Source organism: Corynebacterium sp. HMSC056E09 (genome assembly GCF_001813425.1).
Classification (GTDB): domain Bacteria; phylum Actinomycetota; class Actinomycetes; order Mycobacteriales; family Mycobacteriaceae; genus Corynebacterium; species Corynebacterium hesseae.
In genome coordinates this window covers 362861-419867 of the sequence record NZ_KV812490.1, presented here as the reverse complement: position 1 = coordinate 419867, position 57007 = coordinate 362861, and the positions used below count along the sequence as shown (strand labels likewise).

The window sequence follows — 57007 nt, the reverse complement described above, 5'->3', positions numbered from 1 at the left end:
CCAGAAGGCTGGTCAGAGCCTAACGTGGACGAAGTACCCGAGATCGCCGCGATGTACCAGGACGCAGATGGGGTCCTCACCGTAGGCACAAACCCACCGTTTGCGCCTTTCGAGTTCAAGGATTCCGATGGTTCACTCATCGGTCTTGAAATGGACTTGGCCAATGCAGTCGCTCAAGTGATGGGCCTCAAATTCCAGCCGGTGGAGCAGGACTTTTCCATGATTTTGCCGGCAGTCCAGTCCGGGCAGATTGATCTCGGCGGGTCTGGGTTTACCGATACCGATGAGCGCCGTGAGAACTTCGATTTCGTCGATATCCTCTACGCCGGCATTCAGTGGGCGGAGCTCACCGACGGCCCCAACAAGGTTGATCCATCGAATCCCTGTGGCCTCACCGTCGCGGTGCAACGCACCACCGTGTCCGAGACGGACGACTTACGTCCGAAGCAAGAAGCCTGCGATGGGGACCTGACCATCCTTCCCTATGACACGAGTGACAACGCCGCCCTTGCGGTACTCATGGGCCGCGCGGACGCGCTTTCGGCGGACTCACCAGTCTCTGCGTGGGCGGTCAACCGCTCGGGCGGGCGTATGTCCATGGTCGGCGAAATGTTTGACGCCGCTCCCTATGGGTTTGCCGTACCTAAGGACTCCGAGCTCGGACCTGCCGTGGCGGCCGCGCTCCAGCACCTTATTGACACCGGGACCTACGCAGAAATCCTCGAAAAATGGGGCGTTACCGAGGGACTCGTCGAACACGCAATGATTAATGAAAGGCCGATCAATGACTAATTCCTCTCTCCCAGCAGCATCGGATTCTGCGGCTTCGGCTACCCCACCAAAGATCGAAGCCCGGCCACTTCGCCACCCGTGGCGATGGGTCTTCGCCGCCCTCCTCGTGCTCCTTGCTGTGTGGTTCGTCATCTCTTCGGCGCGCAACGAGGCCTTCGGATGGGGCACTTACTTCCAGTACCTCTTCGACACTCGCATCGCCACCGCCGCGCTGCATACCATCGCGATTACGATACTGGCGATGATCATCGGCGTCGTGGGCGGCGCCGCTCTCGCCGTGATGCGTATGTCCCCCAACCCCGTGCTCGGCGGTGTGTCCTGGCTCTTCCTGTGGCTGTTCCGAGGAACCCCAATCTACGTGCAGCTCGTCTTCTGGGGCCTGCTCTCCGCGCTCTACCAATCCATCAACCTCGGGTTTACGGAGATTTCTCTCACGGAGGTACTCACCAATGCATTCCTGCTCTCCGTGCTCGGTTTGGGCCTGAACGAAGCCGCCTACATGGCGGAAATCGTCCGCTCCGGCATCTCCTCAGTTCCCGAGGGCCAGAAGGAAGCCAGCAAGGCCCTGGGTATGGGTTGGTGGATGACCATGCGCCGCACGGTTCTCCCGCAGGCCATGCGCATCATCATCCCGCCGACCGGTAATGAGTTCATTTCCTTGCTGAAGACGTCTTCCCTTGTGGTGGCAATTCCCTACACCGCAGAGATTTTCGGCCGCGCCACGGATATTTCCGCTGCGCTTTTCGAGCCCATCCCGCTACTCATGGTGGCAGCGACGTGGTACCTGGCCATCACCTCGCTTCTTATGGTGGGCCAGTACTTCTTGGAGCGCCGCTTCGAACGTGGCGCCACCCGCGAGCTCACCGGCCGCCAGCTGGCTGCGCTGGCGGATGCTGAAGGAACCATTCCCCGCAACGTGTCTGTCATCCCGGAGGTAAAGAACTAATGACCACCCCAATGATCTCTGCACAGAATGTGTATAAATCCTTCGGTCAGCTCGAGGTTCTCAAGGGCATCGATCTCACCGTCATGCCCGGCGAGGTCACTTGCCTACTGGGCCCCTCCGGTTCCGGAAAATCAACCTTCCTTCGCTGCTGCAATCACCTAGAGAAGGTCACGGCCGGCCGCCTCTACGTCGACGGCGAGCTCATTGGATTTCGTGAACGCAACGGCGTGCTCTATGAAATCTCCGAAAAGGAAGCCGCCGCTCAGCGCCAAGACATCGGCATGGTGTTCCAACAGTTCAATCTGTTCAGCCACCGCACAGTCCTGGAGAACATCATCGAGGCCCCCGTCCAAGTGAAGAAGCAGAATCCAGAGCAAGCAAAGAAGAAAGCGATGGAACTGCTGGAAAAGGTGGGCCTCGCGCACAAGGCAGATGCGTACCCGGTGCAGCTTTCCGGTGGTCAGCAGCAGCGCGTCGCCATTGCCCGCTCTGTGGCCATGGATCCAAAGCTGATGCTTTTCGACGAACCCACCTCCGCCCTCGACCCCGAGCTGGTCGGCGAAGTCCTCCGCGTTATGAAGGAGCTTGCCGCCGATGGCATGACCATGCTCGTGGTTACTCACGAGATGGGCTTTGCACGTGAAGTCGCCGACAACATCGTCTTCATGGACGGCGGCAGCGTCATTGAAACCGGCACCCCCGAGCAAGTCTTGGACAATCCGCAGCACCAGCGCACTAAGGATTTCCTCTCTTCGCTGCTCTAGCACGCAGCATCACTAACGCAACTGCCCTAGTTGCCAACACCTTTGCTCCTGCCGCAGGCAGGTTCAGGATCATTGGCAGCTAGGGCAGTTTCCTATTTGACCTCGGCCAAGACAAAACTCCGGCCAGTTCACAAAGGATAGCTGGCCGGAGTTTCGGGATTCAGGGAAAGACGTGGGCTCTACTCGGAGTCGCCTTCATCTTCCGCAGTCTCAGCGGGTTCTTCAGATTCCTCGGCAGATGCCGAGTCCATTGGGCTATCCGCAGACTGGGCCTGGATGACGTCATCCAACACAGCGTGGATATAAGGTGCTGCCTTGTCATTGGAGTATTCCGAGGCAAGCTCCACGCCTTCAACGAGCGCGGTAGCGTTAGGCACATCCGCGTTGAAGAGGATTTCCCATACCGCTACGCGCATGATCGCACGATCGACGGCCGGGATGCGCTCGAGCGACCACTCGCTGGAGAGGTAGCGGGCGATCGCATCATCGATGTCATCCAGTTCTTCGGCAGCTCCGCTGACGATTTCGCGGGTGTAGTCCGCGACCGGCGCCACGCCGTTTTCAGGGTCGCGGGCCAGCTCTACGCGGTCCTCAACGATGGCTACCGGATCGACGTCGCGCGATTCAGCTTCGAAAAGAATGTCCGCGGCGCGGCGACGTGCTCGGTAGCGCGCCGTGTGGCGCTTATAGTTTGGCTCTGGTTGGGTCATCTTAGTTGTTGACGCGAGAGAGGTACTCGCCGGTACGGGTATCAATCTTGAGAACGTTTCCGATCTCAATGAACAGCGGAACCTGAATCTCGGCACCGGTCTCGAGCGTTGCCGGCTTGGTGCCACCATTGGAGCGGTCACCCTGCAGGCCCGGTTCGGTGTGCTCCACCTTCAGGTCAACGGAGATCGGCAGCTCGCCGAACAAAGCCTCACCGTCATGGAAGGACACCTGAACGCGCATGTTCTCCAGCAGGAACTTGCCAGCGTCGCCGAACTTATCAAACGGAAGCTCGAACTGCTCAAAAGTCTTATCATCCATGACCACGTAGTTCTGGCCATCGTTGTACAGGTAGGTCATGTCGCGGCGGTCGACGTTGGCGGTCTCCACCTTCACACCAGCGTTAAAGGTCTTGTCGGTCACCTTGCCAGAGACCACGTCCTTGAGCTTGGTGCGCACGAATGCCGGGCCCTTGCCGGGCTTGACGTGCTGGAACTCAACAATCTGCTGCAGCTTGTTGTCGATCTTCAGAACGAGGCCGTTCTTGAAATCAGTGGTATCTGCCATGAAATGACTCTCCCAAATAACTTGTAGTCGAAACTATGAAAACAGTGTCTAAGCATACCGTACGCGCATCAAGTACGGCGCCAAGGGGTGCTAGCTACAGCACCTGAAGGTCCTTCGGGTAAGCCGTGATGATCTTCGGGGCCCCTGAAGTGATAATGAGGCTGTCCTCGATGCGCACTCCTCCCTTGCCTGGGACGTAGATGCCGGGCTCAATGGTCAGGGTCATGCCCTCAGCCAACGTACCCTTTCCGGTTGTGGCCGCATAAGGCCCTTCATGCACGTCGAGACCAATGCCGTGGCCGGTGGAGTGAACGAAGTAGTCACCATAGCCAGCATCGGCAATAATGTCGCGGCAGGCCGCGTCGACGTCGAGAAGCTTGGCACCTGGCACCGCTGCCTTGACACCCGCTTCCTGGGCGCGCAGGACAATGTCATAGATTTCGCGGGCGAAATCAGAAACCTCACCGATGACGAAGGTACGGGTGCAGTCTGAGTTAAAGCCGCGGAGGTGAGCGCCGAAGTCAATCGTTACCAAATCGCCCTTGCGCAGTTCGCGGTCATCCGCACCATGGTGGGGCTTTGCAGAGTTCTCGCCGGAGGCCACGATGGTGTCGAAGCTCACGCGTTCCGAGCCAAGCATGCGCATCCGGTATTCAAGGTCGGCGGCCACCTGGCGCTCCGTGCGTCCAGCGGCTACTTCCCCGGCCTCGACGAGTTCGGTCAGCGCCTGGTTTGCCAAAGCTGCGATTTCTTCGAGTTTTTGAAGCTCGACATTGTCCTTGACGAGGCGAATCTTCTCTACTACGCCGGTGACAGGCACCAGAGTAACGCCCTCCGGTTTTGCTTTCTCCAGCCGCTCAAGTTGTGAAACGGTGACATAGTCGGCTTCATAGCCAACGCGAAGGTCCTCAGAAACCTGCCCCAGCAGGTGCGGGCCCACATCGCGACCGAGGCTGGCTTCGATATCCGGGACCTCTTCAGCAATTTGTGTGGTGTAGCGGCCGTCCGTAGCCATGAGCGCGGAGAGGTCCTTGCGCAACAATAGACCACCATTCGAACCGGAGAAGCCGGTAAGGTAGCGCACGTGCGTCAAATGGGTGACGATGATCGCGTCGACGCGCTGACCAGAGAGCTCGGTCATGAGCTTGCGGCGGCGGTTGCTATAACGAGTATCGGCTAATGCCATATGAGAACCACTCCATTCATTTCAAGCGATACTCCATGATAGCTAATTTGCGAGGAAGTACCCCAGTGCCGCGACATATCCATAAGAGCCAAGCCCAGCGATGACACCGCGTGCTATCGGGCTCAGGTAGGAGTGCTGACGGAATGCTTCCCGCGCGTGCACATTAGATAGGTGTACCTCAACGAAACCTGCACCATCGGCTACTTCCGCTAGGGCATCGCGCAGTGCCACCGACGTATGCGTAAACCCACCCGGATTGATGATGACGGGCCAGCCTTCGTCGGCGGCACGATGCACCTGCTCGATGAGCTCGCCCTCGTGGTTGGACTGGAAGAAGACGATCTCTTCCTCCCCCGCCGCTGCGCGGACGCGACGCTCGATGTCCTCTAGGGTTTCGCTGCCATAGATTTCTGGTTGACGCTTGCCCAGACGGTTGAGGTTCGGGCCGTTGAGAACGAGAATGGTCATGGCAAACTCCTTAAGCTTTTATGAGGCGAGCTGCGCATAGGCTGCTCGTAGCTCGTCGACGGTAGCATCTTCCAAGCGCGTGGTTTCCCCGATTCCCGTGAGGGCCACAAAACGGATGTGGCCACCGCGGTTCTTCTTGTCATGGCGCATGCCATCCAGCAGCTGTTCGAAATGGCCCTGCTCATAGGTTGTGGGCAACCCAATTCGGGTGAGAATGTCGCGGTGGGTGGCTACAAGGTTGGCGTCGATAAGCCCGCGTGCGTGGGACAAGTAGGCGATGAACATCATGCCCACTGCTACCGCGCGGCCGTGGCGCCAGGTGTAGTTTTCGCGGCGCTCTACGGCGTGGCCGAAGGTGTGGCCGTAATTGAGGGTTTCGCGCAGCCCCGATTCCTTTAAGTCCTGGCCCACCACGTGCGCCTTGACCGCGATGGAACGCTGGATGAGCTCGGGCAGCAGGCCGTCGGGCTCCAGGCAAGCGGCAGGATCCGCAAGGTAATGCTCGATGATGCGCGGATCATGGATGAAGCCAGTTTTGATGATCTCCGCAGAACCGGCGACGATTTCGTCGGCAGGTAGGGTGCGCAGGTGGTCCAGATCGACAAAGACTGAGTCCGGCTCGTGGAAAGCCCCAACAAGGTTCTTGCCTGCGGCAGTGTTAATACCTGTCTTTCCGCCGACGGCCGCGTCCACCATCGCGAGCAGTGTGGTCGGTGCCTGGATTACTGGGATGCCGCGCATCCACGTCGCTGCGGCAAAGCCTGCCAAGTCGGTCACGGCACCGCCGCCGAGACCAATAACGGCGTCCCGGCGGCTGAAACCAGCCTCCCCGAAGGTATCCCAAAGCCGGGCAAGTACATCGAGCTGCTTAGCTGCCTCTGCATCGGGCACTTCGACCAGAGTTGCCTCTATTCCCTGTGCACGGGCTTGCTCGGCGAGGTCACCGGCAGCCTGCGCGAGCGGCGGCTGGTGAATGACCGCCACCTTAGCCGCTCCAATGTCCGCCACGCGCCCAATGACTTCTGTGCTCAGACCAGTGCCAATTGTGACTTCATAAGGTGAAGGTCCTTTAACCGGAATAGTGTGCATGAGTAGTGCTCCTTTGGCTGGGCTAGCGGTGATTGTGCGGCTTCATCATGAGGTTAAAGCAAATCAGCCGGCGATTTAGAGGGTTTCAAGGAAACTCAGAATATCGCCCACTACCTGTTGCGGGGAGCGCACACCAGTGCGCACCTTCAAATCAGCTACCTCCGAGTAAAGGGGGCGGCGCGCCTCCAAAAGCTGGGTATAGTGCGCCAATGGATCTGCAGATTCCAACACGGGGCGGTTCGCATCACCCAACGTGCGGCTTACGCCTTCTTCCGGCGTGACATCGAGGAATACGACGGTCAGGTTATCAAGCAAGGCACGTGTGGATTCGGTCAGCACTGCTCCGCCGCCGAGGCTCACGACCCCAGTGGTGGACAGTGCCTCGCGCACAGCTTCTGCTTCTACCTCACGGAATGCCGGCTCACCCAGTTCAGAAAACACCTCACCGCAGGCCTTGCCGTAGCGGGCCTCGATCAGATCATCAGAATCAACAACGTCACAGTTCAGCGCCCGTGACAAGCGGCGACCAATCGTGGTCTTTCCAGAGCCGGGAGGCCCAACTAAGACGACGTGTGGGGAGCTCATGCTTCACCCCAATCCAGGCGGCTTGCCACATAGTCCTGGTAGGAGGCGATATTCCGCTTAGTCTCAGCGAGGCTATCTCCACCAAACTTTTCCAACACGGCGCGCGCAAGGACCAACGCCACCATTGCTTCTGCGACAACACCAGCAGCCGGAACTGCACACACATCGGAGCGCTGATGGATGGCGGTCGCCGCTCCACCTGTGGCCATATCCACCGTCTTCAAGGCGCGCGGAACGGTGGAAATCGGCTTCATCGCCGCGCGCAAGCGCAGCGTCTGGCCGTTAGTCATTCCACCTTCTAGACCGCCCGCCCGGTTAGTTTCTCGATCCACGCCGCGATCGGTTCGGACCATCTCATCATGAGCCTCGCTTCCACGACGGCGGGCCTCAGCAAAACCATCACCGACTTCAACGCCCTTGATGGCCTGAATGCCCATCAAGGCAGCGGCGAGCTGTGCGTCGAGACGGTCCTCCCCTGACGTGTGCGAGCCCAAGCCAATTGGCAAGCCCTCCACGATGACCTCAACGATGCCGCCAAGGGTATCGCCTTGCTTCTTAGCGGTTTCAATTTCTGAGATCATAGATTCCTCTGCGGCCTTATCGCAGGCCCGAACTGGAGAAGCATCGATAGCTTCGATTTCTGCAAAGCTGGGCGACGGGCCTTCGTAGGGATCGGAGGCGCCAATCGAGATCACGTGGGAGAGCACTTCGACGCCCAATGTTTCACGGAGGAAATTGCGTGCGACGGTGGCTGCGGCCACGCGGGCGGCGGTCTCACGCGCGGAAGAGCGCTCCAAGATGGGGCGCGCCTCCGAGTGATCAAACTTCACCATGCCAGCAAAATCAGCGTGGCCGGGGCGCGGGCGGGTCAGCGGGGCGCCGCGACCGGAAGCCATAGCTTTAGCGGACTCCGGATCCTCCGGATCCAAGGCATCGGGCGACATGATGGTGGTCCACTTTGGCCACTCAGTGTTGCCGATCATGATGGCGATAGGACTGCCCAGGGTCAAGCCGTGGCGGATGCCGCTGAGCAGGGTGAGGTCATCAGCCTCAAACTTCATGCGCGCGCCACGTCCATAGCCAAGGCGGCGGCGAGAGAGCTGGAGAGCGATGTCGTCTTGGGAAACGGGAACCCCGGCGGGCATGTGCTCAATGAGTGCAATGAGCGCTTGACCGTGAGATTCACCTGCGGTAGTCCAACGAAGCATGCGGACTATTATCGCATGCCAGGGCTTCTTTCGTGGTCACTAGGCCAACTATCACACCGTGTTGGGGCTAAAGAACACGACGAGAGCCGCAGCAAACAGCATCCCGGGACCATGCGCAGGCGCCCTATCCCGCGTGATGATTCCCCACAACACGGTGCTGAGCGCCGCCCCCATCATCGCCAACGCAACCCCTGGTAGGCCCGCTGCGTGGGCGGTCACCATTCCCAGAGGCAGAGCTAGCTTGAGGTCGCCCCCGCCCACGCTTCCGGCACGGCTAAACCAGGCCACGAGCACGTAGAGCCCTATCCAGAGCAGGCCCGCCAAACTGAACCAGCACAACGATAAAGCCGCGGCTGGCAGCGTCAGATAATTAGGCAAGCGCTTAAAACGCAGGTCATAAACAATTAAGGCGCACCCCCACGCCAAGAAAAGCACGTCCCCCATAGCCCGCAGCCTACCGCGCGGAAAGACAAGGCGCACGCGGTGGTTTGGGGAACCGATCAGGATAGCTTGAGCGCCTTGTTTAATGCAGCCAGCATCTCTGCCCGTGGAGCGGTGTGCCCTGTAAACTGCTCGAATTGCGAATAGGCCTGGTTGGCCAACATGACGTGCCCGCCGACTGTCGGGTAGCCGTCGGCAGCGGCATAAACGGTCAACGGAGTTGGCCACGGATCATAGATAACGTCAAATACCGGAGCTTTGGCCAGCTGCGTTAGGTGCTCTTCCACGGCGGCGGAGGGAACGGTGGAGACCACGAGATCTACCGAACGCGCAAGCCCCGCGAGATCATCGCTGAACGTTGCCGCGTGGAGGGTGAGGCCAAGGTCATCAGCCAGCGGGCGCAGCTCGGCGAGGCGGTCGGAGCGATTGAGCACCGTAACGTCCTGCACACCGCGCTGGGCTAGGCCCCACAGGACAGGCCGTGCGGTTCCACCTGCTCCGATGAGCAGTGCCGTCGACGGTTGGGACGTTCCAAGCAGCTCGTCGAGCGCGCCCAGAACTCCCTCAGTATCCGTGTTATCCGCACGCCACCCGTCTTCGGTGCGCACCAGGGTATTCGCGGAGCCGATGAGCTCGGCGCGTTCGCTGACGATGTTCGCGCAGGCGAGTGCGTCGAACTTGAGCGGCATGGTGACCGAAAAGCCGCGGTACTCCTCCCCCGCATCGGCGAGGAAGGCAGCTAGGTCCGTCACCTCAATCTTGGTGTAGTCCCAATCCTCCAAATTCACAGCTTCATAGCCTGCGTTATGGAGGACCGGGGACAAGGAATGAGCGACAGGGCTGCCCAGAACTGCGGCGCGGGGCATCAGGTTACTGCTCCTCAGCCGGTGGCTCGCCGGCCGGCGGCTCGCCAGCGCCTTCGCGCTGGCTGTCAAGGATGCCGGAGCGAACAGCGTCATCGACGTTGGCGAGGTGCTCGTCGTAATTATCGGTAAACACCGTGGTGCCCTTGTCGTCGACGGTGACGAAGAAGAGCCAGTTGCCCTCCGCGGGGTTCTCCATGGCCCCGATAGCTTCCTCCGAAGGAGAGGCAATCGGTGAGTCAGGGAGACCGTCCTTCGCGTAGGTATTCCAAGGAGTCTCGCGGTGGCGATCCTCATCGGTGGTGGCCAGCTCAACATCCTCGAGGCCATAGTTGACCGTGGAGTCCAGCTCGAGGCGCATCGGCTCATCAAGGCGGTTGAGGATTACACGGGCGACCTTGTCGAACTCACCGGCCGGGGACTCGCGCTCCACCAGCGAAGCCGCAGTAAGAAGCTCGTAGGGCTTGAGGCCAATTGCCTGGGCGCGGTCAACGATATTGGTGTCGTTGTACTTCTTCGTCGAACGTGTGATGAGATCCGTCAGAATCTCCTTAGCGTCCATGTTCGGATCGAGGACGTACTGGCCCGGAGCGATAAGGCCCTCAATACGCTTGGGGTCCTCACCGCGGGCACGAATTTCCTCCAATGCCCACTCCGGCGCACCCAGCTCAGCAGGATCCACCGTGGCCGCGATCTTCTCCAGCTCCTCGGCGGATACGCATTCGCCCTCCTTGCAGGAGACCTGAGAAATCAGCGAGTAAATACCGTAGCGGACATCACCGCCGACCACGTTGACGTCGAGAAGCGTAGCTCCGCCCTGCACGTCGAGGAGGTCAACCATGTTGCCTTCATCAAGCAGCGCTTCGACGGCAGACTTCGCGCTCATCTCCTCCTGAAGGCGGTAGAATCCAGGCTTGATTTGGCTCGCGCGCGGATTCGAGTTGGCCGCAGAAGAGAAAGCTTCGGGCGTCTTCACCACGTTCTTCTCCGCCAATTCAGGTGCCAGCTCGCTCATCGACGAGCCCTCCGGAACCTGAACAAGCTGGGTTACTCCATTGCCCTGCCCCTCATAGTCCAAGGTGCTGCCCCCTCCCAACAGGCGGAAACCAATGTAGCCAAGTCCACCGATGATCAGGACCAAGCTCGCAATGAGCACGGCCATGCCGCGCTGACGGCGCTTGACATATTGGGGTTCCATCGAGCGTCCGATGCGTGAAGGTTTACGGCTCACGTACTTCGTCTCCTACGTTTGAAGGGCTGTGGCCGTTCAACGCGAAATGGCGCGCATCCAGCCAGGATTGCAAAATTTCCACCGCGGCTGCTTGGTCAATCACCGAGCGACCTCGCTTCTCTGATACGCCAGAGGCCCGCAATGCGGAGGAGGCGACCACGGTAGTAAGGCGTTCATCCACCATACGCACGGGCGGAGGTTCTTTCATCCTGTCATCTTTTGCCAAGCGGCGGCGGATACGAAACGCGATTTCCTTGGCATGTTTAACACTTGATGAACCATTGCCCTTGAGATCGCGCGGCAAACCAACGGCTACCTCAACCACGTCATACTCGTAAATCAGCTCAAGCAGGCGGTCGATATCACCCTGATCGCGGTCTTTAAACCCGGTCTCACGCCGGACGGTTTCGACCGGCATGGCCAAGCGCGCGTCCCGGTCAGAGACGGCCACGCCGATGCGGACAGTACCGACGTCGAGGCCCAAACGGCGCCCCGGGCCGGGATCGTCCGCGACTGGTTTGTCGGGTTCTACGGCCATCGTGCTCCTCCTGATTCTGCGAGTCAGCTACAACTGCAGCCAACTAGGGCGCGTTCGTTAGTGGGCTTCGAGCTCATCACGGACGGCGTCGAAGGCCTGCTGGAGACCTTCAGCGTTGGCGCCGGAACCTTGAGCCATATCGGGCTTTCCGCCGCCCTTGCCGTCAACATAGCCAGAAATAACCTTGACCAAGTCACCAGCCTTGACGCCGCGCTCGACGGCAGGCTTAGTGGCGCCAACGATGAACGGGAGCTTGCCGCCCTCGTTCTCCGATGCCAGGACAACCACACCGGCGACATCACCGAGACGGTTCTTGATATCCGAGGCCAACGTGCGCAGATCACCGCCGTTTACTCCGTTAGGAAGTTTGACCGATACGAGGGTGAAGCCATTAACGGTGGTCGCACCAGAAATCATCTCCGCGGTCTGCGACATGAGCTGGGCCTTGTGCAGCTCCGCAATCTGCTTCTCAGCGGCCTTGAGCTTCTCCGTCAGCTGCGCGATGCGCTCCGGAAGATCCTCAGTCTGCACCTTGAGCTCGCGGGACACGCCTTCCACGAGTGCGGTCTCCTTGGAGTAGAAGCGGAATGCATCCAGACCCGAATAAGCCTCGATACGGCGCGCGCCCGAACCCACGGAGGATTCGCCAAGGACAGACACCGGGCCAATCTCAGCGGTGTTCTTCACGTGCGTACCACCGCAGAGCTCGATGGAGAACGGGCCACCCATCTCCACGACGCGGACCTCGGAACCGTAGTTCTCACCAAAGAGGGCCATCGCGCCCATCTCCTTGGCCTTCTCCAAAGACGTCTCGATGGTATTGACCGGGAAGTGCTGGTCCACCGCCTGGTTCGTCACCAAAGCGATCTCATCGAGCTGCTCCTGGGTGAGCTGGTCGGTGTAGTTGAAGTCAAAGCGCAGGTAGCCGGGTCGGTTCAAGGAACCAGCCTGGACTGCAGTCGGGCCTAGCACCTGGCGCAGCGCTGCGTGGATAAGGTGCGTCGCCGAGTGCGCCTGCACGGCGCCGTGGCGCCATTGTTCATCAACGGCAGCCGTCACGCCGTTGCCCAACTCAAGCCCACCGGCGGTCACCGTAGCCTTGTGCACCCACAGCTTCTTGCCAATCTTCTGCACATCGTTGACCTCAAGGAGGGTCTCGCCCGCGAAGATTCGACCATGGTCGGCGGTCTGGCCACCGGCTTCAGCATAAAGCGGCGACTGGTCCAGGATTACCTCGACGGTATCTCCTGCCTCGACCTCGGTTACCTTCTGACCATCGCGCACAAGGCCGATGACCTTGGCCTCGGACTCCAGGGTTTCATAGCCCGTGAACAACGTCGGGTGGTTATCCACCCACTCGCGGTAGAGCGACAGGTCAGCATGACCATGCTTCTTAGCCTGATTATCGGCCTTGGCGCGGCGGCGCTGCTCGCCCATGGCGGCGTCGAAGCCTTCCATGTCTACGGTCAAACCGGCTTCCTGAGCCATCTCCAAGGTCAGGTCGATGGGGAAACCATAGGTATCGTGCAGCTCAAAAGCCTTCTCGCCGGAGAGGACCTTCGGGGTGGCCGCACGAGAGGTGCTCTTCAGTTCCTCCACGGCTTCGTCGAAAAGCTTGGTGCCTGACTCCAGCGTCTTCAGGAAGGCCTTCTCCTCCGCCACGGCAACGCGCAGGATACGCTCGCGGTTGTCGGCGATCTCCGGGTAGGACGGGGTCATGGTGTCCATGATGGTGTTCATGAAACGCTCCATGGTCTCACCCTTCGCGCCAAGCAGCTTGGCGGAGCGGATGATGCGGCGCAGCAAGCGACGCAGAATGTAGCCACGACCCTCGTTACCGGGGGTAACGCCGTCCAAAATGAGCATCATGCCGGTACGCGAGTGGTCCGCCACCACGCGGAAGCGAATGAGGTCTTCCTTCGGAGCATCCGGAACGTACGTCGCACCGGTAAGTTCCTCGGCTACGTCGATGACCGGGCGCAGCAGGTCCGTCTCGTAGACGTTGTCCACACCCTGCAGGATGCAGGCCACGCGCTCGATGCCCATGCCGGTATCAATGTTCTTCTTGGGCAGCTCGCCCACGATCTCGAAGTTGCCCTTGCCGATGCCTTCGCCACGCTCGTTCTGCATGAAGACCAAGTTCCAGATCTCCATGTAGCGGTTATCATCCGCAATCGGGCCGCCATCCTGGCCATATTCCGGCCCGCGGTCATAGTAGATCTCAGAGCACGGACCGCACGGCCCGGGAATACCCATGGACCAGTAGTTGTCTTCCATGCCTAGGCGCTGAATACGCTCGGTGGGCACGCCGATCTTGTTGTGCCAAATATCGGCCGCCTCATCATCGTCGAGGTAGACCGTGACCCACAAACGCTCCGGGTCGAGGCCCAAACCGCCTTCATCGACGGAGGTGGTCAGCAGGTTCCAGGCGTGGGTAATTGCGCCTTCCTTAAAGTACTGGCCAAAGGAAAAATTACCCGCCATCTGGAAGAAGGTATTGTGACGGGTGGTAATGCCCACTTCCTCGATGTCCAAGGTGCGCACGCACTTCTGGATAGAGGTCGCCGTGCCGTTAGCAAAAGGCGGGTTCTGCTGGCCCAGGAAGTAGGGCTTGAAGGGAACCATGCCGGCGTTAACGAAGAGCAGGTTCGGGTCATCCAGGATCAGCGACGCGCTGGGGACGGCCTCGTGGCCGGCCTTGACGAAGTGCTGGGTAAAGCGTTCCCGGATCTCATGAGTCTTCACGAGCAAAATTCCTTCACTGTTGAATGGTTTCTAGTCAGCGCTCAACTTTACCCGTCCGGTGCTGTGCTTAGCGACGCCGCCCCCGGATGATGTCCCGCAGCCTTCCCAGGTACTCGCGCACACGCTTCTCCGCGCCATGGTCGGTGGGGTGATAGTACTCGGCATCCGCCAGCGTCTCCGGCAAATACTGCTGGGACAGTACACCGCGCGGATCATCATGCGGGTACTGATAGCCCACTGCATTGCCCAAGCGTTTCGCTCCCTCATAATGGCCGTCGCGCAGGTGCGCGGGCACATGCCCGCTCTTGCCGGCGCGAACGTCGGCCTGGGCCGCGTTGATGGCGTTGATAACGGAATTGGATTTCGGTGCCGTAGCGAGATGGATTGTCGCCTGAGCCAGCGGAATACGCGCCTCGGGTAATCCGATAAGGGCCGCGGCCTCCGCTGCGGCCACGGCAGTGGGCAGCGCGGTGGGATCAGCCATTCCGATGTCTTCGGAGGCATGCACGATAAGCCGGCGGGCGATGAAACGCGGGTCTTCGCCTGCCTCAATCATGCGGGCCAGGTAATGCAGCGCGGCATCCACGTCGGAACCGCGGATGGACTTAATAAACGCGGAGACCACGTCATAATGCTGGTCGCCGTCGCGGTCATAGCGCACCACCGCGCGATTGACGTTTTCTTTGAGAACCTCAACGGTGAGTTCACCGCCATCGGGCACTGCCTCGGCCGCCGCCTCAAGATAGGTCAGTGTGCGCCGAGCATCGCCCCCGGCGAGCAGCACCAGCTGGTCTAGAGCATCGTCCGTTGCGGTGATCCTTCCCGCCAATCCCCGCTCGCTGGTCAATGCGCGCTCGGCGAGGGTGCGCAGGGAGGCGTCGTCCAGCGGCTCCAAGTGCAGCAACAAGGAACGCGAAAGCAGCGGGGCCACGACGGAAAAGGAAGGATTTTCGGTGGTGGCGGCCACGAGCAGCACGGTGCGGTTTTCGACGGCCGCGAGCAGCGCGTCCTGCTGAGTCTTGGAGAAGCGGTGCACCTCATCGATGAACAGCACGGTGCGGCGCCCTTGAATCAGCTCACGGCGGGCGTGGGAGATCACCTCTCGAACCTGCTTCACACCGGAGTCCAAGGCGGAAAGCCCAATGAAGTTATCTCCCAAGGAAGATGCGATGAGTGAGGCCAGCGTCGTCTTTCCGGTTCCCGGCGGCCCGTACAGGATGACGGAGGCCTCGCCTGAGCCTTCCACCAGCCTACGCAGCGGGGTTCCCGGCTCCAGGAGGTGCTTCTGCCCCACTACTTCATCGAGGTTTTGCGGCCGCATGCGCGCGGCCAGCGGCGAACCGGGGTGGGTTGCAAACATATCGGGGCCACCCGGCAGGCTTGGCGCTGACTGGTCATCGCCGAAGAGTGACTCCTGCCCCATCAGGGCTCCCGGAGTCGAGAGGCCACGGCTCGCCCAAACTCGGCGACCGCAGAGCACCCGTCATTGCTACATTGCGCGGCAAACCGCGACAGCGCTTCGAAGGTCTCATAAAGATCGCGCCGAATCAGTATTTCATCCTCGCTGAACGGACCATGGTCGGATCGACGAAGCAGAGAACGGTGCGGGTCACGGTAGATCTCAGCGTTGCCTTCCGCCAACGCGACGACCCCTTCGATCCCGCCGGCATACATCGTGGTCACGCTCGACAGAGCCCAACCGATGAGGCAGGAGACGAGCAACTCGTGCAGCGTCTTCTCATCGGCGAGCTGCGGCCAGACATCGACAATGCGGCGCTGCCAGGCATGGATGAAAAGCCCCGCCTCGGCATCAGTGATCGGCCGAGAAAAAAGAAACTGCGGGAAGCCGGCCACCACGCAGGCCACGTCAAAGCCGACGTTGCGGAAACCGGCCCACTCATAGTCCAAGAAGGTCAGCGTTGAGCCGACGATGATGTTGTCTGGGGACAGGTCGAAGGGAGTAAAAGCGCGGTTGCGGCCAGAACTCAGACTCTGCATGGCGGCACGGGCCAATGTGCGGACGTGTTCCGGCGGTTCCAGTCCTGCCTCGCTGAGGATATCCGCACCAATCAGAATGGAGCTCTGCAAGGAATCATCGCGCAATGCCTGGTGCTCAGCGTATTCGGGATGCCGACGTAACTGGCGCTTGAGCAGGGCGTCATAGTCTTCTTCGCGCCCGGCGGTCCCAGCATGCATTTTGCCCAACGCGCTGCCCAGAGCCCTGAGCAGCTCGCCGCGGTCTTCATCACCGCTGCGCGCAAGGGTGTCCGCCAGGGTGTCGCCTTCGCCGGCGTCGGACAGCACAAGAATGCGCTTGTCCACGTCGTGCGCGAGCAACACAGGTCCTGGGCGGACCTCCTCAGACAGCGCCGTGGTGAACTGATAGGCCACCACTTCACGGAGAAGTGCGGCGTCATCAATAGTGTGCCCGGTGACCGGGTTGTACTTGATGACGACCGAACGATGCGGGAAGAAGGCGCTGGGAGTCGTCCGAGCACGAAGTACCACGGCATTGCCCGAGCCGGTGAGTTGCTCAACGTCACTCAGCTCAGGCTCCCCGCCATAGCGGCGCGAAATCATCTGTGAGGCTTCTGCTACCACGACATCAGCCACAGAATTATTCATGGACTCGTGTCCCGTCGGATTCACTTGCTTGCCTGCTTCCACTTGTTGTCGGCCCAATGAGGTACACCCATGGTGTGGGGCCTTTAGGACTCCTTCCCAGCCTTTTCACCCTGGGCAGCCTTCGCAGCCTTCTCCGGCTTGAAGTCCACACCGGTCTCCTTGCGCTGCGCGGCGGGGATGGTGCCGGGGGCGTCGGTCAGCGGGTCGACGCCGCCACCGGACTTCGGGAAGGCGATGACATCGCGGATGGACTCGAATCCACCCAGCAGGGAGACGATGCGATCCCAGCCGAAAGCGATGCCGCCGTGTGGCGGAGCACCGAACTGGAAGGCGTCGAGCAGGAAGCCGAACTTCTCCTGGGCTTCTTCTTCGCCGATGCCCATGACGTCGAAGACGCGCTTCTGCACATCCTGGTCGTGGATACGGATGGAACCGCCGCCAATCTCATTGCCATTGCAGACAATGTCGTAGGCATAAGCCAAGGCCTCTCCCGGGTTCTGGTCAAAGTTATCCAGGTACTCCGGCTTCGGCGAAGTGAAGGCGTGGTGGACTGCAGTCCACTTGGAGTGGCCCAAAGCCACGTCACCCGAGGCGGTGGCATCGGCGGAGGGCTCGAAGAGCGGTGCGTCGACGACCCAGGTGAAGGCCCAGTCGCCGTCCTTGATGAGATCGAGCTTCTTCGCAATCTCACCGCGAGCTGCGCCCAGCAGCGCACGGGAAGCCTTGGTCTCGCCGGCAGCGAAGAAGATGGCATCGCCCGGCTTGGCGCCGACGTGGGCGGCAATACCCTCGCGCTCGGCATCCGTGATGTTCTTGGCTACCGGGCCACCCAATGTGCCATCCTCAGCAACGGTGATGTAGGCCAAGCCCTTCGCACCGCGCTGCTTTGCCCACTCCTGCCATGCATCGAACTGGCGGCGCGGCTGGGAGGCTCCGCCTTCCATGACGACGGCACCGACGTATTCGTTCTGGAAGACGCGGAAGGTGGTGTCCTTGAAGAAGTCCGTGCACTCCACGATCTTGATGTCGAAGCGCAGGTCCGGCTTGTCGGAACCGTAGTACTTCATGGCATCGGCATAGGTCATGCGCGGGATGGGGGTCTTGATTTCGTAGCCGATGAGCTTCCACAGCGCGGAGACGATCTCTTCTGCCAGAGCAATGACATCATCCTGGTCCACGAAGGACATTTCGACGTCGAGCTGCGTAAACTCCGGCTGGCGGTCAGCACGGAAGTCCTCATCGCGGTAGCAGCGAGCGATCTGGTAGTAGCGCTCCATTCCGGCGACCATGAGCAGCTGCTTGAACAGCTGCGGGGACTGCGGGAGTGCGTACCAGCTGCCCGGCTTCAGGCGCGCCGGCACGAGGAAGTCACGGGCGCCCTCCGGGGTGGAGCGAGTCAGGGTCGGGGTTTCGATCTCAGTGAAATCGTGGCTGTCCAGGACCTGGCGGGCAGCGCGGTTCGCGGCCGAGCGCAGGCGCAGCGCCTCGTGCTGGCGCTCGCGGCGCAGATCCAGGTAGCGGTACTTCAGGCGGGTCTCCTCACCGACCTCACCGGAGGAGGATGGATCATCAATCTGGAACGGCAGCGCTGCGGACTTGTTGAGTACCTCCAGGTCCGTGACGTTGACCTCGATCTCGCCGGAGGCCAGGTTCGGGTTGGCCGAGCCCTCCGGGCGGGGCTCCACGACGCCAGTGACCTTGACGCAGTACTCGGAACGCAGATCGTGGGCGCGCTCAGCTACCTCGGTCTCGCGGAAAACAACCTGGGCAACGCCGGAGCGGTCACGCAGGTCAATGAAGATAACACCACCGTGGTCGCGACGGCGTGCGACCCACCCCGTCAGGGTGACGGTCTCCCCCGCCAACTCCTTGCGCAGTTCGCCTGCCAAATGTGTACGCAGCACTCTCGTTCAATCCCTTCTCATCGTTGACGCTCACACCCACTCACGCCACGCGTAGACAGCACGCGCCGAGGGATGCAAGTACTTGAACGGCCCAAGTCTACCGCCCGCACCGGACTTGCTCAGCGCTAGGGTGAGCACCGCGCGCATGGCGGTGCACCCACTATCGAGCAGACACCACCACCAGCATGTGGCAAAATCTGGAGCATGACTTTTAAATCTGGCGCCAATTTTGATGGTAAGCGAGCAAGCTCCGGCGGTGGAGGCCGCGGCGGCATGATCGCTACCGGCGGCGGCATTGGTTCGCTCCTCCTCATCGGCCTCTATCTCCTTCTCGGCGGCGATCCCGGCGCCATCACCGGAAGCGATCCCCAGGCCGACCAGACCCAGGTCGGCCCCGAAGAAAGCGGGGAGGACGCGTTTGCGCACTGCCAAACCGCTGAAGACGGCAACAAGTATGACGATTGCCGCGTCATGTTTGCGGCCCAGTCCGTGGACAAGGTGTGGGCGCAGCAGCTACCAGACCAGGCTGGCATCGACTACGTCGAACCTGGCCGCGTCATTTTTAACAACACCACTATGTCGGGCTGTGGCCAGGCCTCCGGCGCCACGGGCCCGTTCTACTGCCCGGCGGATGAGTCGGCCTACTTCGACACCGCCTTCTTTGATCAGCTCCGCAACTTTGGCGGCGATAACGCCCCATTGGCACAAATGTATATCGTGGCCCACGAATTCGGCCACCACATTCAAAAGCTGGAAGGAACTCTCAGCCTGTCGAATTACAACGAACCCGGCGAGGATTCCAACGCGGTGAAGATTGAGTTGCAGGCCGATTGCTATGCCGGCCTGTGGGCGCACTACGCCGACAAAGGTGACGATGCCCTGCTCGAAACCATTACCGAGCAGCAGGTGACTGATGCTGTCAACACTGCACGCGCCGTGGGTGATGACAATATTCAGCGCCGCTCAGGCGGCGAAGTACGCCCCGATACGTGGACGCACGGCTCTTCCGAAGACCGAGCGCAGTCGTTCCTCGCCGGTTATAATTCCGGCAAAATGGAGCAGTGTGACACCTTAGGCCGTGGGGTTTACAAGTCTTAGGGTCTTAAGAAGCGCCCACCCCAAGGTCGCACCACCCCCAAATGTGCCCCATTAGCCCAGATTAGATTCACATACACCAGATGTTTACCTGCCGTACACCTTAATGCCTTAAGGTAGTCAAGTTCCCGCCGGTTCGTGGTGGGTTCCGCTCTGTCTTTAAAAGCATAAAAGAACTGCGCGTGATGTCATTATCACCTGCACCGCGGCAGGTATGTCGCTGCCCGGGCCAACGCCGAATGCGCCCCGCCCGCGGCCTGCTCACACTGTCTCATCACGCAGCGTTCTCTTCATGAAAGGAACGACGTCTTGAGCACCGCCACGCCGACGATGCCTGATCTTGAGTCGATGAATGGCAAGAACAAGGACTGGATTTGGCACCTGTTCTTCGGCGCCATCACGGCTGTCACCCTGATCTTTTTCATCATTTGGGGCAACGGAGAAGTTGCTGAGGGAACCAACAAGGTAGTCCTTGTTACAGCAATTATCTTCGCTGTCTTTATGGCCTTCAACATTGGCGGCAATGACGTCGCCAACTCCTTCGGTACCTCCGTGGGCGCGGGAACCCTCTCCATGAAGCAGGCCCTCGCTGTCGCGGCGGTCTTTGAGGTATCCGGTGCCATCCTCGCCGGCGGCGAGGTGACTGATACGGTCCGCTCCGGAATCGTTGACCTCGATGCCATCGATGGCCTCGACCCGATGGAATTTGTCTACATCATGATGGCGTCACTGCTCGGCGCTGCCATCTGGCTTTTGGTAGCCACCCGCATGGGTTGGCCGGTTTCTACCACCCACTCCATCGTCGGCGGCATCGTCGGCGCCGCTCTGACCGTCGGCTTCATCACCGGTAAGGGCGGCATGGACATGGTGCAATGGGGCGGAATTGGCACCATCGCTTTCTCCTGGGTGCTGTCTCCGGTTCTCGGCGGTATTGCCGCGTACCTCCTTTTCAAGTGGATCAAGTCTTCCATCTTGGTGTACAACGACGCCGCAGACGAACGCCTGCGTGACATCAAACTTCGCCGCGCCGAGCTGCGCAAGGAGCACAAGACCCGCTTTGAGCGCATGAACGAGCTGCAGCAGATCTCCTATACAAATGCGATGGCTCGCGACGCCGCTCTTACCGCCGAAGAGGACTACGACCCAGAGGCTCTCGAGTCCGACTACTACCGCGATCTGCACAACCTCAACAAGGATCTCGAGGATGTCAATGCACACCGCGCGCTCGAGAACTGGGTTCCGCTGCTCGCGGCTCTGGGTGCCGTGATTATCTCCGCGATGTTGCTCTTCAAGGGTCTGAAGCACACCGGCATCGATGTCACTGCCCTAGAAACTTTCCTGGTCATGGGCATGGTTGGAGCCATCGTCTGGATGGCCGTCTTCATCTTTGCCCGCTCCCTGAAGAAGAAGTCCCTGAAGCGCTCTACCTTCCTCCTCTTCTCCTGGATGCAGGTCTTCACCGCCTCCGCCTTTGCGTTCTCGCACGGTTCCAATGACATCGCCAACGCCATCGGCCCCTTCGCTGCGGTCTTCGATGTCTTGCAGACCAACCAGATCTCCGATGAAGTTTCCGTGCCGCTGCCGGTCATGGTAGCCATGGGTATCGCCTTGGTTGCCGGCCTCTGGTTCATCGGCCGCTTCGTCATCCAGACCGTTGGTTCTGGCCTCACCCAGATGCACCCCTCCTCCGGTTTCGCCGCCGAGCTGGCCGCTGCTGCCGTCGTCATGGCCGCTTCCCTCTTGGGCCTGCCGGTCTCCTCGACCCACATCCTCATCGGTGCCGTCCTTGGTGTCGGCATTGTGAACCACGCCGCCAACTGGAAGCTGATGAAGCCCATCGCTTTGGCATGGGTCATCACCCTTCCGGCGGCCGCCGCCATCGCTGCGGCGACGGTGTCCATCCTGCGCGTCGTCTTCTAAAGGTCAACGCATCGCGCATACCGCATTCTCGCCGTGAGTTTCCCCGACCACCGGGGTTGCTCACGGCGAGATTTTTCTTATCGCTTGAGCCTTAAGCACAAATCCAAGAACCCGTACACTTAGGCGGCATGAGCGACAACTCCTTGGCCAGATTCTTTTCCGCTTTTAATGACATTGAGCAGTTCCTCCGCCAAGCTATCGGGGCAAAGAACTCTGATTCTTTCTGGTGGATTGTTGATCGCGCGCACGACAAACACCTTTTGAGCAAGCGCCAAGCAGAACAGCTGAAGGACTTTAGCAACCTCCGCAACGCCATCGCCCATGGCCGCTACTTCAGCGGTGAGCCCATCGCTACCCCACACCCTCACGTCATCAAGCAGCTCGAAAACCTGCAACGCCTGCTCACGGATCCACCCACAGCGCAGGCTCTGCTCGCTAGCCGTGATGTGACCACCCTTGCCCCTGACACCCCGATCATGGAGGCTTTGAAGCTTATTAACACGACCGGCTATTCCCAGATCCCAATCTATGAATCCGGGACTTACCAGGCGCTTCTCACCACCAACGTCATTGCACGATGGGTTGCGGCAGATCTCGGTGATGACGGTGTGATTAACGCGGCGTCGATTAGCACTGTGCTGGAATTCGCAGAGCGCAAGGACCGCGCAGAGTTCCTGCCCCGCACCGCCAGCGCGCAAGAGGTCATCGATGCCCTCACCGACCCTGCGGCAGACGGCACCCACCCCGGCGCGGTCCTCCTCACCGAGCACGGCAAACCTTCCCAACTTCCTGTATCCATTGCTACGCCTGCCGACCTCGCGACATTGGTTGCTGCAGTCGAATGGGAATAACTCCCCTCCCTAACCTTGTTGACATGACATAGAAAGGAGGATGTCATGCAATTTGGAGTCTTTAGCATCGGCGTTGTCACCCAGGACCCGACCACCGGCCACACCCCCACTGAGGCCGAGCGCATCCGCGCTATCACGGAGATTGCCCTCAAAGCAGAAGAGGTGGGCCTCGACGTCTTCGCCACCGGCGAGCACCACAACCCGCCCTTTGTGCCTTCGGCCCCCACCACCCACCTGGCATACATTGCGGCACAGACGAAGAACCTTCAGCTCTCCACTGCCACCACGCTGATCACTACCAACGACCCTGTTCGCCTCGCGGAGGACTACGCATTCCTCCAGCACCTGGCAGATGGGCGCGTCGACCTCATGCTAGGCCGCGGCAACACCGGCCCGGTTTACCCGTGGTTTGGCAAGGACATCCGTGAGGGCATTCCGCTCGCAGTGGAGAACTACCACTTGCTGCGCCGCCTCTGGCGCGAACCCGTCGTGTCCTGGCAAGGAAAGTTCCGCACCCCGCTGCAGGGTTTTACTTCCACGCCCGCGCCTCTCGATGGCATCCCACCCTTTGTCTGGCACGGCTCCATTCGCTCCCCACAGATTGCGGAACAGGCGGCTTTTTACGGCGATGGCTTCTTCCACAACAACATCTTCTGGAACAAGGAGCACACCGCGAAGATGGTGAACCTCTACCGCAATCGCTACGAGTCCTATGGCCACGGCCGCGCCGACCAGGCCATCGTGGGCCTCGGCGGGCATGTCTTCATCGCGCCCACGGAGCAGCAGGCAAAGGACTTCTTCCGCCCCTACTTCGACAATGCCCCGGTGTACGGTCATGGCCCCTCCTTGGAGGAGTTCACGGCACAGACCCCGCTCACCGTAGGCACCGTAGAGCAGGTGGTGGAGCGCACACTACAGTTCGCAGATTGGGTGGGTGATTACCAGCGCCAGCTCTTCCTCATCGACCACGCCGGACTGCCTCAAGAGGTGGTGCTCGAGCAGATCGAAATCCTTGGTACACAGGTGGTGCCCGAGCTGCGCCGCCGCTTTGAGGAACGCCGCGCAGATCATGTACCTTCTGACCCGCCCACCCATGCCACGCTCGGCGCTTATGCCCCGCACGCGCTGGTCAACCCTGGAGAGGAGAAGTAGTTGCGCTCTCTCGTACTCGTTACGGCTGGACTCTCATCACCCTCCTCGACGCGTGCACTTGGCGACGCCCTCTCCGCCGCCACCACCGCCCGCGTTAGTGCCCGAGGTGAAGGCGTCGACGTGACCGTCGTTGAGCTGCGCGAGCTTGCCGGCGAATTGGCAGAAGCCATGACCAACTGGGTTTCACCCACACCCCGCCTCCATGCCGCGCAGACTGCCGTGACCAAGGCGGACGGTCTCATCGCCGTCAGCCCGGTGTTCCAGGGCAGTTATTCGGGTTTGTTCAAGATGTTCTTCGACACTTTGGAGCCGCATTCACTGGAAGGACTGCCCACGCTCATCGCTGCCACTGGCGGCTCAAGCCGGCACGCGCTTGTGCTCGACTATGCTCTGCGCCCGCTGCTTAACTACCTGCATGCCACAGTGGTCCCCACCGGGATCTTCCAGGCCACGGAAGACTTTGGCACTGCAGAAGGCGCGCGCAATGACAAACGCATAGAACGCGCCGCCGAGGAGCTAGCGGACCTCATGGTGCGCCCGCTCGACCGGGTCTCTGGACTTGCCGGGAGGCTCGGCGAGGCGGAGGAAGCGCCCCAGGGGGAGCTATCACAGGACGTCGATCCAGACCCTTCAGGATTCCGCGCGCTGCTTTCCCGCCACGACGGGCAGCCGAGCTAAGCGGTTGCGGAGGGCTCTCGGTACTATCGTAAGGCGACACTTATCTAACGCTCCCAAGGAGGTTTCACCCCCACATGACAATTAGCGTGACCGATATCTTCTCCATCGGAATCGGCCCCTCCTCCTCCCATACAGTCGGCCCCATGCGCGCGGCTAAGGCCTTCCTCGAGGCGCTTGATCAACACCCGGCCAAGGTCCACACCGTACTGCGCGGTTCCCTGTCCGCTACCGGCCGCGGCCACGCCACGGATCGCGCCGTGATTCTGGGCCTCGCCGGATGGGATCCGCTGTCCGTACCGCTCGACGCAGAGCCACGCGCCGATGCCTTTATCCCCACCGAGGGCACCATTTCTGGCCCCGCAGGCGAAGTGCAGTACAGCATCGAATTCAACAACGAACCGGTGCCGGAACACCCGAACTGCCTCATCTTTACGGCCTGGGACGAGAACGGCACGGTACTCGCCGAGAATGCAGAGTACTTCTCCGTCGGCGGCGGTTTTATCCTGTCCCGCGAGGAATACGATGCCCAGCTCCAAACAGACACCGGTGTGCCAGCCGGTGTCGCCGCGGCCACCGCTGAGGACACCGTTCCTTATGAGTTCCAGTCCGGCGAACACCTGCTTCACCTGTGTGCGGCCAATGACAAAGCTATCTGGGAAATCGTCGCCGCCAACGAGGCCGTGTTGCACCGCGAAGAAGGCGGTCTCGACTACGTCTACCAGCACCTCGACTTGGTCTGGGATATCATGCGCGAGTGCGTGACCGAGGGCATTTCCTCCAAGGGAATCCTTCCCGGTGGCCTACGCGTGAACCGCCGCGCGCCACGCATGTACCACCAACTTCTGGCCAAGCAAAACGATGAGTCCTGTGGCTTGTCTGCGATGGAATGGGTCAACCTCTACGCGCTTGCCGTCAACGAACAGAACGCCGCCGGCGGCCGCGTCATCACCGCCCCCACTAACGGCGCGTGTGGCATCATCCCCGCGGTGCTGCACTACGCGCGTGACTTCCAGGCTGATTTCACCCGCTCCGATGCCCGCCGCTACCTGCTGACCGCAGGTGCCATTGGCATCATCATCAAGTCCAATGCCTCGATTTCCGGCGCCGAGGTGGGCTGCCAGGGCGAGGTTGGCTCAGCGTCCTCCATGGCAGCTGCTGGCATGGCAGAACTACTCGGAGCAACACCGGAACAGGTTGAAAATGCCGCCGAGATTGCCCTTGAGCACAACCTCGGCCTGACCTGTGACCCCGTCGGCGGCCTCGTGCAGATTCCCTGTATCGAGCGCAACGCCATCGGTGCCGTCAAGTCCATCAACGCCGCGCGCCTTGCGCTCATGGGTGAGGGAACGCACCACGTTACCCTCGATAACGCGGTGCGCACCATGGCCGAAACCGGACGCGACATGCTCTCCAAGTACAAGGAGACCTCGCTCGGCGGCCTGGCGAAGACGATGGGCTTCACCGTCTCGCAGGTGGAGTGCTAAACCACTGCTCTGAGCTGCTTGACGACGTCCCCCACCGGGACGTCGTGCTGCTCGTGCGCGCGCAGATCCTTCAGCGCCACGGTGTCAGACTCTAGCTCCTGGTCACCGAGGACCAGCGCGAAACGAGCGTTGGCGCGATCAGCGCCCTTCATCGCTCCCTTGAGGCCGCGGTCACCGAAGGACATGTCCGCGGAAATACCGGCCTTGCGCAGGTCATTAATGATGCTGACCATCTTCTTCTTTGCCGCAGCGCCCAAAGCAACGCCATAAACAGCCACGCGCTCTTCGACGCCGTCGAGCTCCACGCCCTCGGCTTCCAGGGCCAAAACCGTGCGGTCCACGCCGAGGCCATAGCCGATACCGGACAATTCCTGTCCGCCGAGCTGAGCCATGAGGCCATCGTAGCGGCCGCCGCCGCCAATGCCGGATTGCGCACCGAGGCCATCGTGGACGAATTCGAAACAGGTCTTCGTGTAGTAATCAAGACCGCGGACCATGCGCGGGTTGATGGTGTAGGGCACGCCCATGTCATCGAGCAAGCCAGTGACCGTCTCAAAGTGCTCGCGGCACTCGGCATTGAGGTGGTCGAGCATGAGGGGGGCGTCGACAAGCTGCTCCTGGACCTCCGGGCGCTTGTCATCGAGCACGCGCAGCGGGTTCAGCTCCGCGCGGGCCCTGGTTTCCTCGTCGAGGTCCAGCTTGAACAGGAATTCCTGCAGCTTTTCGCGGTAGGCCGGGCGGCAGTCGTGGTCACCCAAGCTGGTCAGCTCCAGACGGAACTGGCTAAGCCCCAGGCTGCGGTAGGAGCGGTCCGCTAGCGCGATGATTTCCGCGTCCAGCGCCGGATCATCGACACCAATGGCCTCGACACCGACCTGCTGCAGCTGGCGGTAGCGGCCAGCCTGCGGGCGTTCGTAGCGGAAGAAGGGGCCAAAGTAATTGAGCTTGACCGGCAACTGGCCGCGGTCGAGGTTGTGCTCAATAACTGCGCGCATAACACCCGCGGTACCTTCGGGGCGCAGAGTCACGGAGCGGTCGCCGCGATCGGCGAAGGTATACATCTCCTTCGACACGACGTCCGTGGACTCCCCCACGCCTCGGGCGAAAAGCGACGTGTCCTCAAAGACGGGGAGTTCGATGTGTTGGAAGCCGGACAGATGTGCCTGATGCACGAAGGTCTCACGAACCTTGGCAAAGATGGCCGATTGCGGCGGAACGTAGTCCGGCACACCCTTGGGCGCGGACAGGGCTTTGAACTGCTTCTTATCACTCACGCCCTTTAGAGTACATCCCCCGCCGCACGGAGAAACGGATTAGTCGCGCGTTCGCGGCGCATCGTCGATGTTGGGCCGTGGCCCGGCAAGATGGCAAGGGAATCATCAAGGCCCCACACCGGACCGCGCAATGAGCGCTGCATCGCCGCGGGATCGGAATGCGGAAGGTCTGTACGGCCGATCGAGCCCTTGAATAACACGTCACCGGTCAGCGCAAAATCCCCGGCCACGAGCATGACGCACCCCGGTGAATGCCCCGGCGCATGGAGTAATTCAAACTCCAGGCCGACGAGGCTCAGCGTCTCACCACCCAGCAGATCACGCCGGTCCGCCGACTGCTTCATGGAAGCGGCGGCGAAAAGCATTTGCGACTCGGGAGATACTCCGGAGCCATCCACCAACATGAACGCGTCATCCGGGTGGATGTAGACCGGCAGGTCAAACTCAGCGGCATCACGCGTGTGGTCAATGTGACCGTGGGTGAGCACGACGGCCTCAAATTCCAGGGATTTCTCACGCGCGAGCTGCTCAAGGCGCTCGCGCGTGTGCATCCCTGGATCCACGATGAACGCCCGCGAGCCGTTGGCCACAACATAGGTGTTGGTTTTATAAGGCCCTGCGGCGAAACCGTAGATATCCGGTGTGTGCATTACTTGAGGGCGGCCAACGCTGCGTCGTAGTCCGGCTCCGTCGTAACCTCAGGAACCAGCTCGGTGTAGGTCACCTTGTGGTTCTCGTCGGTGACGATGACCGCACGGGCAAACAGGCCCTTGAGCGGGGAGCCTTCCAGGACGAGGCCCAGCTTGTCGGCGAAATCGGAGCGGAAATCAGAAGCGCTGACGACGTTGTCGATACCTTCAGCAGCGCAGAAACGCTCCTGTGCGAACGGCAGGTCACGGGAGACGGACAGGACAACGGTGTTCTCCAGACCAGCCGCCTCTTGATTGAACTTGCGCAGCTGCGCTGCACACACGCCGGTATCCACGGACGGGAAGCAGGACACCACCAGACGCTTACCAGCGAAGTCCGCATTGGTTAGCTCAGACAAGTCGGTGCCGACGAGGGTGAAGCCCGCCAGGGCGTCACCGACCTTCGGCAGCTCAGCATTGGTTTCGACGGGTTCATTCTGAAAATTCGTAGTAGCCATGGCACCCAAGCGTACTGACGTGCGGGGCGGCGCGCCACGGTGAACTAGCGTGCGGTTAGGATAGGTGGGTCAAAGTTTTTAAACCACCACTGTGGAGGAAACATAGGTGTCTACTAACAGCCAGCGCTTGGATGATGCGCTCAACCAGCTCGATCGCGAGCTGAAATCCCGCGACCGTAAACAGAAGAGCCGTCCGCTCGGCGTCGTTTTGATGGCCGCCGTCGTTATTGTTGCCCTCGTCGGCGGTATCTGGTTCTTGGCCACGCGCTCGCCGGAGGAAGAAGAGATTCAGGCCAAGGAAACCTCCGCCGCCGATACGCCCACTGAAGCCCCTACCGCCGAAGCATTGAGCGGCAAGCGTGCTAAGCCGTTCGGTGAGACCGTCACCTGCGAGTACAACGAGACTGGCGACGCTTCCCGCGATGTCCCTACTCCGCAAGGAAAGAACATTCCTGCCAAGGGTGAAGTGACCGTCAATTTCGCCACCAAGCAAGGCGATATTGAGATGACTCTCGATCGCTCACTTGCTCCGTGTACCGTCAACGCAATCACGGACATGATTTCCGCGAAGTACTACGACGACACCGTGTGCCACCGCATGACGGAGGGCACCCTCTCCGTCCTGCAGTGCGGTGATCCGACCGGCAAGGGTTCTGGTGGACCGGGCTTCCAGTTTGCCAATGAGTACCCGACCGATGAGGCTGACGACGCCGCTAAGGCACAGCCTGCTCTGTACCCGAAGGGTTCCATCGCCATGGCTAATGCCGGCGAAGACACCAATGGTTCCCAGTTCTTCATTAACTATAAGGACTCGCAGCTTCCGCCCTCCTACACCTATTTTGGCGACCTGACGGAGAAGGGACAGAAGACCATCGACGCCATTGCCGCCAAGGGCGTCAAGGATGGACAGTCCGACGGCGCTCCTGCTGAAGAAGTTCGCATCACCAAGGCAACCGTCGAGAGCTAAGTTTTACCCCCTTTACGGTGACCGGCCCCGCTCGCATTCAGCGAGCGGGGCCTTTCCCATTCCAACCGCCCCTCCCCACCTGGATTAAGAATTTCTTAGCCTTGAGCTGTTCATTTGGCAAACTATTACCCACGTCCACAACCTGCACCGGACCAAACCCCAGCTCACATACGACGGACAGCAGCCACACAGATTCATCAGCTGATCGCTAGATCCCTTGCAAAACCCGCAATAGCTCAGTAGCATCTGTGAGGTCTTTGAAATTCCCGAGATGTATAAGGAACGAGAATGAAGCTCTTCTCCCGTAAGGCCCTTGTTGCTGCTGCTACCGCCGCTACCGTTTCCCTGTCCGGCGTGACCGTTGCTAACGCTGAGACCACCACCCCGGAGGCCACCACCCCGGCAGCTCCGTCCACCACCACCCCGGCAGCTCCGTCCACCACCAAGCCGGCCGACGAGACCACCACGACCCCGAGCAAGACCGACGAGGACTCTTCTTCTTCCTCCTCCGATGACTCCAAGGGTTCCTCCATCTCCGACATGGACCCGAAGGAAATCCGCGACTGGATCGCCGTCTTCACCGCCATCATCGGCGCTCTGGGCACCGCATTCGCTTTCTACAACAAGAACCTCGCACCTAACGCTAAGTAAGTCGGACGTTCTCCGTTCACCTTCAATTCAGTTTAGGACACACCACCATGAAGTTCTTCTCCCGTAAGTCCATCGTTGCCGCTACTACAGCCGCAACCATCGCTTTCTCCGGCACCGCAGTTGCTTCTGCAGCTCCGGTTGAGGATGACAGCTCATCCAAGGCTTTCTTCGCTCTCTCTTCTGACGATGAGGGCAACGTCAGCCCGAAGGAGATCCGCGAGTGGATCAAGGTCTTTACCTCCATCATCGATGCGATGGATGACGCAATGCGTCTCGGCGACCAGCTCGCTGGCAAGTAAGCCGCGAACTCGCCACTCTCCTCTTGTGCACTGTGCACAAGAGGAGATTTTTCGTTTTCCGGTACACCAAGCTCGTTCGAAGGCTCTTCAAAGGGGCTAAGCCTCTCCAAGGGGCTAAGACCTAATTGCCATCCCTTTGTGAATCTTCCTCAACTTCCTGAATACGCTCGGCGCCGAGCACATCTTTGAACACGGAGGCGTCAACAAGCTGGCCTCGTCGGATGACGGAAATCTGGCCGGTTGGTTCCAAGATCATTAGCTGCACGTCGGTGCGCCGACCAAGGCCCGCCTTACGCACAGCGGAATTGATATCCCTTTCGGTGATGTGCGCAAAGCTCATATTGTCTTCCTGCAGCTGCCCCTTATAGACCAGCAATACCGGCTTGCGGTCAATAAACCGTGACCACGTCACCAATTGGCGGAATGTGCCGAAGGCGGCCTCCAAAAGCATGAGGGTAAACAGGCCAATGATGCCGGCGGCAAGCGTCGGTGGGTTGCCCACAATAACGCGGCCCGAGACCGCACCGAACATAATGATAATGACGGCATCGGAGGCGGTGATGGACGTCAAAACGCGGCTGCCAAAGAGCTTGACCAAGACCATAAAGGCCAAATAAATACCCAGCGTCGCGAGCATCACCAGTGGGATTCGGTGAGGCTCGATACCTAGCTGGTACATTGCCTCGCGTCCAAACAGCCTCAGTGTATCCACAGCTTTCCACCATACCTTCCACATGAGAAAAGCCCGCACGATAGTGCGGGCTTGTGCATCAGTACAGACTAGATGTTGAACTGCTTGCGCAGCTGCTCAATCAGCTGCTGCACCGGTGCTGGGAGCGCAGCAACCGGCATGTTGATGGCACCAATCACAGCGGCAATGGCGGCAGCGATAGCGGCGGTGATACCCACACCCAAGCCGATGGAGGAAGCTGCATCCTTGGCGGAACCAGTATCCTTCGGGTCCTTCGCGTCGTCGTCACCGTCGAGGGAAATCGGAAGGGCGGCTTCAGTGCCAGCATCGGTAGTAATGAGCAGCTTCTGCTCGCCCTTTAGGCCCTCCGGGATGGTGAGCTTGACGGTTGCGCGGCCACGCTCGCCGAACTGCTCGTCACCGGGCTGTGCTGCGTTGTCAATGTCTGCCTCGGCCTTAGCGTCACCCAGAGCAACGGTGACCTTCTTAGCCTGTGGCTCTTCTGCGTTGGAGTAGTTCAGGGAGGAAAGGTCGACTGTGATCTCCTCCCCCGGCTTCAGGTCACCAGACACGTGGGCACCAATCTGGCCCTGGCCGGTGCGGACCTTGGACTCGCCGGAAGCGATGTAGTCAATCATCGCCTGGGTGTCCATGTAGCCAACGTCATTGCGGTTCTTGATGGAACCGGGCTCAAAGAAGCCATCGCCGCCGGCCTCCGTCTCGCTGGAGGCAAGGAAGGAGGACAGAGCAATGCTGTAGTTCTTCTCCGGGTCAATCGGTTCACCGTTAATGGTGACAGACTTAACGCGCTTGCCCTGCTCAGCCTTCTGGTCGTAGACAACGGTGACGTTGTTGGACAGGCCCAGAGCCAGGCGCGGGCGGGACTGGCCAGGCTTCCACTGGTTCTCCAACGCGGTAATGAAGTCTGCGCCGCTAACCTCCGCGGTGATCACGTAATTACCGAATGGCTGAACGGCAAAGATGTCCTGGTAGGAAACATCACCTTGCTTGAGGTCAGCGCGCACACCGCCTGCGTTCATAACACCGATTTCGATGTCCTTGTCCGTCTGCTTAGATAGAGCAAAGCGCTGGCCATCGGCAATAAAGTTGTTGAGGGTCGACTCCACACCGCGGTTGGTACCGGTGTCCTTGCCCTCATCAGAACCGCGGTACATGGCCTTCTCGGTGGTACCAGCAGTCTTGGCACCCTCAATCTCCGCTACCTTCTTTGCTTCCTCGACGATCTTAGCCACCTCGGGGTCGTCTTCGAGGCCCTGCAGCTGGGCGAAGACCTCTGCGTTGGCCACGTCGTACTGCTTGAGATCAATCTTGGTGATTTTCTTCTCGGCTTTGTCGAAGGTGATGTCGGCGTCGTTAAGCACCTTGCCGTACTCGTAGCCCTGTGCCCAGTACAGCGGCATTGCCCCCTCACGAGCAACCTCGCCCTGGGTCTTAACGTGAGTATCACCGCCAAAGAGGATATCCACATCCTTGCTGAAGCCCTCCGCGTACTGCTGAGCGTCCTCGTGCATGAGCGCCACAACGACGTCAGCCTTGCCGGATTCCTTCAGTCGGCTGGCTTCCTTATTGGTGGCCTCGACCGGGTCGGAGAACTCGACGCCCGGGATGGACGCAGCGGACACCTTGTACTTGGTGTTCTCGGTGACGGTACCAACGAAGCCCACCTTCACGCCGTCTACCTCCTTGACGAAGGAAGCATCGAGCAGGGGCTTGCCATCTTTGGTGACGTTGGCGCCCAGGATCGGGAAGTTGGACTGGTCCTTGATACGGCCCATCAGGTCATCGGTGCCCTTGTCGAACTCGTGGTTGCCCACGGCCGTGACATCGAGATTCATAGCATTGAGGGCCTCGTTGGTGTACTTGTCCTCAGAAATCGCAGACACAAAAGCGGAACCACCAACGTTATCACCGGAGGAGGTCAAGGCGTACTCCTGGTCCTTGTTGACGGCCTTGATGAGCGCAGCCATGCGAGCAGCGCCCATCTCGGAGTAACCAACCAGTTCCTCGGATTCCTTGTCAAAGTTTTCGGCCAGCTCAAGGTGGCCGTGGAAGTCGGTGAAGTTGGTGACGGAAATGGTCACCTGGTCGGCCTCAGCGGCGAAGGCAGGCGCGCCGGAGACGGCAACGGCGGTGACGGTGGTGGCGGCCAGAAGCTGGCCAAAGCGACGGAAGTTCACGTGGATCTCCTGGGTATGAGAGAAATCTTGTCCACGTGTTTATAACGCATCCATCACGATTGCGCAGCGCTTGCTGACGCCACGACCAGCGCGTTCACCAAACATCTCCCCTAGTTTCACCCAGGCGCAACCTCCCGTTCAGCCACACACCCCCGGTTGAGGGGTGATGCCTTAAGCTGTGACGCGATAGACGTCGAAGACGCCCTCGGTATTACGCAGGGTTGTCATCAACTGCCCCAGCTGCTTGGTGTCAGAGACCGAGAAGGTGAAGCGCACTGTCGCAATGTGGTCATCGCCGCGATTGGAGGTCATCGACAATACGTTGAGGCTCTGATCGCTAAAGATCCGGGTGAGCTCAAAGAGCAGACCTTGACGGTCAATGGCCTCTAATTGCAGCGTCGCGGAGAAGGCACCGGAAGACTTCGGCCCGCCAGCCCACTCCACCTGCATCATGCGCTCGGGTTCGGACTTGAGCTTTTCAGCATTGGTGCAGTCAGCTCGGTGCACGGACACGCCACCGCCGCGGGTCACGAAGCCAAAGATGGCGTCACCAGGCACAGGCTGGCAGCACTTCGCCAGCTTGGCCATGACGTCCGGGCTGCCCTCCACCAAAATTCCGGTGCCGGATGCGGAATCCTTCGTGTGCTGAGCGCGGGAATTCTCCAGCTCGCTGAGCGGGGTACGAGAAGCCAAGGCATCGACTGCATCGTCCCTATCTCCGAAGAGCGCCATGAGCTGGTTGGCAACGTGCTGAGCTGAGACATGGCCGGCGCCGATGGCGGTATAGAGCGCATCCACATCCGGGTAGTGCAGCTGCTCGGCTACCTGCTTCATCGAGCTAGCGGTGAACAGCCGGTGCATGGGCAAACCGCCACGCTGAACCTCGGCGGCCAAGGCATCCCGCCCGGCTTCGAGGTGCTCCTCGCGGCGTTCCTTGGCAAACCATTGCCGCACCTTCGTCTTAGCCCGTGGCGAGACCAAGAACTCCTGCCAATCCCGCGAGGGACCCGCATTCGGATCCTTGGAGGTGAAAATCTCAACTTTATCGCCGGATTTCAGCTCCGATTCCAATGCCACGAGCTTGCCGTTGACCTTGGCACCAATGCACCTATGGCCTACCTCCGTATGCACCGCATAGGCGAAATCCACGGGGGTGGAACCAGCGGGCAAATTGATCACGTCACCCTTCGGGGTAAACGCAAAGATTTGCTTGGCGGTCAGGTCATAACGCAGAGAGTCCAGGAACTCGTTGGGATCGGCGGCTTCCTTCTGCCAATCCAACAGCTGGCGCATCCACGCCATCTGATCCACTTCTTCTTGGTGGCCGGAATTCCTGCCCTTGGTCTCCTTGTAGCGCCAGTGTGCCGCAACGCCAAACTCGGCGTTGTAATGCATCTCGTGCGTGCGCACCTGCACCTCAAGTGTGGAGCCGCCGTCCGCGATAACGGTGGTATGCAGCGACTGGTAGACGCCGAAGCGAGGCGAGGAGATGTAATCCTTGAAGCGCCCCGGAAGAGCCTGGTACAACGAGTGCACCACGCCGATGGCGGCGTAACAGGAGTTGATGTCGTCGACGAGGATGCGGATTCCGACGAGATCAAAGATCTCCGCAAAGTCACGCCCACGAACGATCATCTTCTGATAAATCGACCAGTAGTGTTTCGGGCGCCCCATTACCTCGGCTTGAATGCCGTTTGCCTTGAGGGCTTGGCTTACTTGGGCCTTGATTTCCTTAAGCGCTTTATCGCGTGAGGGAGCGCGATCTGCCACCATGCGCACGATCTCGTCGTACTTCTTGGGATACAGAATCGCGAAAGCAAGATCTTCGAGTTCCCACTTAACGCTTGCCATGCCCAGGCGGTGAGCAAGCGGCGCAATGACGTCAAGGGTTTGCCGTGCCTTCTTCGCCTGCTTCTCCGGCGGGAGGAAGCGCATGGTTCGCATGTTGTGCAGGCGATCGCACACCTTAATGACGAGCACGCGCGGGTCCGTAGCCATAGCCACGATCATCTTCCGAATCGTCTCGGCTTCGGCGGCGGCGCCGAGGGCGACCTTGTCGAGCTTCGTTACGCCATCGACCAACCGGGCCACCTCGGGACCGAAATCACGGGTGAGGTCCTCCAGCGAATAGTCAGTATCTTCCACTGTATCGTGCAGCAAGGCCGCCGCAACGGTCGTGGTGTCCATGCCGATCTCCGCCGCGATGGTTGCCACCGCAAGCGGATGCGTGATGTAAGGCTCGCCGGACTTGCGAAATACGCCTTCGTGCAGCCGCTCCGCCGTCGCATAGGCCTTGTTGAGAAGCTCCGCGTCTGCCTTCGGGTGAAACTCCCGGTGGATAGACATCAACGGGTCCAGCGCGGGATTGATCTTTACGCGTCCGCCCGTCAGCGAGCGCGCCAAGCGGGCGGACATGCCGCGCACACTGCCCGGCCGCCACGCAGTCTTGTCCTGCTTTTCAGTCGTCATGTCTGCCTCCGCGAAGTAGCTTAGGCATACAACCTTAGTCCTTTGCTCCCATCTGATTGAGCACAATCAATGGGGAACCTTGCAGTCGCTCACGTCCTTGGAGCCCATTGACCTCCAGAACCACGACATTGCCCGCTACTTCCGCGCCCGCTGATTCCAGCAGCAATGCGGCTCCGTGGAGGGTACCGCCGGTGGCGAGGACGTCGTCGACAAGCACGATGCGCTTGCCCTTAATGTCAATACCACTGTTTGGGATCTCCAGCGCTGCCGTGCCGTACTCCAGCTCATATTCCTGGGTCAACACGGGTGGCGGAAGCTTGCCCTTCTTGCGGATGGCGAGGATTCCCACCCCCAACTTGTACGCCACGGCGGAACCAAGAAGGAACCCGCGCGCATCGAGGCCACCGACCAAATCGGCACCGAGCTCCTTGCAGGCCTCAGCCAAGCCATCGACCACGGCGGCGAAGGACTCCGCATCTGCCAATACCGGGGTCAGGTCCTCAAACAGGATTCCCTCCTCCGGGAAGTCTTGGACAAGGCGGACCTTATCCTTCAAGGCTTGTGCTGCTGCGACGTAAATCTCGCTCACGACTCTTCCTTAGTTTCGGCTGCTGTTTGTGGGGTATAGCTCCAACGGTCGAGGTTCCACCCGATACCCGCAGGGCCAGTGTAGGGCACCACGCCTGTCACAGCGCGGTCAGTGATAAAGGTCCGGGGCTGCGCGGAGATGGGAATAGACGGTAATTCCTCCCACAAATCCTGTTCCAACGTGCGCAATGCCGACGCATTCTTCACGCTGGAGGCGGGAGCGGAATGCTCACGCATCGGATCTACTGCCCCAAGGTAGACGTCGATCTCCGGCTGGCCTGTCGCGGGATCCGCGGACAATTGTTCGCGGGAAACACGGTCTCCGGAGCGGTCTTCCACGGTGATTCCTGCGGGCTCGCAGGCCGCGCGCAACTGCTCAACCATTGCCTTATAGCGAGGGTTGGGAGCGAGGTAGCCTACACCGATGGTGTAACCGGACAGACCCGACGCAGCTGCGTTGTCGACGGGGACTGTTGTTAGCGAGGCCATCTGGGCCGCAACTGGATCATCGTTGCGCACCGTGCGCACGGTGACGGCAGGAACATCCACGCCTGATTCCTTGGAGGAGGCCTGCGCCAAGCGCTGCGTATCCACGCACGCGGCGAAGGCGGCGCGTGCCCACGGCTGGGCAAAAATCCCAGCCTCCGAGAAGACCAGAGTGTCAGTCAGGCTACCCGCTACGGACTTGACGTCCACCGGCTTCCCCTCGGCATTGCGGTCCAACCACGAGGGTGAAGCCGTGGGTGACTCTGCAACGCGAAGCTCGTCTGAGGCTACAAACGCTGCCGCATCCGCGCTGCTGGGCAACATGACTACTTCACGCACGGCAGGCTTGTCGCCGTAGTAGTTGTCATTCGGCGTCAGAACGATTGAGCCATCATCCTCGACGCGGTCAATCTGATATGGCCCGAAAGAAACCTGCATGTCCGGGTCAAAACGCCCCGGTTCCGTCGAAAAGCCATCGCGCCAAGCCTCCGCCACTGGTTGCAAGGTTGCCATGTCCTGAGCATGAAGCGCCGCGTTAAGCTCTTCGACGCTCATCCCCGCCCGCTTAGCCATCACGTGCGCTGGGAGAACCGTGCCGGGGCCAAACAAGTAGCGCCACCGCGACCCCGCATCGGGCGTAAACCACACGGTGAATTTCTTGCTACGGGGCGCGCATTCCACTTCGCTGACCTCTTCCATCAGCGGAAGGTGGGAGCCAAAGGTCTCACTCAGCTGGCCAGCGGTGTAGGCCAAGAGGTAATCGTCACAGGTCACTGCCTCGCCGTCGGCGAAGCGAGCCTGCTCCGTCAGCGTGAAGTCCACGTGTGCCCCGGTCTCATCGCCGTCGGGAGCAAAATACTCCGCGTGGGCAAGATCTGAGTTGGGCACCATCTGCCCGGCTGGGCCCGGTACGTACAGCGCAGGATAGACGCGGCTTGCTAGCTGGGCAGCCCCGACGGCATCGCCCCACGCGGAGGCTGCGTTACTAGTAGCAAGGGGGGAATCGCTCAGCACCGCGAAACGTGGTGCGGACGAGTCCTCCCCCGCACTCTCCTCATTAGAGCCGCACGCTGTCACGGTGAGGGCTAGGGCCAGCAGTGCCGCGACTGGAGATGTACGCACGGCTTAACGCCCGGGGCGCCAGGACGCCCCACCGGACTCGTCAGTAGGTGGCTCGGGCTCAGAATGCGAAGCCGCGGATGGGGAAACGACGGTGCGCGTAGCCTTCGTTTCCGCATCGCCTTCGCCTGCCTCCGTAGGCTCGCCCTCCGCACGGTAGGCGGCAACCACGGCGTTGTGCTTCTTCACGCTCTTTCGCTGGTTCGACAAAGTCACCAGAAGCGTCGTAGCGAGGAAGATTGAGGAGAATACGCCCTCGATAACGCCAATGAACTGCACAAGAGCAAGATCTCGCAGTGTGCCGATACCCATCAGCCATACAGCGACAACGAACAGAGCGATGATCGGCAGGGCTGAGATAATAGACGTGGAGATCGAACGCATCACCGTCTGGTTAATGGCCAAGTTGGTGAGCTCCCCATAGGTCTTCTTGCGCTGGCCTTCCAATCCCGTCGTATTCTCGTCCACCTTGTCAAAGACAATGACGGAGTCGTAGAGGGAGAAGGTCAGCACCGTCAGCAGACCAATGATGACTGCCGGGGACACCTCGATGCCAAAGAGCGCATAGATACCGGCAATGAACACACCGTCAAAAATGAGGGCAAGAATTGCCGCAAAGGCCATGTCCCGCTGCAGGCGGACCGCCACGTAAATGGTGGCCAGCACGAGGAATACGGCCATCGCGATGACCATGCGCTTGGTAATCGACGAGCCCCATGATTCCGACACCGTCGAAGAACCAATCGCATCCGGGCTCGGCTTACCGTTGTCATCCTTGACCTGATACTTCTCAAAGATGGCTTGGCGGGCCTGGTTAACCTCATCCTGGCTCAGACGCTCGGAGGTGATTTCCAGCGTCTCCGAGGAACCCGCGCCCACGATCTGCACCAGCTCTGGGGTAACACCGGTGGCCTCTGTAAAGGTTTCCTCTACCTGTTCGGTGGACAGATCCCCAGCTGGCATGTTGAGCTTCGTGCCTCCCTCAAAGTCCAGAGACAGATTGAAGCCACGAAGTGCAATAGCCAAGATGGAGGCGATGAGCAGCACACCGGCGATGGTGTACCAGGTCTTGGCCCGACCAACGAAGTCAAATCCACTGCCGTCTACGTAAAGACGGTCAAAGCGGGAAATCTTGCGGTTAGTAGTTTCGACAGCCATGATTATTTCTCCTCATCCGTGGCAGTAGCGACGGGTTTCTTGGCCGGTTTGGCATAAAAGCCGCGTTCGCGGCGCTCCTCCACGAGGTTGTAGATGCCGCCGAGGCCGTTCATCGACGGTTTGGCAAAAGCTGGGCGGCTGCCAAGGAGCTGCATCAGCGGCGCCATGATCAGGAAGGAAACGATGAGGTCGAAGATGGTGGTCAAGCCCATGGTGAAGGCAAAGCCCTTGACGGCGCCAATAGAGAGGAAGTACACCACGACGGAGCCGATAAGCGTCACGGCCTTACCCGTGACAATCGTTGCCCGCGAGCGCTCCCAACCCGTGCGGGTGGCAGACCGGAATGTGCGCCCGCCCAGGATCTCATCCTTCATACGTTCGTAGTAGACAACGAAGGAGTCGGCCGTGGCACCAATACCAATGATCAAGCCCGCCATGCCAGAAAGATCAAGCGAGTAGCCGATCCACCGACCCAGCAGGACCAGGGCACCGTACAGCATGACGCAGGTGGTGACGAGCACCAGCAGCGCCACCGAAGACAGAGCGCGGAAATAGTAGATGGAGTACAGCGAAACCAGAATCAGGCCGACGATGCCGGCGATGAGTGCTGCCTCAAGGGCGGCCTTGCCCAGTGACGGCGGCACGGTCTCCACCGTTCCGCCCGGCTCGCCATTGGAGCCGGTAAAGGACAGCGGCAGTGCACCATAACGCAGGTTATTTGCCAGGTTCTGTGCTTCCTCCTGAGAGAAATCACCAGTGATGGAGGTAGCGGCACCAACCGGGGTCGCGCCCTGGATTACCGGAGCAGAAATCACGCCGGAGTCGAGGGTGATGGCCACCTGCTTTTGCAGGTACTCCTGGGTCAAGGTGGACCACGTCTGCGAGCCATTGGGGCCATCGCCGGTCTTGAAGGCGAAGCTGATCTCCATCTGGCCGGTCTGGGAATTCAGGCCGCCCTGAATCGGAGAGTTGCTATCAATCTCGTTACCAGTCAGACGGGTTCCGTTCGGATCCTCAATACCGTCCAGAAGCGGAGCTGGCTTGAGCAGGTAGGGCTGCTTATTAGAGTAGTCGCAAGCCACCAACGGCTTTGCCGGGTCATCGGTTCCGGCCAATGGGTCGGATTCCGCGTCACACGTCATCAAGCCCAGTGCTGCCGTTTGTTGGGTGGGATCCTCAGACTGGCGGTCCTTAAGCAGAACCTCAGTAACCTTATCGCGGCGCTCAGATTCCTCAAGAGAGTTCGCCGGGGCCGGAAGCGGCTTCTCGCTCACAGTAGGAGCCGGAGACTTCTTATCGTCCTTCTTCTCCCCGCCTTGGGCGGCTGCATCTGCGTTCTGGTTGAGCGCATCGTGGATGGAGGCCAGCGCCTTATTGGCCTGCTCTGGCGTCACGACTCCGTACTTGACCCAGCGGTTAGCCGTATCAGTCATGGACTTCTCAAGCTTGTCCATATCCGGCATGGGCTGCTCGCCCACCGGGCGGAACAGCAGCTGAGAAGTTTGGCCCACTGCCTGCGCCTGGGAAGCATCTTCGCCCGGAACAGTAATCACCAAGCTAGAGCCGCTGATGACGACCTCAGAGCCGGAAACACCCATGCCGTTCACACGCTGCTCGAGGATGGTGCGCGCCTGCTGCAGCTGCTCCTGGGTTGGGTCCTCACCCTGCGGAACCAGGGTTACGCGAGTACCACCCTGTAGATCAATGCCGAGCTTTGGGGTAGGCGACTTATCACCGGTCAGAAATATCAGTGCGTAAATCACGATGACAATGAGCGCAAACAGCGCTATCGCGCGCTTAGGCCATTGCCGTTGACGGCTGCTAACGCCACCACGTTTCGAAGCGGACACAAAGTTCTCCTGTGTTGTGTGGAACAGGGCTAAAAATCATAGGTCATGGTAGCCATCTCCACGACGCGATTGAGCGCCATGATGCCACCATGACTAGAGCACAGTCCACCATCGTACGTCATGGACCGCGGTTTTCCTTAACAGGCTTAAGGTGAGGCGCCCGCAGTGTGACGAGCGCAACTCGAATTAGAGCTTCGGGAAGCGTTCGTCGTTGTCGCCCTCCGCCTCAGCCGGCGCATCGTTGACCGTGCCAGCCTGCTCAGCAGTTCGCACGATAGCCATCGTGTCGAAGGTAATCACGGTGCCGTCCTTAACGCGCAAATCAACCTGCTGCTTACCGGCTTCTACCACGGTGCCGTGCAGGCCGCCGGCGGTAATCACCTCTTGGCCAGGCTTCAAGGAGGATTGCAATTCCTGCATCTGTGCCTGGCGCTTGCGCTGCGCGCGCATTGACATAAAGCTCGGCAAAATAACGAGAATTGCGAGTACGAGGAGTAGAAGAATCTGGGTTCCGTTCATAAGTGGTCAGTGTGCCAGACCTCCCCGTCTCTGGGCCAATTAGAAGAGGGTCCCGCCCACCGTTCCCTCGGGCGCCTCAAGGCCTAGGTGGTGCCATGCCGCCGCAGTCGCGACACGGCCTCTGCCCGTTCGCGAGATCATCCCCGCGCGCACGAGGTACGGCTCGCACACCTCCTCCACTGTCGACGGCTCCTCGCCCACCGCGATGGCCAGAGTATTGACTCCCACGGGGCCACCACCGTGCCCTTTAATGAGAGCCTCGAGTACCGCACGGTCAAGGCGGTCCAGCCCACGTTCGTCCACATCAAAAACCCGCAGCGCTGCTTGTGCTGCGCCAACATTGATGTGACCATCCCCATTGACCTCGGCGTAGTCACGGACGCGGCGCAGGAGGCGGTTGGCAATACGCGGAGTTCCGCGCGACCGAGATCCAATCTCCACCGCAGCATCTTGGTCAATGTCAACCTCCAAGATTCGCGCTGCGCGGGTGATGACCTGGGTGAGGTCCTCGGTATCGTAGTACTCCATTTGCGCGGTGAAGCCGAAGCGATCACGCAACGGCCCGGTCAGCATTCCGGCGCGAGTAGTCGCCCCCACCAGGGTAAAAGGCGGAATTTCCAACGGGATAGAGGTAGCCCCTGGGCCCTTGCCCACGATGACGTCAATACGGAAATCCTCCATCGCCATGTAGAGCATTTCTTCAGCCGGGCGGGCGATGCGGTGAATCTCGTCGATGAAGAGCACATCGCCCTCCATCAAATTCGACAACATCGCTGCCAGGTCACCTGCTCGCTCCAGAGCAGGCCCCGAGGTCATACGAAGCGAGCTTCCCAGCTCTTGGGCGATGATCATCGCCATCGTCGTCTTGCCCAGTCCGGGAGGGCCGGATAGCAACACGTGATCTGGCGTTACGCCGCGATTTTTCGCTCCATTAAGCACAAGGGATAGCTGCTCGCGCACCTTAGGCTGGCCAATGAACTCGCCGAGCGACTTCGGACGCAACGAGCGCTCAATATCGTGCTCGCCCTGTTGCTCGGTGGCATCCATATCCTGGTTGCGCTGGAGTGGAGAGTTAAGCTCCACCCCGTCCGGCAGTGAGAATTCTGTGCGTTCTACGTCTGACATGTCACCCACTCTCCCCTATTTCTTGGACCCCAGCTTGCTGAGTGCTGCGCGCAGCACCACTGGTGTCGCCGCCTCAGGTTTTTCAGCCACAACTGATTCCACCACGGGGCGGGCCATTTTGTCCGTAAAGCCCAACCCGACGAGCGCCTCAACAACATCCTCAACAACCGGTCCGGACGCGGTCTGCGCAGCAACCGAAGAATCGCCGCCATCCACAGAAGCAAAAGCTTGAACCTTGTCCTTGAGCTCAAGAATCAATCGTTGTGCAACTCGTTTGCCCACACCCGGAATCTTTTGCAGGCGTGCTGTCTCCTCCCCCGCAATCGCCTGAGCTAAATCGCCGGCGCTCATCACCGACAGGGCGGCCAAGGCCAGTTTTGGCCCCAACCCAGAGACCGTCTGGAGCACGTGGAACATGTCGCGGTCCTCGTGGCTCGTGAAGCCATACAGCGTCATCGAGTCTTCCTTCACCACGAGCGTAGTCATAACCCTGGCCTCTTCACCGCGCTGGAGCGTCCCCAACGTGGCCGGGGTGGCAAGGACCTTATAGCCCACGCCGGCACATTCGAGCACGGCGTGATCAAGCTGGATGTCGAGGACTGTTCCGCGCAGAGATGCAATCATTAAATAAAAATTCCTTGGTTCGAAGGGTTATGCCAGTTAGCTTAAGAGGTTGACTTTGCCGCGCGAGAGACAGACGCGGTACGCGGTGAAGAACCCCGTACCCCGCTTGTTCGTGCGCCCGCCCCTATGCCGGCGCTCGTGTCACCGCCACTCATCCATGCCAGCGCTGGAGCACGCCAGCAGTGACAGACCGCAAGGGCCAAAGCATCCGCCGCATCAGCCGGCTTGGGGGCCTCACTCAGCCCCAAGATACGGGTAATCATGGCTGTCATCTGTTTCTTGTCAGCGCGCCCATTTCCTGAAATCGCCTTCTTCACCTCGGAGGGCGTGTACATGTGCACAGGAATATCGCGCTCTGCTGCCGCGAGCACCAAGACTCCGACGGCATGAGCGGTCTGCATGACGGTTGACACTTGGCCGCGTTCGAATACGCGCTCGAGCGCCACGACATGCGGCTGGTAGTCATCCATCCATTCCCTCACCGCCACAGATAGCCGCTTCAGGCGTTCCCCCAACTCTTTGTCACTGGGGGTGCGCACGACACCTACTGCGATGGGAATAACCGCGCGCCCACGTCCTGCTTGGACAACGGACAGGCCGCAGCGCGTCAATCCAGGATCAATACCCATGACGCGCAGCCCTTCCAAATTCACGGCCGCCTCCTCGCCCTACTGATGAACTCACTTGCCTGGGGCATAGTGTACACACATGTGTTCTAGCGCAATCAGCGCCCTGCGAACGATGCCTGCCAAATCAGTCAGGCCCATCCCATCTGTTTCCTCTTCATCACCGCGGGTAGAGTGGCGCGCATGTCTCAACAACCAAATGACTATTCAGGCTTTATCCGATCCCGTCATTCCCCGCGGGCGTTCCTGCCGGATCCCATCCCCACTGATGTCATCGAGCAGGTGCTTATCGACGCCCAATCCGCGCCTTCCAATTCCAACACTCAACCGTGGAACGTACACCTCGTGGGCGGCGCTGCTTTGAAAGAATTAAGCGCCGCGCTGATCGCGGAGTTCGATAAGAACGGAATTAATCCAGACTTCACGATTGACTATGGTCAGGGAGTCCACCCGCAACGCTCGCAGCAGCTCGCCGCCAAGATGTACGGGCTGCTCAGCATTGCGCGCGAGGATAAAGAGGCGCGCACGGAGTTCATCCGCGAAAACCTTCGTTTCTTCGGAGCCCCGCACGCGGCGCTGCTTTTCATTCCACCGCTGGGTGATCGCATTCGCGCTGCCTTCGATCAAGGCACCTATGCTGAGAACTTTTTGCTCTCGCTGCAGGCACACGGCTACCACGGTGTCCCACAGGGCATGATTTCACTCCTCGCGCCCACGGTCCGTGAATTCCTCGGGGTGGACGAGGAGTACAAGCTCGTCACCGCCCTCACCTTCGGCGTGGCCGATGAATCCAGCCCTGTGTTCAAGACTGCCCCGGGGCGCGCGCCGTTATCAGAGACGGTGACGGTACATGGCCTGGAAGGCCTTAAGCTCAGCTAGAAGCCCTTAGTCCTCGTCGAGCTCGGCGAGAACCTCATCGCTGAGGTCCATGTTGGTGTAGACGTTCTGGACATCGTCCGAATCCTCAAGCGCATCGATGAGGCGGAAGATCTTGCGGGCATCATTTGCCTGCAGCGGAACCTCAACGGACGCGCGGAAATCGGTGTCGGTGTCATCAACTTCGATGTCAGCAGCAACAAGGGCCTCGCGCACGGCCGGAACATCACCCGGTGCACAGGTGATCTCGAACTTCTCGCCGTTGTCGTTGACCTCCTCGGCGCCAGCTTCCAGCACAGCGAGCAGGATGTCATCTTCGCTAAGCTCACCCTTCTCCACCATGACCAAGCCGGTGCGGGAGAACATGTACGCGACGGAACCGGACTCGCCGAGGTTGCCGCCGTTCTTGGACATCGCGGTACGAACGTCGGTGGCTGCGCGGTTGCGGTTATCCGTCAGGCACTCGATGAGCATGGCCACACCGTTGGGGCCGTAGCCCTCGTACATGATGGTCTCCCAATCTGCGCCGCCGGCCTCTTCGCCGGAACCGCGCTTGCGGGCACGCTCAATGTTGTCGTTCGGAACGGAGGCCTTCTTGGCCTTCTTAATCATGTCATCGAGGGTGGGATTCGCCGCCGGGTCGCCGCCGCCTGTGCGGGCCGCCACCTCGATATTCTTAATCAGCTTGGCAAATTCCTTGCCGCGCTTGGCATCGTTGGCAGCCTTCTTGTGCTTAGTCGTTGCCCATTTGGAGTGGCCTGACATGTCATCCCTTTCGATATGGCTGTGCAATAAATTGCTAGAAACTGGTGCAATTATACGGCCTCACGCCACGTACCTCCGCACAGGGGTACGCGTGGAAGCCTCATTCCTAACTGTCGGTTCGCTGTAGCATCACACATTTTGCCAATTGCCGTTGGCGCTGGTGCCTTCACTTTCAGGATGCATGGTCCGCGTCAGCCCCTCCTGCATGGCCACCGCCAGTAGCTCCCCGCGTTGGTTGTATATCTTGCCCTGTGCAAGACCAGTCCCGGTCTGTGCTGAGGGACTCGACTGTGAGTACAACATCCATTCATCGACCCGGACCGGACGCAAGAACCACAATGAATGATCCAAGCTGGCTAGTTGGATCCTCTCCCCTTGGTGCGGGAGCAGCGCTGAGCGAATCAATGTCATGTCGGACATGTAGAGCAGCGCCGCTTGATGGAGGGACGGATCGGGGGCGTCGGCAAGCAAGGCACCCGTGTTACGGAACCAGATATTTCGAAACCCAGCGCCTGTGGTTTCCGCGGCGACGGCATCGCGGGATGCGTCGGGGACCAGCCTCACGTCCCAGTCTTCCCACTCCTTCAAGATGATCCGGGTGGAGTACGGGGATTCTGTAATGCTCTCCGGCGGCGGCACCTGCGGCATGCCTGCCTGATGTTCCGGGCCAACATCGCCTGACGCGTGGAAACCAGCGCTGAGCATGAAGATCATGCGGTCCTTTTGGTAGACGCGCACATGGCGATGCGCAAAAGAGCGGCCATCCCGTATCCGCTCCACGCGGATGGTTGTGGGCGCACTGGAGTCACCAGGCCCCACGAAGTAGCAGTGCATGGAGTGCGCCAACTTGTCATCAACGGTGAGCTGCGCCGCCCGAAGCGCTTGCGCCATGGTTTGTCCCCCAAAGGTGCGAGCGATGAGCGAGGGAACCGCGGGGGCGCGAAATTCGTCATCGCCAATCCGCTCGATGTCGACTGCTTGAGCCACCGATGCCATCTTTACTCCATTTCCATCGCCGTTATGGCGCCCGCCACACTCACTCCGACCATCCTACTCACGAGCTGATCTGCTCCTGGGAGTTGCGTACTATGTTCCGCATGAGTTCAACCACCCCGCACAGCGTGCACCGCGTGGCCGCCTACCTAGAAATGATCACGTGGGGTCTGCTGATCCTCTCCATGATCCTCAAGTACTCCGGCACCACCGAGGCGCTCACACCGATTGCAGGTGGCATCCACGGCTTCGGCTTCCTCTGCTTCCTGCTCATGACGGCCCTGGTGTGGATCAACAACCGCTGGCCGGTGGGGGTTGGAATCCTGGGCCTGGTAGTGACCGTCATCCCCTTCGCGGCGCTGCCCTTTGCGGTCTGGGTATCTCGGCGCGGACTCGTTGATGGGCCGTGGCGCTTTGCCGACGACGCACAGCCACACGGCTTCTTCGATTCGGTTTTGGCACAGGTCATCCGCCACCCGGTGCGCAGCGCGCTCATCGCGCTACTCGTCGTCGCCGTTGTGTTTAGCATCCTGCTCATGTTGGGACCACCCGTTGACGTAGAGTCCGCCATTGAAAATAATCGCTAAAACTCCAAGCATTTGGGCAGGCTGGGTCCTGGCGCGCCTTCTCCTCGTTTACATGCTCGTCAACGACACGGACCCGCTCGGAGACGTTCGGTATTACCTCGAGGGCGTCTTTGGCGATAATCCTCAAGACATGACGGAGTATCCGCAGGTCGGAACCTGGCCCAGCGTCCTGCTCGCGTGGCTTACTGGATACGACTTTGAGCGCTATGCCATCGGTTTTACAGCCATGGTGCTGCTTGCCGACGCCACCTTCCTCGCCCTCCTCCTGCGCCATCACCGCGACAACCCCGCAGCGTATAGCGCCGGATGGTTTTGGGTGTTTTTCGGCACCGCGGCAGGCCACGTTTTCGCGTGGCGGCTAGACCTCTATCCCGCCTTGCTCGTCGCCGGTGCGGGCGCACTTCTGGCCACCCGCCCCCGTCTTGCCTCGGCTTTGTTGGCCTGGGCCACCGCAGCCAAGCTGTGGCCCGGAGTCCTCGCTGCCGGGCTCGTCGGACGCGCAACCTCTCGTGGTACTTGGCAGCGGCTGTCCGCTTTTTTCGGAAGCCTCGCCGCCCTCTGCCTCAGTGTAGCTGCGATAGCCGGTGTGGATAGGTTGCTCTCTCCTCTGACGTATCAAGGTCAACGCGGCCTCCAGATTGAATCTCTAGCCGCCACCTGGTTCGTCTACCAAGCCCATCACCAGCCTGGGGTGTGGACGATGGAATACGCAACGTCGAAAAGCTTTGAGATCTCCGGGCCTGGTGTCGATACGGCGATTACTGTGAGCACCATCGCGATGGGTGCCGCGCTCCTCTGGATCATTGCAGTAGCGCTCGCTCACTTTCTGCGCGGCGGCTGGAGCCCACGCTCCACACTTGTTTTCTTCATCGCGGCAATCCTGCTGCTTATGGCGACGAATAAGGTCTTTTCTCCGCAATATATCGTGTGGCTTGGGCCGATTCTTGCGGTGGCTCTCCGCTCCCCCGTCCCCGTGGAGTCTGCTTCCTACCGAAACAAGGCCGCTAATATCGCTGGGGTGCGCGCCATCATGGCGGTACTCGCCGTGGGAACAGCTGCCCTGGGAACCGTCATCTATCCCTATGGCTATGACTACATCTGGTTCTTTGTGGGCGAAAACCTCAACCCGGTGTACGCACTCGTGTTGCGCAACCTCCTTATCTTGGCGATGACCGCTTTTGCTCTGTACTGGTACTCCCTCGAGTCCCGCGTGGCGCGGGCTCAACAGTCCCAGGTGGATCACACCTCAATTTGACTCAGCTCGAAATACTCCGGCAGCTTCGCCGTGCCTCCCAAGCGCAGCAGCTTGACGGCCGGGCGCAGGCGCAGCGCGCGGGTATCGCTGACCGCCTCGTTGTAGAAGCGGTGAGCTAAGTGGATGCGCCCTTCGGCGTCGGCAAGCACGGCTGGGCGCGCTTCAAAGCGCTGCGCGATGGCCGCCGACAGCTCACGCTCCCGGGTGGCCCGTTCATCGAAACTCCCCTGTGCAAGCTCCGTCGCCTCTGCGCGCGCCGCAATGCCCTCGAGCTCGGGAGCTAGGGCGCTAACCACCGCCGCGCGGCGATCCAGCGTGGCCTCAAGCTGAGCCAGGGCTGCGTCGGTGCGGATATGGAGGGAGTTCAGTCGCTGCGCCGTATAGAGCGCCCACATCCCCAGGATGAGGAGGACGGCAAGAGCAATGACAACTTCAATCGGCATTTAAGACACCCGCACTTTCGTGCCATCCGCCACAGTCTCGTACACGCGCATGACGGCAGCGGCCACATGATCCCAATCGTATTCGCGGGCGCGCTCCACTCCTGCCTTGATCAAGGCCTGTCGCTTGTTCGTATCGTTCACTACATCCTGCAGCACGCGCGCCAAGTCCGTGGCGTCGCCGGTTCTGAACAAGGCACCTGCAGGTTCTTCCGAGTCGGCATTGCACACTGCAGCGAAGGCCTCCAAATCCGAAGCCACCACTGCACAGCCAGCTGCCATTGCCTCAACCAGGACGATGCCGAAGCTCTCGCCGCCGGTGTTGGGAGCCACGTAGATATCGGCGCGCCCCAAAATGGCTGCCTTCTCGGCATCGCTGACGCGCCCCACAAAGTCGACTCCCGGAACGCTCCGCGGATGACCGCCGCCCATGACTGTCACCCGCACCTTCTCTGGGAGCAGGGTGAGGGCCTCAAGAAGAATGTCCAGGCCCTTTCGCGGCTCATCGAGACGCCCCAAGAACACGATCTCAATCTCTGAATCATTCTCTTTATGCTCGGCACGAGCACGCTCGCGCGCATATACAGAGGTATCTACCCCATTGGGAATGAGCACGGGGTCACCACCCAACTGCTCTACCTGCCAGCGGCGAGCCATCTCTGAAACCGCAATGCCTCCCCGGATCTTTTCCAGGTAGGGGCGCAGGAAAGGTTTGGCCAGAGTCAACGCCACGGAGCTTGATGCCGAAGCATGGTACGTAGCCACGATAGGGCCACGTGCCGCTGCCAGCGCAGCCATGGAATAGCTCGGGGAATTCGGCTCGTGGATGTGTAGGATGTCGAAGTTCCCTTCGCGAATGAAGCGCTTGATGTTGCGGCGCACGTGCGGTCCGATAGACAGGCGAGCCACCGAGCCGTTATAGGTAATTGGCACGGCCCAGCCACCCTTGCGCACAAAGCGGGGCACCTGCGTGCTTGTCGACGCCGGCCCCAGCACCTCCACGTGGTGCCCCTGCTCAATGAAGACAGTGGCTAGGTCAAGGATGTGGGCCTGAACTCCGCCGGGTTCGTCGAAGGAATAGGGGCAGATAATACCTATGCGCATGGAGTGTGTTCTGCCTTTCTACTTCTTGTGGCGAGCAGCGCGCCGGCGCTCGACGTCCGCATTCCAGTGCGGTTGCAACATGTGCCAATCTTCGGGGTGCGCCCGGATGTTTTCTGCGAAGCCGTCCGCAAGGCGCTGGCACGTCTCCTGAAGAGTCGTGACCTCAATCTCGGGGCTGACGGACAGCCCCCAACCTTTGCCGTCGAACCACGAGTGCACCACGTGGAGAGCCGCCCCTGTTTCAATGGCGAGTTGGGCGGGGCCGGCGGCAACGTTGGCTTCTTCGCCCATGAAGTCTACGGGCACGCCGGTGCGCGTGAGATCACGCTCGGACAGCAAACACACAACCCCGCCCCGTTCCAAGGCATCCTTGAGGCGCGGATAAGGCGAAGAGCTGCCTCCTGTCAGCGGCAGAACAGTGAATCCGAGGCTCTCGCGGTAGTCCACGAAGGCATCGAAAAGCGCCTCCGGCTTTAAGCGCTCAGCCACCGTAGTAAAGCCGCCATAGTGGCCCACGCAGAAGACGCCCGCCATGTCCCAGTTGCCTGAGTGCGGCAGCGCAAAAATCACGCCGCGCCCGGATGCCACTGACTCATCCGAGTACTCCTTGCCGCGCAGGCCAGCCAGCAACCGCTTCTGCAGGTCAGGGTCCGAGTGGATGGCCGGCAAGCGGAAGGCCTCTAGCCAGTAGCGCATGTAGGAGCGCATCGAGTTCCGCACCAGCTCCCGCGTAACGTTTTCGGGCCCCACAACCCGGTTCAAGTTCTGGCGCAGCTGTTCCATGCCTTGGCCGTTGTTACTTGCCAGATCTGCACCGCGTTCGAACAACCAGACAGCCAATGGCTGGGGAAGGAAGCGCACAACCTTCCAGCACGCGATGTATGCGGCGGCGGTCAGCCGGTCACGGTCCAGTAGAGCCACGGTTCGGGAGCCTTTCTGTGTGGGCCGGGGGCGCGATACCTTCCGGTGGGAGCGGGGATTGAGCTATAGGTGCTTCAGTTCCTTCTTAAAACGCGCCTTGGTGTCCTGACGCGCCGCTTGGCGCATGCGCTGGTAAATGGTGAAGATAGACCCCACAGCCAGCAGCCACAGGGCGACTTCCAGCGCATAAGGCACGCCCAGGCCTTCCAACCCCACGCCGCCGAGTCCTAGGATGAGGCGCTCTGGGCGCTCGACGAGGCCGCCAACCATCTTGAAACCGGAGGCCTCGCCGCGCGCCTTGACATAAGAGATGACCTGGGAACTAACCAGCACCACCATGCAGGCGGCGAAGTTGATGGGGTGAGCGCTATCGACGTACACCATCCAGTAAGCGATCGCCGCGAACAAGGCACCGTCGGTAATGCGATCGCAGGAGGCGTCGAGAGTAGCACCGAAGTTTGAACCACCCGTGGTCAGGCGCGCCATCGTGCCGTCGAGCATGTCGAAGGCCGCGAAGAGACCCGACAACAGCGCGGCGGCAAAGAGGTGATCAAGTGGGATGAGGATGACCGATATGGCAATGGTGACGATCGTTCCCACAATGGTGACGATATTCGGGGTCAGGCCCATCTTGAGGAAGAGCTTGGCCACCGGGACCACAACCACGGCGGCGGGTTTGCGCCCGTGAACACTAAGCATGCGCTTCTCCTGAGATGATTCCTTCGGCGGCGAGCTCCGCCCATCCCTGAGCAAGAAGGGAACGGGTGTCTTTGAGGAGCTGCGGCAACACTTTAACGCCATCCACAATAGTCATGAAGTTTGAATCTCCGCTCCAACGCGGAACGATGTGCATGTGCAGGTGCTGCCCCACCGATCCGCCCGAGGCCCGCCCCAGGTTAAAACCGGCGTTGACGGCATCGGGGCCGGACACCTTCTTCAGGACCCGGATGGCGGCCTGCGCGAACTGGAAGAGCTCGCGGGACTCCTCCTCGGTGAGGTTTTCCAGCTCAGATTCCTGGCGGTACGGGATGACCATCATGTGGCCGGTGTTATAGGGATAAAGGTTGAGCACGCAATAGACAAGCTCACCGCGGGCAACGATGAGCCCGTCCTCGTCCGACATCTGTGGGATCTCCACGAACGGGTTACGGGCTTCCTTTGGCACGTCGCCGGCGCCGCCCTCACGCTTGATGTAGCTCATACGGTACGGCGCCCACAGGCGCTCTAAGCGGTCGGGGGTTCCCAGGCCGGTATCGACGTACTCTCCCACTCTGTGTGTGCTCCCTTTCTCAGCTCTGTCTAGATGCATCTGCACCTAGACGCGCTCGGCGATGGTTTCCTTGGTCGGTTGATCGTTGTTGCGCTCACGCACCCAAGCCTCGATGACGTTGACCGCGGCTTCCACGGGCACGCCGTTAACTTGCGTGCCGTCAAGGAAACGGAAGGACACGGCGTCTGCCTCAACGTCGCGCTCGCCCGCCAACAACATGAACGGGACCTTGCCAGTGGTGTGGTTGCGGATCTTCTTTTGCATGCGGTCGTCGGAAGTATCGACGTCAGCGCGCAGGCCGCGGGAGCGCAGCTCGGCACAGACCTTCTCGAGGTGCGGGGCGAAGGTATCCGCCACCGGGATGCCCACCACCTGGTGCGGGGCCAGCCATGCCGGGAAGGCGCCGGCGTAGTGCTCCAGCAGCACGCCGAAGAAACGCTCGATGGAACCGAAAAGTGCGCGGTGAATCATGATCGGGCGCTGCTTGGAGCCATCCGACGCCGTGTACTCCAGCTCGAAGCGCTCCGGCAGGTTGAAGTCCAGCTGCACGGTAGACATCTGCCAGGTACGGCCAATGGCATCGCGAGCCTGGACAGAGATCTTCGGGCCGTAGAATGCCGCGCCCGCCGGGTCCGGAACCAGCTCAAGACCGGACTTCTCCGCCACGGACTGCAGAATAGCCGTCGAGCGCTCCCAAATCTCATCAGAACCGACGTACTTATTCGGATCCTTGGTGGACAGCTCCAGGTAGAAGTCGTCCAAGCCGTAGTCCTTGAGCAGAGAAATGATGAACTCCAGAACCTTGGTCAGCTCATCTTCAAGTTGCTCAGGGGTGCAGTAGATGTGGGAGTCATCCTGGGTGAAGCCACGGGCGCGAGTCAGACCATGAACAACGCCGGACTTTTCGTAGCGGTACACCGTGCCGAACTCGAAGAGGCGCAGCGGCAGCTCGCGGTAAGAGCGGCCACGAGAGGCGAAGATGAGGTTGTGCATCGGGCAGTTCATCGGCTTGGCGTAGTAGTCCTGCGGCTGCTTGGTGCAATTACCGTCCTCATCCCACTCGCCATCGAGCTGCATCGGCGGGAACATGCCATCCGCGTAGAAGTCCAAGTGTCCAGACTTCTTGAACAGGTCACCCTTGGTCAGGTGCGGGGTGGACACGAAGGAGTAGCCGTCCGCAATGTGGCGGCGGCGGGAGTGCTCTTCCATCTCCATGCGCACGGTGGCGCCATTGGGGTGGAATACCGGGAAACCGGAACCGATCTCATCCGGGAAGGAGAACAGGTCCAGCTCGGCACCCAAGCGGCGGTGGTCGCGCTTTTCTGCCTCTTCCACCATGGTCTTGTAAGACTCAAGTGCTTCTTTGGATTCGAAGGCAGTGCCATAAATGCGCTGCAGGCCAGCCTTGGACTGGTCACCGCGCCAGTAGGCAGCAGAGGAACGCGTCAGGGCAAAAGCTGGAATGTACTTGGTGGTCGGAACGTGCGGGCCACGGCACAGATCGAACCACTCCACCTCGCCGGTGCGCGGGTTGACGTTGTCATAGTGGGTCAGATCACCGGCACCAACCTCGGCAGCCTCATCGGAATCAGGGTCCACGTTGCCCTTGTCCTGAACCAGCTCGAGCTTAAACGGCTCGGCCGCAAGCGCCTGCTCCGCTTCCTCCGGGGAGGAGTAGACGTGGCGCTCGAAGCGCTGGCCGCCCTTGATGATCTTCTTCATGCGCTTCTCAATGGCCTTGAGGTCCTCCGGAGTGAAGGGCTCTGCGGTCTGGAAGTCGAAGTAGAAGCCGTTCTCGATGGCCGGGCCGATGCCCAGCTTGGTGCCGGGGAACTCCGCCTGCACGGCCTGGGCCATGACGTGCCCGCAGGAGTGGCGAATAACGGCGCGGCCGTCTTCCTCGCAGGCAGCAACCGGGGTGAACTCGGCGTCAGTGTCCGGCGTGTGGGAAAGGTCGTAGAGAGTACCGTCGGCGCCGCGGACGACGACTACTGCTTCGGGGCCCTTGTTGGGCAGCTCATGCTCGCGCATCGCTGCTCCCACGGCAGTACCGGCCGGGACCGTGATCGGCTCGTAGTTCACCGGGACTGCTGGAATCATTTCCGCCATGACTTGTTGCGCTCCTTTGCGCTCACGCGCCGCTCGACATACCTGGCCGAGCAGCGCTCAACGAGAAAGTTACAGCGGCTTAGTCTACCCCTCTTAACTGCGGATGAGCGATTCGCCCCAAAAGGTTTCGCCCTCAGTTCCGGCCGGCATGTAGTACACGGCCGAGCCGATGTGGGTAATCCACTCGTTGAGGCGATCCGCTTTGTCGAGCCGCGCCTGGATGGGCTCGAACTGCGCCGTAGGATCCTTCTGGTAGCAGATAAAGATCAATCCAGCGTTGCTGAGTTCACCGCGCTTGGTGGTCTCCGGGGAAGGCGGAAGGTTGTAGTTATACGGACGGCGCAGCAGCTTCTGATGAGGTGAGTCGACCGGAGGATGCGCCCGGGCGACATGCGAGTTTTCATCAATGGCCTTGAGGCCAAACTCGTTTCGCGCGTCCAGGTCAACCTCGTCGAACTCGTCCTTGCCACCGAGAGGTGCGCCGGTATCGAGCGCTCGACCTGTAGCGTTTTCACGCGCAGCACGATCAAGTTGCTCCCACGTATCGAGGTTCATGTGGATGCGGCGAACCACCATGGCGCTGCCGCCGGCAAAGGGGCCGTCCTCGATCCATACTTGCTCATTGAAATCTTCATCGCTTCGCGGGTTGACCGTGCCGTCTTTTTGCCCAAAGAGGTTGCGCGCGGTTGTTCCCTTCGGGGCGGAACCATAAGCGTGGCTAAACCCCTGTTGAATCCACGCGACGTCGGCGTAGTCTTTACCGGCACGAGTCATATGCCGCAGCACATAGGCCGCGGTAAAGGCATCATCACTGCAGATCTGTAAGACGATATCGGTCTGTCCCCATTCAGGGCGCAATTCATCGTGTTCAAAGTCCTGGATATCTCGCAGCCAGCTGGGCTTGGCGACGCCCACCGTGTCAAAGAATCCTTCCCCCCAACCGCACGTGACGGTGAGGTTTGCCGGGGTGGTAGACAATTCAGGTTCGAGGCTGCCCAGCGGGTTCTCGCCGGTGCACAGGCGGCGAGCGTCCTCCGTCCACAGACGCATGAGTGCGGCCGCGCCGCGTGCGGTGGTCTCCTTCTTCAGGTTGAAACCGACCAATTCCACGTGCGCCTGGACCGGGGTTTGGATGCCAGCTTGGTGCTTGCCATCGAAGGCGACGATATCGCCACCCATGGTTTCCTCGCGGCGCTCCGGCCCGGTGCTTCCGGCGTCACCGGCCTGCGCTGCTTGGGAAGCGTCTGCAGACTCCGCCGAAGACTGCCCTGGCTCCTCCCCCTTCGCGCAACCAGCGAGGGCTACCGCGCTTGCAGCCACAGCACTTCCGGCGAGCAATCCACGCCGGCTGACAGGTTCCTCGAACCCGCTCATCGTTGTTGTCTCCCTATCTCGTGAGAACCGATAACTTGCCTACCTTGGCCCAGAGAACGCTTTTCTAGTGAGCGTGCTCTTCCGTCTTCATGCCCGACATGTCTGCGGACTCTGAGTGGTCCATGTGATCACCATGCTTCATGTCGCCATGGTCCATATCGTCGCCGTGATCCATGCCGCCCATATCGCCATAGTTCTCGTCGCCTGCGCCGATGGAACGCACGGGGATGTCGCCCAGGTCGACCGTTGAGCCGTCGCTAAGCTCCAGCGTCAGTGTGGCGGTCTCGCCAGCCATAACGGGCTCTGTAACTCCCATCAGCATGAAGTGGAAGCTACCCGGTGCGAGCTCGACGGATTCGCCAGCAGGGATATCGAAGCCGCCTTCCTTCTCCTTCATGACGCCATCGACGACCTCATGGATCTCGTAGTGCTCCGCCTTCACCGAAGAGGTGAAGCCAACCACGTTGATGTCCTTGTCCGTGTGGTTGTGGAGGGTGCCGAAGATCGCGGTCATATCCGAATCCTTCTCCATGGCGCGCACGACAGCATCCTCGAAGGTGACACCCGACTCAGCGGAGGAAGTAGCCGAACCACTGGTCGCTGCTTCCTTGTCCTTCTCAGCGCCATTCTCAGTGCTGGCTGCAGCGCTCGATGGGGCTGCGGTGGAATCTTCCTCGCTCGTCGAGCAGCTTGCCAGTGCAAGGCTGGCAGCAGCAACGGCAACGACGGAAGCGCGGAGGAAAATACGGGAATTCAGCATGTGACATGCCTTTCTGCAGTAACAGTAGTTAAGGAAAATGCGGTTTGACTCTCGCATCATCAGAACCGTGTGGTGCTTAGCCTTCTGGGTCTTCTCCGCCAGAACGGCGGGTCTTTGCTCCGAAGGCGAAAAGGGCTGCGCCGACGACGAGAACTGCTCCTACACCAATGATCCATTTGGCCGCGGTAGGCAAGGAACTCAGGGGATCCTGAGACTCTTCTGCATCGTCGCTTTCCTTGGCACCATCGGCAGAAGCATCTGCAGTCTTATCTCCCCCAGCCCCGGAGGCCACGCTAAATGGCACGGAACCGAGTGTGGAGTGCCCATCGGAGGACGTAATGCGGAAACCTACTTGGTAGTCACCATCACCGGGCTCGACGTCCTGGGGGACTTCGACGGTGAGGTTGCGGCCGTCAATGGTCGGGGTTGCGTCAAAGAGCACGTCGCCGCTTGTCTTATCGCTCACGGCAAAGGTGTTGAAGTTGTCCTTTGGAATACCAGAGAATTCCAACGTGATTTCGCGGGGGAATTCCTCCAGCGGCGTATCACTCACAACGTTGCCGCCTATGACTGAGTCATGTGCCGCCGCTAGTGGCGCGGACAGCCCGACCGCGAGGCAGGCTGCCCCGGCAGCAATCCCTGTGGTGACCTGACGCAGCTGCATGTCCAGAACAACTCCTTGATGGTCTGATGAAACTTTTGGTTGAAGGTTCCCTCATCCTATCGCCGGGAGGGATCCTCGAGCCAATCCTTACCCCGCACGGATTGTGCGAGGTTACCAAGTAGTCGTTGCATGCAGTGGAAAAGTTCCCTGGACCGCCCCTAGCCATACACCCCGGCAAACAAGAAAACGAAAAGTGCCCCTCCATAGTGGAGAGGCACTCGACGTGGAGCGGATGACGAGACTCGAACTCGCGACCCT

General features: G+C 60.3%; 55 protein-coding genes (1 of these 55 only partly in view). 15 read left to right on the top strand and 40 right to left on the bottom strand.

Features of this window, described 5'->3' with window-relative positions; translation table 11 throughout:
* The 3 genes in view from HMPREF2912_RS04920 to HMPREF2912_RS04910 are tightly spaced (each overlapping or abutting the next) and all read left to right on the top strand, a layout consistent with a single transcriptional unit that may run on beyond the window.
* Nucleotides 1-792: the 3' portion of an ABC transporter substrate-binding protein gene (locus HMPREF2912_RS04920; RefSeq protein ID WP_070683458.1), read on the top strand. The gene continues 90 nt to the left of window position 1, outside the view; the window shows 792 of its 882 coding nt (coding positions 91-882); the start codon falls outside the window, past its left edge; it ends in the stop codon at nucleotides 790-792.
* Entirely contained in the window at nucleotides 785-1738 is a 954-nt protein-coding gene (locus HMPREF2912_RS04915; RefSeq protein WP_070522219.1) for an amino acid ABC transporter permease, read from the top strand. Before HMPREF2912_RS04920 ends, HMPREF2912_RS04915 begins: the two co-directional genes overlap by 8 nt.
* A complete protein-coding gene (locus HMPREF2912_RS04910) occupies nucleotides 1738-2502 on the top strand; it encodes an amino acid ABC transporter ATP-binding protein (RefSeq protein ID WP_070522216.1) in 765 nt (254 codons plus the stop codon). Before HMPREF2912_RS04915 ends, HMPREF2912_RS04910 begins: the two co-directional genes overlap by 1 nt.
* A gap of 179 nt (nucleotides 2503-2681) precedes the next feature.
* Here the strand turns inward: HMPREF2912_RS04910 and nusB are convergent, their stop codons facing one another.
* From nusB to aspS, 15 genes are all read right to left on the bottom strand, one after another.
* The gene (gene nusB, locus HMPREF2912_RS04905) at nucleotides 2682-3212 is read right to left on the bottom strand and encodes a transcription antitermination factor NusB (RefSeq protein ID WP_070529882.1); all 531 of its coding nucleotides are present in this window, start codon (nucleotides 3210-3212) and stop codon (nucleotides 2682-2684) included.
* A gap of 1 nt (nucleotide 3213) precedes the next feature.
* Complete coding sequence (efp, locus tag HMPREF2912_RS04900) at nucleotides 3214-3777, bottom strand: elongation factor P (protein WP_070522210.1); 564 nt, start codon at nucleotides 3775-3777, stop codon at nucleotides 3214-3216.
* A 94-nt stretch (nucleotides 3778-3871) separates the two neighbouring features.
* Nucleotides 3872-4963, bottom strand: a complete 1092-nt coding sequence (locus tag HMPREF2912_RS04895) for a M24 family metallopeptidase (protein WP_070563300.1) — start codon at nucleotides 4961-4963, stop codon at nucleotides 3872-3874.
* A 42-nt stretch (nucleotides 4964-5005) separates the two neighbouring features.
* Nucleotides 5006-5431: a type II 3-dehydroquinate dehydratase gene (gene aroQ / locus HMPREF2912_RS04890; RefSeq protein ID WP_070529866.1), complete on the bottom strand. Its 426-nt coding sequence runs from the start codon at nucleotides 5429-5431 to the stop codon at nucleotides 5006-5008.
* Between the two features lie 18 nt (nucleotides 5432-5449).
* On the bottom strand, nucleotides 5450-6520 hold the full coding sequence (aroB, locus tag HMPREF2912_RS04885) for a 3-dehydroquinate synthase (protein ID WP_070563297.1): 1071 nt from the start codon (nucleotides 6518-6520) through the stop codon (nucleotides 5450-5452).
* 75 nt (nucleotides 6521-6595) lie between these two features.
* Nucleotides 6596-7105, bottom strand: a complete 510-nt coding sequence (locus HMPREF2912_RS04880; RefSeq protein WP_070563294.1) for a shikimate kinase — start codon at nucleotides 7103-7105, stop codon at nucleotides 6596-6598.
* Nucleotides 7102-8313: a chorismate synthase gene (aroC, locus tag HMPREF2912_RS04875; protein WP_070563056.1), complete on the bottom strand. Its 1212-nt coding sequence runs from the start codon at nucleotides 8311-8313 to the stop codon at nucleotides 7102-7104. The genes HMPREF2912_RS04880 and aroC overlap by 4 nt, the downstream gene beginning before the upstream one ends.
* 51 nt (nucleotides 8314-8364) lie before the next feature.
* On the bottom strand, nucleotides 8365-8757 hold the full coding sequence (locus HMPREF2912_RS04870) for a prepilin peptidase (RefSeq protein ID WP_070563053.1): 393 nt from the start codon (nucleotides 8755-8757) through the stop codon (nucleotides 8365-8367).
* A 56-nt stretch (nucleotides 8758-8813) separates the two neighbouring features.
* Nucleotides 8814-9620: a shikimate dehydrogenase gene (locus tag HMPREF2912_RS04865; RefSeq protein WP_070563050.1), complete on the bottom strand. Its 807-nt coding sequence runs from the start codon at nucleotides 9618-9620 to the stop codon at nucleotides 8814-8816.
* Nucleotides 9621-9624: 4 nt separating this feature from the next.
* Nucleotides 9625-10815 carry an endolytic transglycosylase MltG gene (gene mltG / locus HMPREF2912_RS04860; protein WP_070563047.1) on the bottom strand — a complete coding sequence of 397 codons (1191 nt, stop codon included), beginning with the start codon at nucleotides 10813-10815 and terminating at the stop codon, nucleotides 9625-9627.
* Between the two features lie 22 nt (nucleotides 10816-10837).
* Nucleotides 10838-11386 (bottom strand): Holliday junction resolvase RuvX, encoded by a 549-nt coding sequence (gene ruvX, locus HMPREF2912_RS04855; RefSeq protein WP_070563044.1) that lies wholly within the window; start codon nucleotides 11384-11386, stop codon nucleotides 10838-10840.
* A 57-nt stretch (nucleotides 11387-11443) separates the two neighbouring features.
* Entirely contained in the window at nucleotides 11444-14131 is a 2688-nt protein-coding gene (gene alaS / locus HMPREF2912_RS04850; protein ID WP_070563289.1) for an alanine--tRNA ligase, read from the bottom strand.
* A 67-nt stretch (nucleotides 14132-14198) separates the two neighbouring features.
* Entirely contained in the window at nucleotides 14199-15554 is a 1356-nt protein-coding gene (locus HMPREF2912_RS04845; RefSeq protein ID WP_070563038.1) for a replication-associated recombination protein A, read from the bottom strand.
* Complete coding sequence (locus HMPREF2912_RS04840; protein WP_070563177.1) at nucleotides 15554-16756, bottom strand: phosphotransferase family protein; 1203 nt, start codon at nucleotides 16754-16756, stop codon at nucleotides 15554-15556. The genes HMPREF2912_RS04845 and HMPREF2912_RS04840 overlap by 1 nt, the downstream gene beginning before the upstream one ends.
* An 83-nt stretch (nucleotides 16757-16839) precedes the next feature.
* Nucleotides 16840-18660 carry an aspartate--tRNA ligase gene (aspS, locus tag HMPREF2912_RS04835; protein WP_070563035.1) on the bottom strand — a complete coding sequence of 607 codons (1821 nt, stop codon included), beginning with the start codon at nucleotides 18658-18660 and terminating at the stop codon, nucleotides 16840-16842.
* Nucleotides 18661-18864: 204 nt separating this feature from the next.
* Here aspS and HMPREF2912_RS04830 point away from each other — a divergent pair, with 204 nt between their 5' ends.
* The 6 genes from HMPREF2912_RS04830 (at nucleotide 18865) to HMPREF2912_RS04805 (ending at nucleotide 25840) form a co-directional block, all read left to right on the top strand.
* Nucleotides 18865-19758: a KPN_02809 family neutral zinc metallopeptidase gene (locus tag HMPREF2912_RS04830; RefSeq protein ID WP_070563032.1), complete on the top strand. Its 894-nt coding sequence runs from the start codon at nucleotides 18865-18867 to the stop codon at nucleotides 19756-19758.
* Nucleotides 19759-20085: 327 nt separating this feature from the next.
* Nucleotides 20086-21675, top strand: coding sequence for an inorganic phosphate transporter (locus HMPREF2912_RS04825; RefSeq protein ID WP_210386591.1), 1590 nt, complete (start codon nucleotides 20086-20088; stop codon nucleotides 21673-21675).
* Nucleotides 21676-21803: 128 nt separating this feature from the next.
* Nucleotides 21804-22526, top strand: coding sequence for a CBS domain-containing protein (locus tag HMPREF2912_RS04820; protein ID WP_070623980.1), 723 nt, complete (start codon nucleotides 21804-21806; stop codon nucleotides 22524-22526).
* 45 nt (nucleotides 22527-22571) lie between these two features.
* The gene (locus tag HMPREF2912_RS04815; protein WP_070683456.1) at nucleotides 22572-23678 is read left to right on the top strand and encodes an LLM class flavin-dependent oxidoreductase; all 1107 of its coding nucleotides are present in this window, start codon (nucleotides 22572-22574) and stop codon (nucleotides 23676-23678) included.
* Entirely contained in the window at nucleotides 23679-24356 is a 678-nt protein-coding gene (locus HMPREF2912_RS04810; RefSeq protein ID WP_070596724.1) for an FMN reductase, read from the top strand.
* A 74-nt stretch (nucleotides 24357-24430) separates the two neighbouring features.
* Nucleotides 24431-25840: an L-serine ammonia-lyase gene (locus HMPREF2912_RS04805; protein WP_070596723.1), complete on the top strand. Its 1410-nt coding sequence runs from the start codon at nucleotides 24431-24433 to the stop codon at nucleotides 25838-25840.
* On the opposite strand, the gene hisS is transcribed toward HMPREF2912_RS04805, so the two are convergent.
* The 3 genes from hisS to tpx are packed head-to-tail and all read right to left on the bottom strand — an operon-like array spanning nucleotide 25837 to nucleotide 28261.
* The gene (gene hisS, locus HMPREF2912_RS04800) at nucleotides 25837-27114 is read right to left on the bottom strand and encodes a histidine--tRNA ligase (RefSeq protein ID WP_070683454.1); all 1278 of its coding nucleotides are present in this window, start codon (nucleotides 27112-27114) and stop codon (nucleotides 25837-25839) included. The genes HMPREF2912_RS04805 and hisS overlap by 4 nt on opposite strands.
* A 5-nt stretch (nucleotides 27115-27119) precedes the next feature.
* The gene (locus tag HMPREF2912_RS04795; RefSeq protein WP_070683452.1) at nucleotides 27120-27764 is read right to left on the bottom strand and encodes an MBL fold metallo-hydrolase; all 645 of its coding nucleotides are present in this window, start codon (nucleotides 27762-27764) and stop codon (nucleotides 27120-27122) included.
* The gene (gene tpx, locus HMPREF2912_RS04790; RefSeq protein WP_070623968.1) at nucleotides 27764-28261 is read right to left on the bottom strand and encodes a thiol peroxidase; all 498 of its coding nucleotides are present in this window, start codon (nucleotides 28259-28261) and stop codon (nucleotides 27764-27766) included. Before tpx ends, HMPREF2912_RS04795 begins: the two co-directional genes overlap by 1 nt.
* Nucleotides 28262-28367: 106 nt before the next feature.
* Between tpx and HMPREF2912_RS04785 the strand changes: the two genes are divergently transcribed.
* The 3 genes from HMPREF2912_RS04785 (at nucleotide 28368) to HMPREF2912_RS04775 (ending at nucleotide 30178) form a co-directional block, all read left to right on the top strand.
* Nucleotides 28368-29228 carry a peptidylprolyl isomerase gene (locus HMPREF2912_RS04785; RefSeq protein ID WP_070623965.1) on the top strand — a complete coding sequence of 287 codons (861 nt, stop codon included), beginning with the start codon at nucleotides 28368-28370 and terminating at the stop codon, nucleotides 29226-29228.
* Between the two features lie 288 nt (nucleotides 29229-29516).
* Nucleotides 29517-29879: a hypothetical protein gene (locus HMPREF2912_RS04780; RefSeq protein WP_070623961.1), complete on the top strand. Its 363-nt coding sequence runs from the start codon at nucleotides 29517-29519 to the stop codon at nucleotides 29877-29879.
* Between the two features lie 47 nt (nucleotides 29880-29926).
* A complete protein-coding gene (locus HMPREF2912_RS04775; RefSeq protein WP_070623958.1) occupies nucleotides 29927-30178 on the top strand; it encodes a hypothetical protein in 252 nt (83 codons plus the stop codon).
* 121 nt (nucleotides 30179-30299) lie between these two features.
* Here HMPREF2912_RS04775 and HMPREF2912_RS04770 read toward each other — a convergent pair whose 3' ends face one another.
* From HMPREF2912_RS04770 to ruvC, 11 genes are all read right to left on the bottom strand, one after another.
* The gene (locus HMPREF2912_RS04770) at nucleotides 30300-30857 is read right to left on the bottom strand and encodes a DUF421 domain-containing protein (RefSeq protein ID WP_210386955.1); all 558 of its coding nucleotides are present in this window, start codon (nucleotides 30855-30857) and stop codon (nucleotides 30300-30302) included.
* A gap of 101 nt (nucleotides 30858-30958) precedes the next feature.
* Nucleotides 30959-33067 (bottom strand): bifunctional metallophosphatase/5'-nucleotidase, encoded by a 2109-nt coding sequence (locus HMPREF2912_RS04765; RefSeq protein ID WP_070563261.1) that lies wholly within the window; start codon nucleotides 33065-33067, stop codon nucleotides 30959-30961.
* A 171-nt stretch (nucleotides 33068-33238) separates the two neighbouring features.
* Complete coding sequence (locus tag HMPREF2912_RS04760; protein ID WP_070563258.1) at nucleotides 33239-35536, bottom strand: RelA/SpoT family protein; 2298 nt, start codon at nucleotides 35534-35536, stop codon at nucleotides 33239-33241.
* 34 nt (nucleotides 35537-35570) lie between these two features.
* Entirely contained in the window at nucleotides 35571-36125 is a 555-nt protein-coding gene (locus HMPREF2912_RS04755) for an adenine phosphoribosyltransferase (protein WP_070522126.1), read from the bottom strand.
* Nucleotides 36122-37732: an ABC transporter substrate-binding protein gene (locus HMPREF2912_RS04750; RefSeq protein ID WP_083304487.1), complete on the bottom strand. Its 1611-nt coding sequence runs from the start codon at nucleotides 37730-37732 to the stop codon at nucleotides 36122-36124. Before HMPREF2912_RS04750 ends, HMPREF2912_RS04755 begins: the two co-directional genes overlap by 4 nt.
* 3 nt (nucleotides 37733-37735) lie before the next feature.
* Nucleotides 37736-38887, bottom strand: a complete 1152-nt coding sequence (gene secF, locus HMPREF2912_RS04745; protein ID WP_070563000.1) for a protein translocase subunit SecF — start codon at nucleotides 38885-38887, stop codon at nucleotides 37736-37738.
* Between the two features lie 2 nt (nucleotides 38888-38889).
* The gene (gene secD, locus HMPREF2912_RS04740; RefSeq protein WP_070563254.1) at nucleotides 38890-40737 is read right to left on the bottom strand and encodes a protein translocase subunit SecD; all 1848 of its coding nucleotides are present in this window, start codon (nucleotides 40735-40737) and stop codon (nucleotides 38890-38892) included.
* 186 nt (nucleotides 40738-40923) lie between these two features.
* Nucleotides 40924-41256, bottom strand: coding sequence for a preprotein translocase subunit YajC (gene yajC, locus HMPREF2912_RS04735; protein ID WP_070562995.1), 333 nt, complete (start codon nucleotides 41254-41256; stop codon nucleotides 40924-40926).
* Nucleotides 41257-41295: 39 nt separating this feature from the next.
* Complete coding sequence (ruvB, locus tag HMPREF2912_RS04730) at nucleotides 41296-42381, bottom strand: Holliday junction branch migration DNA helicase RuvB (protein WP_070522109.1); 1086 nt, start codon at nucleotides 42379-42381, stop codon at nucleotides 41296-41298.
* A 15-nt stretch (nucleotides 42382-42396) separates the two neighbouring features.
* Nucleotides 42397-43005, bottom strand: coding sequence for a Holliday junction branch migration protein RuvA (gene ruvA, locus HMPREF2912_RS04725; protein WP_070596715.1), 609 nt, complete (start codon nucleotides 43003-43005; stop codon nucleotides 42397-42399).
* A gap of 41 nt (nucleotides 43006-43046) precedes the next feature.
* Nucleotides 43047-43658 carry a crossover junction endodeoxyribonuclease RuvC gene (gene ruvC / locus HMPREF2912_RS04720; RefSeq protein WP_070562988.1) on the bottom strand — a complete coding sequence of 204 codons (612 nt, stop codon included), beginning with the start codon at nucleotides 43656-43658 and terminating at the stop codon, nucleotides 43047-43049.
* 156 nt (nucleotides 43659-43814) lie between these two features.
* Here ruvC and HMPREF2912_RS04715 point away from each other — a divergent pair, with 156 nt between their 5' ends.
* Entirely contained in the window at nucleotides 43815-44510 is a 696-nt protein-coding gene (locus HMPREF2912_RS04715) for a nitroreductase (protein ID WP_083299160.1), read from the top strand.
* A 6-nt stretch (nucleotides 44511-44516) separates the two neighbouring features.
* Here HMPREF2912_RS04715 and HMPREF2912_RS04710 read toward each other — a convergent pair whose 3' ends face one another.
* Nucleotides 44517-45272: a YebC/PmpR family DNA-binding transcriptional regulator gene (locus HMPREF2912_RS04710; RefSeq protein WP_070529978.1), complete on the bottom strand. Its 756-nt coding sequence runs from the start codon at nucleotides 45270-45272 to the stop codon at nucleotides 44517-44519.
* Between the two features lie 129 nt (nucleotides 45273-45401).
* Complete coding sequence (locus HMPREF2912_RS04705; protein ID WP_070563248.1) at nucleotides 45402-46268, bottom strand: acyl-CoA thioesterase; 867 nt, start codon at nucleotides 46266-46268, stop codon at nucleotides 45402-45404.
* Between the two features lie 101 nt (nucleotides 46269-46369).
* Here HMPREF2912_RS04705 and HMPREF2912_RS04700 point away from each other — a divergent pair, with 101 nt between their 5' ends.
* Entirely contained in the window at nucleotides 46370-46852 is a 483-nt protein-coding gene (locus HMPREF2912_RS04700) for a DUF3817 domain-containing protein (RefSeq protein ID WP_070563344.1), read from the top strand.
* A 52-nt stretch (nucleotides 46853-46904) separates the two neighbouring features.
* Nucleotides 46905-48107 (top strand): diguanylate cyclase family protein, encoded by a 1203-nt coding sequence (locus tag HMPREF2912_RS04695; RefSeq protein ID WP_083299159.1) that lies wholly within the window; start codon nucleotides 46905-46907, stop codon nucleotides 48105-48107.
* On the opposite strand, the gene HMPREF2912_RS04690 is transcribed toward HMPREF2912_RS04695, so the two are convergent.
* The 9 genes from HMPREF2912_RS04690 to HMPREF2912_RS04650 form a co-directional block, all read right to left on the bottom strand.
* Nucleotides 48092-48550 (bottom strand): LemA family protein, encoded by a 459-nt coding sequence (locus HMPREF2912_RS04690; RefSeq protein ID WP_070563239.1) that lies wholly within the window; start codon nucleotides 48548-48550, stop codon nucleotides 48092-48094. The two genes, HMPREF2912_RS04695 and HMPREF2912_RS04690, sit on opposite strands and share 16 nt — an antisense overlap.
* On the bottom strand, nucleotides 48551-49651 hold the full coding sequence (locus tag HMPREF2912_RS04685) for a glycosyltransferase family 4 protein (RefSeq protein ID WP_070563237.1): 1101 nt from the start codon (nucleotides 49649-49651) through the stop codon (nucleotides 48551-48553).
* Between the two features lie 18 nt (nucleotides 49652-49669).
* Entirely contained in the window at nucleotides 49670-50572 is a 903-nt protein-coding gene (locus HMPREF2912_RS04680) for a phosphatidylinositol mannoside acyltransferase (protein ID WP_070683450.1), read from the bottom strand.
* 63 nt (nucleotides 50573-50635) lie between these two features.
* The gene (gene pgsA, locus HMPREF2912_RS04675; RefSeq protein ID WP_070683448.1) at nucleotides 50636-51271 is read right to left on the bottom strand and encodes a phosphatidylinositol phosphate synthase; all 636 of its coding nucleotides are present in this window, start codon (nucleotides 51269-51271) and stop codon (nucleotides 50636-50638) included.
* Nucleotides 51264-51881 carry an ATP adenylyltransferase gene (locus tag HMPREF2912_RS04670; protein WP_070683486.1) on the bottom strand — a complete coding sequence of 206 codons (618 nt, stop codon included), beginning with the start codon at nucleotides 51879-51881 and terminating at the stop codon, nucleotides 51264-51266. Before HMPREF2912_RS04670 ends, pgsA begins: the two co-directional genes overlap by 8 nt.
* Before the next feature lie 6 nt (nucleotides 51882-51887).
* The gene (thrS, locus tag HMPREF2912_RS04665; RefSeq protein WP_070522080.1) at nucleotides 51888-53951 is read right to left on the bottom strand and encodes a threonine--tRNA ligase; all 2064 of its coding nucleotides are present in this window, start codon (nucleotides 53949-53951) and stop codon (nucleotides 51888-51890) included.
* Nucleotides 53952-54044: 93 nt separating this feature from the next.
* Nucleotides 54045-55325, bottom strand: a complete 1281-nt coding sequence (locus tag HMPREF2912_RS04660; protein WP_070683446.1) for a Dyp-type peroxidase — start codon at nucleotides 55323-55325, stop codon at nucleotides 54045-54047.
* A gap of 64 nt (nucleotides 55326-55389) precedes the next feature.
* Entirely contained in the window at nucleotides 55390-56085 is a 696-nt protein-coding gene (locus tag HMPREF2912_RS04655; protein WP_070623932.1) for a copper chaperone PCu(A)C, read from the bottom strand.
* Between the two features lie 76 nt (nucleotides 56086-56161).
* Entirely contained in the window at nucleotides 56162-56749 is a 588-nt protein-coding gene (locus HMPREF2912_RS04650) for a copper resistance CopC family protein (RefSeq protein WP_070562965.1), read from the bottom strand.
* Nucleotides 56750-57007: the final 258 nt, after the last annotated feature.

Bases quoted from the DNA above. Each gene is read 5' to 3' on its own strand.
- HMPREF2912_RS04915 (WP_070522219.1), top strand. From the start codon at position 785: ATGACTAATTCCTCTCTCCCAGCAGCATCGGATTCTGCGGCTTCGGCT.
- HMPREF2912_RS04910 (WP_070522216.1), top strand. From the start codon at position 1,738: ATGACCACCCCAATGATCTCTGCACAGAATGTGTATAAATCCTTCGGT.
- nusB (WP_070529882.1), bottom strand. From the start codon at position 3,212: ATGACCCAACCAGAGCCAAACTATAAGCGCCACACGGCGCGCTACCGA.
- efp (WP_070522210.1), bottom strand. From the start codon at position 3,777: ATGGCAGATACCACTGATTTCAAGAACGGCCTCGTTCTGAAGATCGAC.
- HMPREF2912_RS04895 (WP_070563300.1), bottom strand. From the start codon at position 4,963: ATGGCATTAGCCGATACTCGTTATAGCAACCGCCGCCGCAAGCTCATG.
- aroQ (WP_070529866.1), bottom strand. From the start codon at position 5,431: ATGACCATTCTCGTTCTCAACGGCCCGAACCTCAACCGTCTGGGCAAG.
- aroB (WP_070563297.1), bottom strand. From the start codon at position 6,520: ATGCACACTATTCCGGTTAAAGGACCTTCACCTTATGAAGTCACAATT.
- HMPREF2912_RS04880 (WP_070563294.1), bottom strand. From the start codon at position 7,105: ATGAGCTCCCCACACGTCGTCTTAGTTGGGCCTCCCGGCTCTGGAAAG.
- aroC (WP_070563056.1), bottom strand. From the start codon at position 8,313: ATGCTTCGTTGGACTACCGCAGGTGAATCTCACGGTCAAGCGCTCATT.
- HMPREF2912_RS04870 (WP_070563053.1), bottom strand. From the start codon at position 8,757: ATGGGGGACGTGCTTTTCTTGGCGTGGGGGTGCGCCTTAATTGTTTAT.
- HMPREF2912_RS04865 (WP_070563050.1), bottom strand. From the start codon at position 9,620: ATGCCCCGCGCCGCAGTTCTGGGCAGCCCTGTCGCTCATTCCTTGTCC.
- mltG (WP_070563047.1), bottom strand. From the start codon at position 10,815: ATGGAACCCCAATATGTCAAGCGCCGTCAGCGCGGCATGGCCGTGCTC.
- ruvX (WP_070563044.1), bottom strand. From the start codon at position 11,386: ATGGCCGTAGAACCCGACAAACCAGTCGCGGACGATCCCGGCCCGGGG.
- HMPREF2912_RS04845 (WP_070563038.1), bottom strand. From the start codon at position 15,554: ATGGGGCAGGAGTCACTCTTCGGCGATGACCAGTCAGCGCCAAGCCTG.
- HMPREF2912_RS04840 (WP_070563177.1), bottom strand. From the start codon at position 16,756: ATGAATAATTCTGTGGCTGATGTCGTGGTAGCAGAAGCCTCACAGATG.
- HMPREF2912_RS04830 (WP_070563032.1), top strand. From the start codon at position 18,865: ATGACTTTTAAATCTGGCGCCAATTTTGATGGTAAGCGAGCAAGCTCC.
- HMPREF2912_RS04825 (WP_210386591.1), top strand. From the start codon at position 20,086: ATGCCTGATCTTGAGTCGATGAATGGCAAGAACAAGGACTGGATTTGG.
- HMPREF2912_RS04820 (WP_070623980.1), top strand. From the start codon at position 21,804: ATGAGCGACAACTCCTTGGCCAGATTCTTTTCCGCTTTTAATGACATT.
- HMPREF2912_RS04815 (WP_070683456.1), top strand. From the start codon at position 22,572: ATGCAATTTGGAGTCTTTAGCATCGGCGTTGTCACCCAGGACCCGACC.
- HMPREF2912_RS04805 (WP_070596723.1), top strand. From the start codon at position 24,431: ATGACAATTAGCGTGACCGATATCTTCTCCATCGGAATCGGCCCCTCC.
- HMPREF2912_RS04795 (WP_070683452.1), bottom strand. From the start codon at position 27,764: ATGCACACACCGGATATCTACGGTTTCGCCGCAGGGCCTTATAAAACC.
- tpx (WP_070623968.1), bottom strand. From the start codon at position 28,261: ATGGCTACTACGAATTTTCAGAATGAACCCGTCGAAACCAATGCTGAG.
- HMPREF2912_RS04780 (WP_070623961.1), top strand. From the start codon at position 29,517: ATGAAGCTCTTCTCCCGTAAGGCCCTTGTTGCTGCTGCTACCGCCGCT.
- HMPREF2912_RS04775 (WP_070623958.1), top strand. From the start codon at position 29,927: ATGAAGTTCTTCTCCCGTAAGTCCATCGTTGCCGCTACTACAGCCGCA.
- HMPREF2912_RS04770 (WP_210386955.1), bottom strand. From the start codon at position 30,857: ATGTACCAGCTAGGTATCGAGCCTCACCGAATCCCACTGGTGATGCTC.
- HMPREF2912_RS04760 (WP_070563258.1), bottom strand. From the start codon at position 35,536: ATGACGACTGAAAAGCAGGACAAGACTGCGTGGCGGCCGGGCAGTGTG.
- secF (WP_070563000.1), bottom strand. From the start codon at position 38,887: ATGGCTGTCGAAACTACTAACCGCAAGATTTCCCGCTTTGACCGTCTT.
- yajC (WP_070562995.1), bottom strand. From the start codon at position 41,256: ATGAACGGAACCCAGATTCTTCTACTCCTCGTACTCGCAATTCTCGTT.
- ruvB (WP_070522109.1), bottom strand. From the start codon at position 42,381: ATGTCAGACGTAGAACGCACAGAATTCTCACTGCCGGACGGGGTGGAG.
- ruvA (WP_070596715.1), bottom strand. From the start codon at position 43,005: ATGATTGCATCTCTGCGCGGAACAGTCCTCGACATCCAGCTTGATCAC.
- HMPREF2912_RS04715 (WP_083299160.1), top strand. From the start codon at position 43,815: ATGTCTCAACAACCAAATGACTATTCAGGCTTTATCCGATCCCGTCAT.
- HMPREF2912_RS04710 (WP_070529978.1), bottom strand. From the start codon at position 45,272: ATGTCAGGCCACTCCAAATGGGCAACGACTAAGCACAAGAAGGCTGCC.
- HMPREF2912_RS04705 (WP_070563248.1), bottom strand. From the start codon at position 46,268: ATGGCATCGGTGGCTCAAGCAGTCGACATCGAGCGGATTGGCGATGAC.
- HMPREF2912_RS04700 (WP_070563344.1), top strand. From the start codon at position 46,370: ATGAGTTCAACCACCCCGCACAGCGTGCACCGCGTGGCCGCCTACCTA.
- HMPREF2912_RS04695 (WP_083299159.1), top strand. From the start codon at position 46,905: ATGCTCGTCAACGACACGGACCCGCTCGGAGACGTTCGGTATTACCTC.
- HMPREF2912_RS04690 (WP_070563239.1), bottom strand. From the start codon at position 48,550: ATGCCGATTGAAGTTGTCATTGCTCTTGCCGTCCTCCTCATCCTGGGG.
- HMPREF2912_RS04685 (WP_070563237.1), bottom strand. From the start codon at position 49,651: ATGCGCATAGGTATTATCTGCCCCTATTCCTTCGACGAACCCGGCGGA.
- pgsA (WP_070683448.1), bottom strand. From the start codon at position 51,271: ATGCTTAGTGTTCACGGGCGCAAACCCGCCGCCGTGGTTGTGGTCCCG.
- HMPREF2912_RS04670 (WP_070683486.1), bottom strand. From the start codon at position 51,881: ATGCATCTAGACAGAGCTGAGAAAGGGAGCACACACAGAGTGGGAGAG.
- thrS (WP_070522080.1), bottom strand. From the start codon at position 53,951: ATGGCGGAAATGATTCCAGCAGTCCCGGTGAACTACGAGCCGATCACG.
- HMPREF2912_RS04660 (WP_070683446.1), bottom strand. From the start codon at position 55,325: ATGAGCGGGTTCGAGGAACCTGTCAGCCGGCGTGGATTGCTCGCCGGA.
- HMPREF2912_RS04655 (WP_070623932.1), bottom strand. From the start codon at position 56,085: ATGCTGAATTCCCGTATTTTCCTCCGCGCTTCCGTCGTTGCCGTTGCT.
- HMPREF2912_RS04650 (WP_070562965.1), bottom strand. From the start codon at position 56,749: ATGCAGCTGCGTCAGGTCACCACAGGGATTGCTGCCGGGGCAGCCTGC.